Annotated in this window: 52 protein-coding genes (2 of these 52 cut by a window edge); 14 read left to right on the top strand and 38 right to left on the bottom strand. The window is 53.7% G+C overall.

Annotated elements, in window-relative coordinates:
- From DYE26_RS29040 to DYE26_RS28955, 18 genes are all read right to left on the bottom strand, one after another.
- Positions 1–571, bottom strand: partial view of a pentapeptide repeat-containing protein gene (locus DYE26_RS29040; protein WP_036619875.1) — the 5' portion only. Its footprint begins 569 nt before the window's first position; 571 of the gene's 1,140 nt are visible here — the first part of the coding sequence; the start codon lies at positions 569–571; its stop codon lies off the left edge, out of view.
- Between the two features lie 28 nt (positions 572–599).
- The gene (locus DYE26_RS29035; RefSeq protein ID WP_051985271.1) at positions 600–2,165 is read right to left on the bottom strand and encodes a contractile injection system protein, VgrG/Pvc8 family; all 1,566 of its coding nucleotides are present in this window, start codon (positions 2,163–2,165) and stop codon (positions 600–602) included.
- A 51-nt stretch (positions 2,166–2,216) separates the two neighbouring features.
- Complete coding sequence (locus tag DYE26_RS29030; RefSeq protein ID WP_036619873.1) at positions 2,217–2,990, bottom strand: hypothetical protein; 774 nt, start codon at positions 2,988–2,990, stop codon at positions 2,217–2,219.
- A gap of 23 nt (positions 2,991–3,013) precedes the next feature.
- Entirely contained in the window at positions 3,014–3,589 is a 576-nt protein-coding gene (locus DYE26_RS29025; RefSeq protein WP_051985270.1) for an RDD family protein, read from the bottom strand.
- Positions 3,590–3,625: 36 nt separating this feature from the next.
- Positions 3,626–4,165 (bottom strand): RDD family protein, encoded by a 540-nt coding sequence (locus tag DYE26_RS29020; protein WP_051985269.1) that lies wholly within the window; start codon positions 4,163–4,165, stop codon positions 3,626–3,628.
- Positions 4,166–4,206: 41 nt separating this feature from the next.
- A complete protein-coding gene (locus DYE26_RS29015; protein ID WP_051985268.1) occupies positions 4,207–4,731 on the bottom strand; it encodes an RDD family protein in 525 nt (174 codons plus the stop codon).
- A gap of 96 nt (positions 4,732–4,827) precedes the next feature.
- Positions 4,828–5,331, bottom strand: a complete 504-nt coding sequence (locus DYE26_RS29010; RefSeq protein WP_051985267.1) for an RDD family protein — start codon at positions 5,329–5,331, stop codon at positions 4,828–4,830.
- A 2-nt stretch (positions 5,332–5,333) separates the two neighbouring features.
- A complete protein-coding gene (locus tag DYE26_RS29005; protein WP_036619869.1) occupies positions 5,334–5,885 on the bottom strand; it encodes a hypothetical protein in 552 nt (183 codons plus the stop codon).
- 14 nt (positions 5,886–5,899) lie between these two features.
- Complete coding sequence (locus DYE26_RS29000) at positions 5,900–8,590, bottom strand: acetate and sugar kinases/Hsc70/actin family protein (protein WP_036619868.1); 2,691 nt, start codon at positions 8,588–8,590, stop codon at positions 5,900–5,902.
- Between the two features lie 349 nt (positions 8,591–8,939).
- Entirely contained in the window at positions 8,940–9,641 is a 702-nt protein-coding gene (locus tag DYE26_RS28995) for a hypothetical protein (protein WP_036619865.1), read from the bottom strand.
- A complete protein-coding gene (locus tag DYE26_RS28990) occupies positions 9,632–10,918 on the bottom strand; it encodes a hypothetical protein (RefSeq protein WP_036619863.1) in 1,287 nt (428 codons plus the stop codon). The genes DYE26_RS28995 and DYE26_RS28990 overlap by 10 nt, the downstream gene beginning before the upstream one ends.
- Positions 10,915–13,071 (bottom strand): PP2C family protein-serine/threonine phosphatase, encoded by a 2,157-nt coding sequence (locus DYE26_RS28985; RefSeq protein WP_063836299.1) that lies wholly within the window; start codon positions 13,069–13,071, stop codon positions 10,915–10,917. The genes DYE26_RS28990 and DYE26_RS28985 overlap by 4 nt, the downstream gene beginning before the upstream one ends.
- A gap of 42 nt (positions 13,072–13,113) precedes the next feature.
- Complete coding sequence (locus DYE26_RS28980) at positions 13,114–14,007, bottom strand: PP2C family protein-serine/threonine phosphatase (protein WP_371860964.1); 894 nt, start codon at positions 14,005–14,007, stop codon at positions 13,114–13,116.
- 17 nt (positions 14,008–14,024) lie between these two features.
- Complete coding sequence (locus DYE26_RS28975) at positions 14,025–14,549, bottom strand: FHA domain-containing protein (RefSeq protein ID WP_036619858.1); 525 nt, start codon at positions 14,547–14,549, stop codon at positions 14,025–14,027.
- A gap of 45 nt (positions 14,550–14,594) precedes the next feature.
- Positions 14,595–15,134, bottom strand: a complete 540-nt coding sequence (locus DYE26_RS28970) for an FHA domain-containing protein (protein WP_036619855.1) — start codon at positions 15,132–15,134, stop codon at positions 14,595–14,597.
- 38 nt (positions 15,135–15,172) lie between these two features.
- Complete coding sequence (locus tag DYE26_RS28965) at positions 15,173–15,625, bottom strand: DnaJ domain-containing protein (RefSeq protein ID WP_036619852.1); 453 nt, start codon at positions 15,623–15,625, stop codon at positions 15,173–15,175.
- A gap of 339 nt (positions 15,626–15,964) precedes the next feature.
- Positions 15,965–16,399 (bottom strand): hypothetical protein, encoded by a 435-nt coding sequence (locus DYE26_RS28960; protein ID WP_036619850.1) that lies wholly within the window; start codon positions 16,397–16,399, stop codon positions 15,965–15,967.
- A 361-nt stretch (positions 16,400–16,760) separates the two neighbouring features.
- A complete protein-coding gene (locus DYE26_RS28955; RefSeq protein ID WP_036619848.1) occupies positions 16,761–18,932 on the bottom strand; it encodes a transcriptional regulator in 2,172 nt (723 codons plus the stop codon).
- A gap of 443 nt (positions 18,933–19,375) precedes the next feature.
- Between DYE26_RS28955 and DYE26_RS28950 the strand changes: the two genes are divergently transcribed.
- Positions 19,376–21,397, top strand: coding sequence for a vWA domain-containing protein (locus DYE26_RS28950; RefSeq protein ID WP_227872912.1), 2,022 nt, complete (start codon positions 19,376–19,378; stop codon positions 21,395–21,397).
- On the opposite strand, the gene DYE26_RS28945 is transcribed toward DYE26_RS28950, so the two are convergent.
- Complete coding sequence (locus tag DYE26_RS28945; protein ID WP_082207678.1) at positions 21,363–22,307, bottom strand: serine/threonine-protein kinase; 945 nt, start codon at positions 22,305–22,307, stop codon at positions 21,363–21,365. The genes DYE26_RS28950 and DYE26_RS28945 overlap by 35 nt on opposite strands.
- A 321-nt stretch (positions 22,308–22,628) precedes the next feature.
- On the opposite strand from DYE26_RS28945, the gene DYE26_RS28940 reads away from it, so the two are divergent.
- Complete coding sequence (locus DYE26_RS28940; protein ID WP_036619841.1) at positions 22,629–22,976, top strand: toprim domain-containing protein; 348 nt, start codon at positions 22,629–22,631, stop codon at positions 22,974–22,976.
- 65 nt (positions 22,977–23,041) lie between these two features.
- Here the strand turns inward: DYE26_RS28940 and DYE26_RS28935 are convergent, their stop codons facing one another.
- From DYE26_RS28935 to trpS, 4 genes are all read right to left on the bottom strand, one after another.
- Positions 23,042–23,644 (bottom strand): SCO family protein, encoded by a 603-nt coding sequence (locus DYE26_RS28935; RefSeq protein WP_036619837.1) that lies wholly within the window; start codon positions 23,642–23,644, stop codon positions 23,042–23,044.
- Positions 23,645–23,658: 14 nt separating this feature from the next.
- The gene (gene cyoE, locus DYE26_RS28930) at positions 23,659–24,597 is read right to left on the bottom strand and encodes a heme o synthase (RefSeq protein WP_036619835.1); all 939 of its coding nucleotides are present in this window, start codon (positions 24,595–24,597) and stop codon (positions 23,659–23,661) included.
- A gap of 753 nt (positions 24,598–25,350) precedes the next feature.
- Positions 25,351–26,265: a transposase gene (locus DYE26_RS28925; RefSeq protein ID WP_051985266.1), complete on the bottom strand. Its 915-nt coding sequence runs from the start codon at positions 26,263–26,265 to the stop codon at positions 25,351–25,353.
- Positions 26,266–26,799: 534 nt separating this feature from the next.
- Complete coding sequence (gene trpS / locus DYE26_RS28920; RefSeq protein WP_036627566.1) at positions 26,800–27,783, bottom strand: tryptophan--tRNA ligase; 984 nt, start codon at positions 27,781–27,783, stop codon at positions 26,800–26,802.
- Positions 27,784–28,292: 509 nt separating this feature from the next.
- Between trpS and DYE26_RS28915 the strand changes: the two genes are divergently transcribed.
- Positions 28,293–29,288: an aldose 1-epimerase gene (locus DYE26_RS28915; protein ID WP_036619833.1), complete on the top strand. Its 996-nt coding sequence runs from the start codon at positions 28,293–28,295 to the stop codon at positions 29,286–29,288.
- A 197-nt stretch (positions 29,289–29,485) separates the two neighbouring features.
- Positions 29,486–29,710: an alpha/beta-type small acid-soluble spore protein gene (locus DYE26_RS28910; RefSeq protein ID WP_036619831.1), complete on the top strand. Its 225-nt coding sequence runs from the start codon at positions 29,486–29,488 to the stop codon at positions 29,708–29,710.
- A 92-nt stretch (positions 29,711–29,802) separates the two neighbouring features.
- Here DYE26_RS28910 and DYE26_RS28905 read toward each other — a convergent pair whose 3' ends face one another.
- Together DYE26_RS28905 and DYE26_RS28900 are read right to left on the bottom strand one after the other, a co-directional pair.
- Entirely contained in the window at positions 29,803–30,219 is a 417-nt protein-coding gene (locus DYE26_RS28905; RefSeq protein ID WP_036619829.1) for a hypothetical protein, read from the bottom strand.
- Positions 30,220–31,461: 1,242 nt separating this feature from the next.
- On the bottom strand, positions 31,462–33,264 hold the full coding sequence (locus DYE26_RS28900) for a M3 family oligoendopeptidase (protein ID WP_036619827.1): 1,803 nt from the start codon (positions 33,262–33,264) through the stop codon (positions 31,462–31,464).
- 102 nt (positions 33,265–33,366) lie between these two features.
- Here DYE26_RS28900 and DYE26_RS28895 point away from each other — a divergent pair, with 102 nt between their 5' ends.
- Positions 33,367–33,591, top strand: coding sequence for a YycC family protein (locus DYE26_RS28895; protein ID WP_036619824.1), 225 nt, complete (start codon positions 33,367–33,369; stop codon positions 33,589–33,591).
- Positions 33,588–33,821: a hypothetical protein gene (locus DYE26_RS28890; RefSeq protein WP_036619823.1), complete on the top strand. Its 234-nt coding sequence runs from the start codon at positions 33,588–33,590 to the stop codon at positions 33,819–33,821. Before DYE26_RS28895 ends, DYE26_RS28890 begins: the two co-directional genes overlap by 4 nt.
- 117 nt (positions 33,822–33,938) lie before the next feature.
- Here DYE26_RS28890 and DYE26_RS28885 read toward each other — a convergent pair whose 3' ends face one another.
- Complete coding sequence (locus tag DYE26_RS28885) at positions 33,939–34,637, bottom strand: DUF2225 domain-containing protein (RefSeq protein WP_036619821.1); 699 nt, start codon at positions 34,635–34,637, stop codon at positions 33,939–33,941.
- Between the two features lie 54 nt (positions 34,638–34,691).
- On the bottom strand, positions 34,692–35,069 hold the full coding sequence (locus tag DYE26_RS28880; RefSeq protein WP_036619818.1) for a globin domain-containing protein: 378 nt from the start codon (positions 35,067–35,069) through the stop codon (positions 34,692–34,694).
- 406 nt (positions 35,070–35,475) lie between these two features.
- Between DYE26_RS28880 and ylbJ the strand changes: the two genes are divergently transcribed.
- The 3 genes from ylbJ to DYE26_RS28865 all read left to right on the top strand — a co-directional run bounded on the left by ylbJ (position 35,476) and on the right by DYE26_RS28865 (position 39,127).
- On the top strand, positions 35,476–36,708 hold the full coding sequence (gene ylbJ / locus DYE26_RS28875; RefSeq protein ID WP_036619815.1) for a sporulation integral membrane protein YlbJ: 1,233 nt from the start codon (positions 35,476–35,478) through the stop codon (positions 36,706–36,708).
- Between the two features lie 96 nt (positions 36,709–36,804).
- Positions 36,805–37,608, top strand: a complete 804-nt coding sequence (locus DYE26_RS28870; protein ID WP_036627564.1) for an NAD kinase — start codon at positions 36,805–36,807, stop codon at positions 37,606–37,608.
- A 46-nt stretch (positions 37,609–37,654) separates the two neighbouring features.
- Positions 37,655–39,127, top strand: a complete 1,473-nt coding sequence (locus DYE26_RS28865) for a S41 family peptidase (RefSeq protein WP_036619814.1) — start codon at positions 37,655–37,657, stop codon at positions 39,125–39,127.
- Between the two features lie 104 nt (positions 39,128–39,231).
- On the opposite strand, the gene DYE26_RS28860 is transcribed toward DYE26_RS28865, so the two are convergent.
- The 3 genes from DYE26_RS28860 to DYE26_RS28850 form a co-directional block, all read right to left on the bottom strand.
- On the bottom strand, positions 39,232–41,232 hold the full coding sequence (locus tag DYE26_RS28860) for a PTS fructose transporter subunit IIABC (protein WP_036619812.1): 2,001 nt from the start codon (positions 41,230–41,232) through the stop codon (positions 39,232–39,234).
- Positions 41,233–41,372: 140 nt separating this feature from the next.
- A complete protein-coding gene (gene pfkB, locus DYE26_RS28855; RefSeq protein ID WP_036619811.1) occupies positions 41,373–42,287 on the bottom strand; it encodes a 1-phosphofructokinase in 915 nt (304 codons plus the stop codon).
- 2 nt (positions 42,288–42,289) lie between these two features.
- The gene (locus DYE26_RS28850) at positions 42,290–43,036 is read right to left on the bottom strand and encodes a DeoR/GlpR family DNA-binding transcription regulator (protein WP_036627562.1); all 747 of its coding nucleotides are present in this window, start codon (positions 43,034–43,036) and stop codon (positions 42,290–42,292) included.
- Between the two features lie 296 nt (positions 43,037–43,332).
- On the opposite strand from DYE26_RS28850, the gene DYE26_RS33675 reads away from it, so the two are divergent.
- On the top strand, positions 43,333–43,506 hold the full coding sequence (locus DYE26_RS33675) for a hypothetical protein (protein ID WP_164815312.1): 174 nt from the start codon (positions 43,333–43,335) through the stop codon (positions 43,504–43,506).
- Positions 43,507–44,011: 505 nt separating this feature from the next.
- Here the strand turns inward: DYE26_RS33675 and DYE26_RS28845 are convergent.
- Both DYE26_RS28845 and lipA read right to left on the bottom strand, forming a co-directional pair.
- Positions 44,012–44,326, bottom strand: coding sequence for a YutD family protein (locus DYE26_RS28845; protein ID WP_036619810.1), 315 nt, complete (start codon positions 44,324–44,326; stop codon positions 44,012–44,014).
- 25 nt (positions 44,327–44,351) lie between these two features.
- Positions 44,352–45,251, bottom strand: coding sequence for a lipoyl synthase (gene lipA, locus DYE26_RS28840; RefSeq protein ID WP_036619809.1), 900 nt, complete (start codon positions 45,249–45,251; stop codon positions 44,352–44,354).
- Positions 45,252–45,400: 149 nt separating this feature from the next.
- Between lipA and DYE26_RS28835 the strand changes: the two genes are divergently transcribed.
- Entirely contained in the window at positions 45,401–46,453 is a 1,053-nt protein-coding gene (locus DYE26_RS28835) for a M23 family metallopeptidase (RefSeq protein ID WP_036619807.1), read from the top strand.
- A 33-nt stretch (positions 46,454–46,486) separates the two neighbouring features.
- Here DYE26_RS28835 and yunB read toward each other — a convergent pair whose 3' ends face one another.
- Positions 46,487–47,359, bottom strand: coding sequence for a sporulation protein YunB (gene yunB, locus DYE26_RS28830; protein ID WP_036619806.1), 873 nt, complete (start codon positions 47,357–47,359; stop codon positions 46,487–46,489).
- 205 nt (positions 47,360–47,564) lie between these two features.
- Here yunB and DYE26_RS28825 point away from each other — a divergent pair, with 205 nt between their 5' ends.
- Positions 47,565–47,924: a hypothetical protein gene (locus DYE26_RS28825; RefSeq protein WP_036619805.1), complete on the top strand. Its 360-nt coding sequence runs from the start codon at positions 47,565–47,567 to the stop codon at positions 47,922–47,924.
- 57 nt (positions 47,925–47,981) lie between these two features.
- Here DYE26_RS28825 and DYE26_RS28820 read toward each other — a convergent pair whose 3' ends face one another.
- Positions 47,982–50,168, bottom strand: coding sequence for an ATP-dependent helicase (locus DYE26_RS28820; RefSeq protein ID WP_115311350.1), 2,187 nt, complete (start codon positions 50,166–50,168; stop codon positions 47,982–47,984).
- 938 nt (positions 50,169–51,106) lie between these two features.
- On the opposite strand from DYE26_RS28820, the gene DYE26_RS28815 reads away from it, so the two are divergent.
- On the top strand, positions 51,107–52,465 hold the full coding sequence (locus DYE26_RS28815) for a helix-turn-helix domain-containing protein (protein ID WP_240534098.1): 1,359 nt from the start codon (positions 51,107–51,109) through the stop codon (positions 52,463–52,465).
- Between the two features lie 271 nt (positions 52,466–52,736).
- Here the strand turns inward: DYE26_RS28815 and DYE26_RS28810 are convergent, their stop codons facing one another.
- Together DYE26_RS28810 and DYE26_RS28805 are read right to left on the bottom strand one after the other, a co-directional pair.
- Positions 52,737–53,534 (bottom strand): TrmH family RNA methyltransferase, encoded by a 798-nt coding sequence (locus DYE26_RS28810; RefSeq protein WP_036619802.1) that lies wholly within the window; start codon positions 53,532–53,534, stop codon positions 52,737–52,739.
- Between the two features lie 34 nt (positions 53,535–53,568).
- Entirely contained in the window at positions 53,569–54,243 is a 675-nt protein-coding gene (locus tag DYE26_RS28805; protein ID WP_036619800.1) for a potassium channel family protein, read from the bottom strand.
- 128 nt (positions 54,244–54,371) lie between these two features.
- Here DYE26_RS28805 and sspI point away from each other — a divergent pair, with 128 nt between their 5' ends.
- Positions 54,372–54,608, top strand: a complete 237-nt coding sequence (gene sspI / locus DYE26_RS28800) for a small acid-soluble spore protein SspI (protein ID WP_036619797.1) — start codon at positions 54,372–54,374, stop codon at positions 54,606–54,608.
- Positions 54,609–54,695: 87 nt separating this feature from the next.
- Here the strand turns inward: sspI and DYE26_RS28795 are convergent, their stop codons facing one another.
- The gene (locus DYE26_RS28795) at positions 54,696–56,279 is read right to left on the bottom strand and encodes a peptide chain release factor 3 (protein ID WP_036619796.1); all 1,584 of its coding nucleotides are present in this window, start codon (positions 56,277–56,279) and stop codon (positions 54,696–54,698) included.
- A 154-nt stretch (positions 56,280–56,433) separates the two neighbouring features.
- Positions 56,434–57,671, bottom strand: the 3' portion of a protein-coding gene (zwf, locus tag DYE26_RS28790) for a glucose-6-phosphate dehydrogenase (RefSeq protein ID WP_036619795.1). It continues 319 nt past the right edge of the window; the window shows 1,238 of its 1,557 coding nt (coding positions 320–1,557); the start codon falls outside the window, past its right edge; it ends in the stop codon at positions 56,434–56,436.

Raw genomic sequence — 57,671 nt, 5'->3', positions numbered from 1 at the left:
ACTCGCTGATTTCCGGATCCTTGTATTCGCCTACGCGAATATCAAATAGCGGTTCTTTCGCCACTTGTTGAAGCGACTCCAAGGATTCAATCTGGTCCATCGCATACCGTACAGCATGTACCATAAACATATGAAACGGGTAAATTTGCTCTTTGAGCCACGCTTCAAGGGAATGGCTTTGGATTTGATTCATATAAGCCTTTCGCTTTTGCTCCAGAAGCTCAGTCCAGCTATTCATAAAATTAAAGATCCACTTGGCATTCAGCCGAAACGGGGTGATTTGGACTTGATCCATGGTCTTCCTATCCTGAGCCTCCAGCATATATACAGGCTCGCCTTCCATTAAAGCAGAACGTAAGAGGGAGAATTGGAACAACATCATCCTGCCCAATTCACCTTCCGTTTGTTTTTTCTCAATCTCTAGGCAGAACTCGTCAAATAACTGTACGATATCCCGGGCGATCATTTCTTTATATTCATCAAAATATTGCCGTAAAAAATGAAGCTGCTCGTTTCGTAGAGGTATGGCATCCTGTTTCATGAAATGCTCCCAAACTTCGATTCCGTTCATATCCATCCCCCCTTGTTACATTTGGTTATTATTCCATCAGGACTTCAACCCCGGATATCACAACCTGTCCTTGATCGATCTTTATCCCTCCCTTATCTTCCTTGGTCGACATTTCAATCTGGTCTCCGATCATCATGATCGATTCTCCGGTCATCTCAATCCGCTTACCGGTTTGAAGCATAATTTTGTCAACACTATTCAAAATAATCGACCCGGCGTTCGTTAACGTAATCGAAGCGCCATTCTCCGCACCGACAATTGTGATCTTGTCTTTCTCAAACATAATTTTCTGCCCCGTGGGGGTAAGCAGGAACTTGGTATCTGGATCCGCCATCAAGTCATCCTTTAAATTTTTTAAATCGTTGTCATAATGAATGATCGGCTGGAGTGTCTCCTGTTTGACGACGGTTGTGGTGACATTGCCTGAGCCGCTCCCGATTTTGCCGCCACTGCTTGCCGATCCACCATTCCCGCCACCCATGGCTTCGGCCGGCAGCTTTTTGCGCACGCTGCTAAGCGCGATGCCTTCGGCTTCGTTCGAGCCGGGGAAATAAATCCGCACATCATCGCCCTTCTCCGGCATAGCATACCAGCCCGTTTGGTCTTCGGAAGCATACATCGTCGAGTATGGGAATAACCAGGCGGTATCCATGCTCCAACCCTGGTCACAGTCCAGCTTCACTTTGACCTCGTCCCGAACTACAGCCATGACGTTTCCTTGGATTGACGCACCGATGATTTTGGAATTGTACATTTTACGTTTGTATCCGGCTTTTTTCCGGCAAAGGACATATTTATGAGTCAAGACACCGCGGGTCATTTCCGTATGGACCTCAAAAACATGCAGCTTCTGCTTGTTGAACGTGACCATATCTCCAAGCTCCAGCACCAGATCAAGCACGACTTCATAACAGATAAAGTCGGACTCGTGAAGTCCGGATTCCCCTGAGGCGCCGGCATTTTTATAGGCCAGTAAATCCTTATATACTTTGTAGTGGGTGGCCTGAATTGGCCCGGCATCACGGTGTTCCGGTATTCCCAGGTACACGGCAATATGATCGTAAGTTGAAACCGGAACAAGCGGGGCGTGATAATGTGACGCCAAACGTTTCAGAAACTGCCAATCGGTTTCCTGATACTGCAGCGTAAATGCGCCCAGCTTGCGCTTTTCCGTATATGTGTTATTAAAATCGGCTTTGGCATAGGTCCCTCCGACTTCCTTCATCACATCCTCAATGAGCAAGGACTTATTCTGAAAAGCGCGGTTTTCCAGCTTGATATCCATCGTATAGGTATGAGACACCGCTTCGGCCTCCAGCCAATAAACCTCCCGATCCACCCTTACAAACAGCTTTAAGAGCATGCCATGAAACAGCGTTTTGTTCTTTCCGTTTTCATCGGTGTATTGGAGCTCCACATCCGTCTGCTCGCCCGCCATTTTCACATACTGATCCTCTTTCTCTTCCGGGATAATCCCGGTAAAAGTCAGCCTCGCGTGGTCATCGATAGTTTTAGTCAGCTTTACCTCGTGGAGCCTGATTTCAAATGGAGCGATTTTCAGTGTATTGTAGGCGACAATAGATGATGACGACATTCAACTCATCTCCTTTGCTCAATCGGGTTTATTTTCACAACCTGCTTTCCCCTAATCCACAATCACCCTTCCCCCGCCGCCCGGGCTTATGCCCATCCGGTGGCCGCCGCCGCGGGCGCTGTCCAGGATGCGGGCCAGGTATTTGTGGATGTCCGCGTTGCCGTAATCCTTGTACGCGATGCCGAGGCGGCCCGCGATGTAGTGCAGGATCACGCCGCGGTGGAGGGTGCCTTCGTTTAAGCACATCATGGCAAACGCAAGGTCCTGCGGTTCGGCGCTTCCCCGGCGCAGCAGTTCGTCGCCGAACAAGCGCATCACGACCGGAGAGACGGTACTTTGCCCGTAAGCGGCGATGGGAACATGCAGCAGGTTGACGGTGTTATATTCCGTGGCGAGGTCCCGGAAGTTCTGGTAATCCTGGCGCAGCCGGGCGCCTTCCTTGAGTTTGAACCGGCACAACTCCAGCTCCGCCGGCCCCGCTTCCACCCGCTCGTCCAGCACAATTTCGCTCCGGTACACACTCCAGTCGCTGTCTTCCTTCCCCTCCAGGAAGCGAACCTTGACGGCGGTCTCCCGCCCGGTGGTCTGATACGCCAGCACGGCCGGTTCGCTCAGCGAGTATAATCGCCCCCTATGCTTTACGATACCAGGGTGAATCGTCAGCGTGTCCGGGCCAACCTTGACCTCCGCCCCCGTCACGACGCCGTCCGCATAATCCTGGTAGTAGATATCCGCGAATTCGCGCGGGAAGTCCCGCAGATTCTCCAGCATCGCCGTCTTCAAAATACGTCCCTTCTCAAACTTCGGCGCGATGTGGGTAAACAAAGGCATCCTCCTCCTTTCGGTTTCTATCGGTTACGAGCTTGTCTTACTTCTTCAAAAGCTTCCAACAATGCGGCGGCATTCGCGTGAGTGTGCGCCGCTGGATTTCCCTGCCCGGTTAGCCCCTGACCGTATTCAAGCGCCTTCTTGTTGACGACATAGGTCCTGGCGATCTTGTCGTGCAGTGCTTGCTTCTTTTCCGTAAATCCGGCCATCATGTAACCGACCGTCACCGTCAAAATCGACAAGAACTGCGCCCAAAATCTCCCGCTGGCCCGCCAGAACGAAACTCTCCCGTTTTGCCCGTCTACCACGGCAATGCCCAAAGCCATCTTCCCAAGCGTCCCCTGCAGTTTGGAAGACTCCATAATCGCGTAGTACAGCCATTTAATAACGGAAAACCACAGAAAAGAGAGTCCCAAGCTAAGGAGCACATTAACCGGATTTATATCGGATGGAGAAATCTCGCTATCGGAAGCCGGCCACCAGCCAAAAATGCTTCGGATGGCCATGCCCAACAGTCTAACCCCCAAAACGAGAAAATACGAAATGATAAAATCCAAAAGATAAGCAGCAAGCCTCTTCCAAAATCCCGCGTACATCCGTTTATTCCCCTCATCCATCACAAGTTTGATCCCTTACGCGCCGCCGAATGCTCCGGGACTTTCGCCCCCTGGAAACTGAGGGTTTTGAGCATTATAGTTCTCCGCCATCTCCAGCATCCTCTTATCGACCACATAGGTCTTGGCAATCTTGTCGTGCAGCGCCTGTTTCTTTTTCGTAAAGCCGGCCATGACATAACCGATATAAATCGTCAAAAGCGAAACCATTCTGCTCCAAAACCTGCCGCTCGCCCGCCAAAACGAAACCCGTTCATACCGCTCGTTCACCACAATGATGCCCAGCGCCATTTTGCCTACAGTACCTTGCAGTTTGGAAGATTCCATAATCGCATAGTAGAGCCATACCGCTAACGGGGCGATCAGTATTCCGATGATATGACCGGACGCATTATAAATTTGATAGACTCCCGGCCAGTTCTCCAACACATAGTAACCGAGTACCCCGAAAATCATAGATAACAGCAAAGAAATAAGCATCATTACCCAGGCAATAAAATACACAATGATCGAATCCAGCAGATTCGCAAAAAATCTTTTCCAAAAACCCGCGTACATCCGTCCCTCTCTTTCGAATCAATAATCCCCGTACCGCGACCTCAATCGGGCCAATTAAAACCTGTCGAACGGTCCGCCCGAATTGCTTGATGCAGCCGAGAAAATTCCGTATCCGCATCGCCTTGCATTTCCCGTGCCCTGAGCAAGGCCTTATCGACGACATACGTGCCCGCAATTCGGTCATGCAGCGCCTGTTTCTTTTCCATGAAGATCGCCATCAAATAACCAATTCCCCAAGTGAGAGCTGAAAGAAGCTTCCCCCAAAACCGAGCATTCGCCTGGCCGTAGGATAACCTTCGATGATTCCGATCAACTACCACGACGCCGACGAGTCTTTTTCCCAAAGTCGCCTGATATTTGGAGGATTCCAGCATCGTATAGTAGAGCCATTGGCAGACGAATGTAATCAACATCGGTATCCCCAAGGTCGGCGTATCCGCAGATTCGGAGAAAAACTCGCGCGGGGAAATCCAAATAAAACTGATGAGCAACGCGCCTATGCTGACAATCAGCCGATCGACGGCCCAGGCGCCGTACCTTCTCCATAACACGTCATACATGTACATAAACTTCCCCCACTTCGTACATTCCAGGTTAATTACGCACCTTATACACTGCCGATGGTCCCGGGAATATTAGTCCCAAAAGATTGGCTCCGTGCGTTATAACCGCTCTTCGTCAACTGAAGCGCTTTTATTGACCACATAGGTTTGCGCGATTTTGTCGTGAAGCGCCTGCTTCTTCTCCGTAAATCCGGCCATGATGAACCCGATGTACAATGAAAGAACCGACAAAAATCTGCCCCAAAATCTTCCGCTGGCTCTCAGGAAAGACATCCTCTCATAACGCCTATTCACCACGACGATTCCGAGCGCCATTTTTCCAAAAGTCCCTTGCCATTTAGATGATTCCATAATTGCGTAGTAGAGCCATGCGCCAAAAGCAGTAAGCAGCAGACGGGTGATCCATCCGATCCATTCATAGAATTCAAAAAAATAAAACCACTGTTTTATACCCAATGAGATAAAACTCATGAGGAAACGGAGGAAAAGCTTATCAATCAGCGAAAAAATAAGTGTTATAACCAAGACAATAATGTTCACGACAAACAAATCCAAAATATAAGCGCAGAATCTTTTCCAAAAACCGGCGTATATCTGTCCCATTCTTAGGCTTCCTCGCCCCATTTCCTCAAATCTTCCCGCCGCACGTCCAACGCCTTTATCGCATCCGTACAAGCGGCCTCGCCGATCTTCCCGCTAATGAGCGCGACGAACTCCGCCGCCCCGCGGATTCCCGCCGGAATGCGAACCGTCCCGGCCGCGCCCTGCAGCACAAACTGCCCGCTGTTGAAACGGCTATAGCTCACGCTCCTGAGTTCCTCGTAACGAAGCGTCCGAGTGCCGCCCAGCGAGCGCACCTTAATGGAATTTTCACCGGCTTCGGCCCGGAAGACCAGATGGTTTAGGACATGGAACAGCAGCAAGACCGCAGCGAAACCGATCAGCCAAGCAATCGGCATGAACTCCTTCATCTCCGGGCTTTCATCCAGCAGTAAAAACGCAAGACCCGCCGATGTCACCAACAAACCAAGCAGACAGCTTACGAACACAAACCTTGATTTTTTCAAAATCATGCCGCCGGAGGTATCTCTCACCGCCGGACGAAACGTTTCCCCCAGTAAATTACGAACCACTAAACGAACAAAAAATCCCCTCATGTCTGACCCTCTCCTTATTTCATTCCATCAAAAAAATCCAGCTCCGAGCTGTCCGTCTCGAACGGGAACAGCGCTTTGCGGCCCAGGAACAGGCCTTCATCCCGGCGGGCGACCGGCAGCACGTGGAACCCCCAGTGATTGTCGTCGGCGAACACGAAAAACTTCGTCTCCCCGTTCACGATCGAGTCGGTGTCGTCCTGCGGAATCCGCTCTCCGTATTGCGCGCGAATGTCCTCGTACAGCACCGGCTTGTAATCCTGCGACCGGTTGTTGTAGCTGTACTGCTGCCGCAGCGTCCCGTCGCTGCCGCGCAGGAACAAGTCCAGCTGGACGACGTCCGACGGACGCGAGATCGCCCCCGGCGCGCTGTCGCTGCGGCGCAGGCTGCTGATCAACTCCACCTCGCGGCGGTTATGAGTGAACGCGCTCACCGTATACGGGATCACCGCCGAGCGGGTCGTGATGCTCGCTTCGATCTCCCCGGCTTTGCGCGCGTTCAAATAACGGATGGCCCCGCGCAGGCAGGCCAGCTTCAGCTCGGGCACCCGCCCCTCCGCAGGCTTCTGGCGGAACTCGATGCTGCGCCCCGGCACAAACTCCTTGAGCGCCTCGCGGAACACGTCGATCCGGCACGACTGCCCGGTCAGCTTAATGATCGAATACTCCCCAAGCGCGCCCGCCCGGTAAAAATCCTCAAGAAACCGCCGCACAACCTCGTAAATGTCCGCCTTAATGAGCTGCGTAATCTCCTGGATGTTGAACACCACGTCGGGAATTTCATATTCGTCCTTCAAATCGCCGCTCCGGAACACGGACAAGAACCAGCGTTCCACCCGGGTCATCTCCAGCACGCCATCTCCCTGCGGCAGCGCCGTCCGGCCGCCGTAACGCAGCCCATGTCCATCCGAAGCGGACACACCATGCTCCGCCTGGAAGCGGTTCATCAGCACGCCCGTTTTGCGGAAAAACTGCTCCTTCATTTCCTCGGCAATATCCCACAGAAAATAAAAATTGCTCCGCACCCGCATGTACTCCTCGCGGGAGCGGTTCTCGTACATCGCAAATGCCGTCGGAATCACGGCCTCCGCCTCCTTGTACCTGCGCTCCAGCTCGGCGTAAACCGCGTCGACGCCCCGCTCGTCCACCTCCCGGAACAAATCGTTGCCCGGAAAAGCGATCAGCGTGTCGATATCCGTCATGCCTTTTTTGCCCGTGTAGTAGTCCGCGAAGACGATTTTCAAAAATTGCATAATCCGGTATGTAATGTTGTTGCCGCCAAAATGGGTGTCCCCGTTCTCATAGGTCGCCTCGATGGCGATCCGGTATGACATATGCCCGTCTTCGACCCGGAAGGCGCACGAGGACAAATCCGTCGTCCCGCCGCCGCAATCGATCACAAGCGCCTTGTATTCGGCCCCTTCGTCAAAGATGTTGCGCTCGATTCCGTCGGCGATCGTGTTGTACAGCACGGCCATCCCTTCGTCCAGCGCATTTTTCCGTTCAATCCGGTAATCCGGCAAAAGCTCCGCGAACATATCGAGGTACGGCGTCTTCATCTTCACCGGCGCGGTGAAATGCAAATGCTTGAATTTGCATTTGAACTGATGCTCGGCCATACGGATCACGTATTTCAGATAGGCGCTCAATAGATCGCTCCGGGTCACGAACGCGGTATTGCCTTCGCCGTCCATCACTTCAACCGTTTTCCCGTAATCGTTCACCCAGCGTTTCAGCCCCTGGAACACGGAGGCCCGGCTGCCGAAGCTGCTGCGCCGGCCGCTTTGCAGCGCTTCATGGCCAAAAACATATTTGACCCGGTCGGGATCGGAGCAATCCGCCACGCCGACCGCTGTCGGCAAGGCCTCCGTCCGCTCGGGGCTGTCCGGATCGGGGAATTTAACAAAGTTGATTTCACCAAGCCGGATTTGCCCGTTCAGCGGGTCGGGCCCCGACGGGAATTGGGTATATCCGGGGTAAAGGTAGGCTCCCGCCGTCGTATTGCAGGTTCCAAAGTCGATCGCCAGCACGGCGTCCGTTACCTGCAGCTCGCAAATTTCCAGATCGGCCAGCGGGATTTTGTAATAGTGGATATGGGTTGGGGGAAGTTCCCGCTCCTGGTAATAGGTCTTATACACATAATCCGAATCCTGCCGGCGCAGAAACAGCAGGCTGTACTGCCGGTTAGCCGTACGCCGCCACTCGCCGTCGTGATGCGCGGCCAAATAATAGCCGCCCGGCCTTTCCTCGTCCCGGCGCAGATGAAAAATTCCGCACAGCTCCATCCGGTCGTTGACGAGCAGCACGTTGGACTCCGCATATCCCGCCGGCGCTTTCACTTCGTAGCCGTCCGCCCGCTCCACGGCGATCCCGGGATACAAAACGATGCGGGCCGGAACGCGAATGCCGCCGTCTCCCTGCAGCGGAGCCTGCATATACTTGCGCATCGCCGTCTGTACCCGCTCGATTCCGCCCTCGCAGCGCGGTCCGATCAACAAATGCTCCTCCGCGCCCAAATATTTCAAAATGATGCGGATCGTCTCTTCCCGGTCCAGCCGCTGGCTTAACCCTTCCACAAGCCGTTCCCGGTAACAGATGTTCCGGAGCTGGAACGTGGTCATTTCGGTCAGCTCCTCCCGCGTGTAACGGGCTTGTCCGCGTCCGCGCTCCCGGCCGGCGGAATCGGTATACAATTTAAATCCCCTCATGCGCTTTTCCCTCCTGTAACGTGGCGACGACGCCGTTGATCCGCAACATTTTCGCGTCTTCCGCAGCGGCTTTTCCTCCATTCCCCAGACCATCCTCTTTGGCCTACAAAAATAGCGGAATTTAATGTTCTTATTTTCCGCAGCCAGGCTTGTTCATCCCCAATAGGGGAATTTTTTGTCCTTATTTTCCTATGAATAGTCTAGATCGCAGGCATTTCCTTGCGGTTCGAATAAATAGCGGCATAAATTTCCTCTATTTCTCTCAAAATGGGGGATAGCGGCGGAATAGCGGTATTTTTTTCCTCTTTTCCTCTATTTTCTCGCTAGAGTCTCGCGGGCAGCCTGAAAATCAATACAGCGCAATCCGGTCCAGAACCATCGTCTCCTCCGCGTCGATAATGCCGACATGGCAGTCCCAGTACACCTCGGTACGATAGCGCACCGGAAGGAACAGCTCCATCAGCGTCTCCAGCTTTAGGCGGCCTTGCTCGGTCCGCTTCTGGCCGATGTAGAACAGCATTTCGTCCTTCTCCTCGCTGTTCACGTAGATCGTGGAGCGGCGGAACACGCGGCCGACCGCGCTTTTCAGCAGATGCAGCGGCTCGCCGGTATCGTACATCCTCAGGATCGCGCCGGCGATAAACTCTTGTTCGTCGCGGTCAAACAGGCTCATGCGTTCTTTTACCCGCTCCCCGAACGCCCCGGACTTCAGATCGCGCAGCACGAACCGGATGTAATACTCCCGCTTGTTCATACCCTGCATCAAATCGAGCTCGGCCAAAAAATGGATCAAAATATCAAACAGCACGCTCCGGAACTCGGGGTCCTCCGTCAGATTGATATCCAGCAGTTCGCCGAATAAAGCCGGGAACCGGTAATGGGGATTCACCTCGACCTCCAGACCGTGCTGCCCCGCGCCCGCGTTCAGTTCGTGCAGGCTCAATTCCATATACGGCGAATACACTTTGGCCGGCAGGAACTTAATTTGCCGTTTTTCGATCCCGGCTTCTCCGGCCCGCACGAGCAGATCCCAAATGTAATTCAAGCCCATTCTCCTTCACAGCGGTATTCCGGGAACAAAAGCTGGACTTCCGAGACGAGAAAGCTCATCACATCCTCGGCCATAAACGCAAGCCGGCTTGTGAAGCCGCGGTCGCCAAACTTCAGGCACATCCGCCATTTCCCGTTGTCCACCCGCACTTCATCCGTAATAAACCGGTTCAGCTCATACGTGATCGCCCGGCTCACGCCCGGCGGACGAATTTCCACATCCGTCAGTTCCAGCGATTCCGCCGCGGCAAAAGAATGCACCAGCCGCAAAATCTCGCCCCGGGAGCGAACGATCTGCCCCTGCCGGCGGCGGTAGCTGCCGATGAAATCCTCCTTCTGCCGGTTGGAAAGCAGCGCGTATCCCGGTCTGCTGACCACCGATTCAAAAGGCTCGACCAGCATAAGCACCCGCCACATATCCGACTTCTCCAGCGGCGAGACGACGGTCAGTTCCTCCGGCGTACGCTTGACGTAGCGGATGCTGTCATCGTCGACGTCCACAAGATAACCGTGCTGCACGCCCGTTTTCCGCAAAGGCAGCACATGCTCAAAGTTAACCCGGTCCGCCGCCGGCACGGGGAACCCGCCCGTCTTCAGCTCAAGGCGTTGGATGTTCCACAAGGGTATCATATCCGCCCGTTTGTACGGCTCATATTCCTCCAAATGAACGGTAAGCTCCAGCGCCTCTTCTTCCTCGCCGAGTTCTCCGTCCACCTCGGTCAGCACCGCGTCCACAAACTTGTGGGCATACGGATGATTGACCGTTTTCCAGGGCAGCCCGTTGCTGAGGAACACGTGATACAGCTTCTCGATCTCCCGGATGTACGCCATATTCCGCTCCAGCTTGAACTCCACGGCATAGCGGCCTTGGGACGTGGCCAGTTCCCCTTTGAACCGGCGGCCGCTGAGCAGCAGCTGCTGAATTTCCGCGTACTTGCATTCCAGAAAAAGCGTGCAGATCCGCACCTCTTCCCCGCCGCGCAAGCCGGATACCACCGTGCGCAGATCGATTTTGCCCGCTTCCGTGTCCTCCGGAATCATCGGGAACAAATATTCATGCAGCGGGTCCCATTCCTCTCTGGAGCACGCGGAGACAAAGACGTCGTATTTTCCGTCGTATTCTCCGACTTCCTCGAACACCCGGCGCTCCAGCTTCCGGTTCAGCTCTTCCTGGTATTCCACGAGATTCAGGAACACGCCGCTCATCAAATTGCGCAGCAGCCGGCGCTGCTGCAAATCCTCCATTTTGCTTAAACGGTCCATGATAATATCCTTCATGAAGCGTTCCCTCCTTTGGAAGAAGACGGGCCTGCCGGGGAAGTCCCACTTGCCGCCCCGCCATTTGCTGAACCCGCTTCCGCATCGGCATCGGTATTGGACTTGGCATCCGCACTTTCATTTGCCTTACTATCCGCACCGTTACCGGCCTTGGCTCCCGTATCCGGCTTGTTACCGCCATCTCCGGCGTTTTCACTGGTCTTCCCGGCTCCGGCATTTCCGCCAGCCGAGCCGTTTCCATCGTTTCCACCGTTCGTGCCGTTGCCGCCATTCCCTCCGGTTGTGTCATTCCCGCCTTTGCCGCTGGTTCCGCCTTCCCCGCTGTTGCCGCCAGCCTTGCTGCCGCCGTTTCCGCCAGCTTTGCCGTTACCGCTTGTTGTGCCGGCTGTGCCGGTCCCCCCGGCCGTGGTTTCGCCGCCGCCCGAGGAAATCCCGGACGGCTCCTTAGCGGACGAACCCGCCGCCGCGCCTGACGCCTGCTGGCTTCCCCCGGCTTGACCGCCGCCTGCTGAATCCGCCGCAGCTTGCTGCTGCTGATTCAGATTGCCCGCGGCGCTGCCGCCTGCCCCGGCAGTCGCCCCGGCACTCTCACCGGCTGAGCCTGCCGCCGGAACGGCGGGATTCAGCTTCTCGTCGGCTTGAGAGATTTTGCGCTCCATCGCCAGCACCCGCTCCAGCTTGTCGATTTCCTGATAAATTTCCTGCGCCAGCTTGTAAGACTCGATCGCCGCGGCGTAATCCATGGCAGCGAGGCTGCGGTCGCCTTTTTTCTCCAAATTGTCCGCCTTCAGCGTTCTCGTTTCCTTGTAAATGTTGTCGATCTTGGCCTGCGTCTGCTCGATCTTCTCCTCCACTTTCTTTTGCCCGCTCTCGTATTCCGCTTCAATCGCCGCTTTTTTCGCTTTTTGGAAAACCGCGAGCGCTCCGTTGTAATCCTGTTCCTGAAACAGCTTATCGCCTTCTTTGATCACCCCGGACAAGGCTTCAATCGCCCCGGCGCGTTCAATCCTCGCTTTGATATCCTCCGCCTTAAACGGCTTGTATTTGTCCGCTTGCTTCAGCGCGTCGTTGTAGCTGTCCACCGCCATATCGTAGCTGCCGTCCTGCACATAGCCGTCGCCGTCGCTCAGGAACTGCGCCACCTGCTGCTTGCCCCGCAACAGCTGAAAATGCAGCTTGTCCTTCAGCTTGCTGGCGGCGTTCTTCGCCTCGCTGTAGGACTTCAGCGCTTTGGCGTAGTCGCCGGCGGAAGCGTACCGGTCCCCGTCCTCCTCGCTCTCGACCATCAAGACGGCCGTCTGGGCCAGCTTTTCCGCCTGCTTCGCCTTGACGTACCAGACGCCGCCGCCGGCGATCGCCAGCGTCAGCAGCAGCATGGCGCCGCGCAAAATCCACTTTTTGATGTTTTTAGGTTTTTCCGTAAACGTCTTGTTCACATACACGGCAGCCGCCGTATAATTATTGACCGACTTTTGCTGCTTGCTGAGCACGACCTCCTCCAGCGTATCGGTCAAGCTCTCCGGATCGCTCGCTTCCGCGAGCGCGTCCAGCATTTCCGGCAGGTCCACCTGCTCCCAGACGCCCTGGGTCGCCAGCAGCAGCACATCGCCGTCCGACAGCGGCATTTTGTCCGAAACATACGGCTCGAAGCGGTCGGGCCTGCCCATGTAATTGAGCAGATTTCCGCGCTCTTCGTGATTGTGGTTGCGGTCCTCGGCCAGCCTTCCCTGATCCAGCATCAGCTGCGTCAGGCTCTGATCCTTGGAGCGCAAATTCACCCGGCCGCCGCGGAATTGATACAGCCGCGCGTTCCCGCAGGTCGCCCACACCATCCGCGTATAATCCGTGACGACGACCAGCACGCTTGCCTTCAGCCGGACCCGGCGGCTTTCGAATTTCAGCCATTCGTGCGCCGCCTCCAGATCCTGGCGGATTTTGCGGCGGGACATCGAAGGCTTTTCCATAAAGCTCTCCAGAATCACCTCTACCGCCATCTGCGCGCTGCGCACTTCCTTGTCCAGGTCGAGACCGTCGGCAACAACGTAGCAGGCCATGTCGTCGAGCTCCACGAAAGCGAAATAATCCCGGTTGTCGAAATGCGAACCCGCTTCGGAGACGAATGCTGTCTTGAAATCGCTGTTCTCCTTCCTCATGCGTTCCCCCGTTCCCCCCGTGCACACACGCGAGGGTGATGATTAATGCTCCAGAATGAGGACCGTCGCATTATCCTGATGCTTGTAGCTTTTCCGCTCCACGCAAGCGATCATTTCCTCCGCCGTTTCCTGCGGCGGCATCCTTTGCATCAGGATTTCTTCCATCTCCACTTCCGTCAGCGCGTCATAGACGCCGTCGCTGCACAGGATAACGATGTCCCCCGGCTCCAGCGGGATCGGCTCGCCGATCTCCATGCTCATAAAGCCACCGTAGCCCAAGTAATTGGTCAGTTGATTTTTCATCGGATTGCCGCTGACCTCTTCCCGGCCGATCTCCCCCGCCAAATATCTGGCTTCGAGCACGCTCTCAAACGTATCCTTGGAATTCACCGGCAGAAACTCTCCGTCCCGGAACAGCAAAATCAGACTGTCCCCGACCGCGCCCCAATGCAGCCTGTGATCCGAAATCACGGCGGCGACGAGCGTCGTGCCTCCAATCGCTCCGCCAAGCTGCTCCATAATGGCCCGGTTGCTGACAATCGACGCCTTGTGAAAAAATTCCGGGATATCCCCGGCATCATCCAGCTTCAGAAACTCCCGCGAAAACATCGTGACCGCCAGCGTGCTGGCCATCCGCCCGTTGGACACGCCGCTGATCCCGTCGGCAAGCACGGCCAGCGTGCCCACCTTGGTCACGGCGCTGGCGAAGTAGTCGTCCTGCTCCGTACGCCGGCCGATCGTCTGCGCATTGCCGAGCGAAATTTCCCGGTCCGGCTGCTGCTCCGAGCTCGCGAGCTCCGGCGAAGGCGCCGCCTTCCGGGACGGGCCCGCGGTTACGGCCGCGCGCAGCCTTTGGCGTACAACGATCAAAATAGCGACCACGACGAACACCGCCGCATAGACGGCAAGCACATCGCTCGTGAACCATTTTTCCATCCCCATCATCCCGGCTCCTAACCGTTGTCCCACTCGAAATGCGGACCGCATAACGGGACGAACACAAATTTGCTGCGCCCGAGCTGGATCAAATCATAGGCGTTTAACTCCACGGGGGAATATACCGCCTCATTGTTGTGATAGGCGAGTCCCGAGGCGTCGCCCGGCAGCAGGTAAAAATTGCGCTTCTTCGGATCATAGACGATGACCGCGTGATTGCGTCTGGACACGGCGTTGTCGCCGATGATCCGGATATGCATCTCTTCGGCGCGGCCGATAAAGTTTTTCTCCGCCATGATCCGGTAGTCTTGGCCCATTTGCGGACCTTCGACGCACACCAGCCAGCCGGTTACCGGCTGGATCCCGGTCGTTTCCCCCAGGTAAGGCATCGTTTTCTCGTCCATGTCCGCGGCGGCCGCAGGGCTCTGCGCGCTTTTGGGCGCGCGGGCGGGCTGCTCCACGGTCGTATTGCAGTAGGGGCATGTGTTGCCGTGCTTTCTCGAACTAAACATATGCCCGTTCATACATCTCGTCAGGCTCATTTTTCGATTCATTCCTCCGTATGTAAATGTAAGTGGGAGTACCGCTTATTTAATCAACAGCCTGGTGTTCGCGATAAAAATCATGTCTCCCGCACCGACCCGTACCGGCTCTTCGGCAATAAGCCGATTCGCGTCGCTGCGCCCCGCCTTGCGAATTCCCGTACCGCTGTACGATTCCGCGTCCTCGATAAACCATTCGTTTCCAACACGGTTCAGCACGGCGTGCTCCGGACTGACCAGCGAGGCGTACTCGCAATCCGTCAAATCGATGTCCACTTCGCCCTGATCCGTTTTTTTGCCGATCAATACGGACGTTTCCCCTTTGATCAGCCATTCCTTGACCCGTTCTCCGTCGTCATCGAGCAGCACGATTTTGCTCACTTCCTGCGGCTTCCTGCCCGGACGCAGCTTCGGGTCGCCCCCCGTCCAGATAATTGCCGAGATGATCACGGCGGAAACCGCAACCGTGCCCATTTGCGCCACATAATAAACCGGCCGCAGCAGCACATAGATCACCAACCCGACCAGTATGGCATAAATCATTAGTTCAACGTATCCGATCCAAGCGGATTTCTCCGTCTTCACAGGCAGCTACCCCCGTCAGATGAATTTAGGCTCATTTGCTATTTCTTGCGATAGCCGAAAAAACTATTGAACAAGGCGGAAGTATCCAGCGGATTTTTCCCTTCGGCGTTCTTCCCTTGTTCCGAGTCCTTTTGTCCTTTGCGCGGCATGGCAAAAAACTGCTCAAACTGCTCCCTCATCCGCGCGGGATCGAAAGCTTCCGCTGCCGCCGCCCCGCCGCCGGTCCGCCGCTGCGCTTCGGGCCCCGGCTTTCCGCTTTTCCCCGGCGCGCCGAAGTTCCCGCGCTGCAAGCGCTCATCGTAAGCGGCCCGGCGCTCTGCATCGCTTAACGTTTCATAAGCTTCGACGATGTCTTTAAACCGTTGTTCCGCCTGAGGGTCTCCCCGGTTCGCATCCGGATGATGGCGCTTGGCCAGCTTGCGGTAAGCGGCCTTGATCTCGGAGGCTTCCGCATTCCGGGAAACGCCCAGCCGTTCGTAATAGTCCGCCAAATGCTTCCCTACTTTCGTCCAAAATTTCGTGAAATCGTTCTAACGGATGCCATCGGCACTATTTCGGCAAAATCAAGCTAAATCAAAATGTAACGGTTGCCGGAGCGCTTAATTGGTTCAGTTTCGGCTGTTTCGAGCATTTATCATCATAATAAGCACGCTCGCAACCGTCAGAAATGGAATCTCCGCCTTTTCGGCCAAATAAGCTCGCATACAACCGTTAGCGCTGCGTAGTCGATCGTTCTCAAGCTATCGCCGCAAGGTACAGTAAATCTCAAGAGGCCTGGGGCCTCTTGAGATTTACGAAATGCGGGCGCCCCGCGCCCGGGCGAAGCAAGCTTAGATGTCGTTGACCGGATAGCCGCCATTGAGCTTGGCCAGTTCGGTCTTGTCTTTTTTCTGCTTCACATAAAGCTCGAATTGCCCTACGCCTTCGGTGTCGCCAAACGCTTCCTTGTAGTCAACCACAAATGCGTTCGGGAACACGATCTCCCGCACCACCTGGTTGGCGGCGATAACTTCCAGCGTCAGCTTGCGGTAGCAGTCCGCTTTTTCCGCGGGAACCAGCGACCACAGGGCCAGCTTCAGCGTATCGTCGGCTTTGTCGCCGTCGGTCGCCGTGATGATTTTGCCGATGATTCTCAGCGTGGAGCCTACGTCCGTGGATCTGGCGTTGGAGTCGTCCGGCGTATCGGTGTCGTAGTACACCTTCTGGATGTTGTCCAGCCCGAGCTCGATTGTTTCGGCTCCTTCAACTTTCAGTCTGAATCCCATAAAATACATCCTCCTTAGAGTAAAAATATGATGGCCCCAGGGCGTTACGCTATTGTTTGAGCTAATGATATTGCAGAAAAAGGCAGCCGGGTGAAATGTTCTTACGATCACAAAGGCGAACTCAAGCTGATGCTTCCGAAGCAGATTTCTTGCAGAAAGCTTTCAGCTTCTTCAGAATCGTTTCCCCCTCTTGCTTACCCTTGCCCTATTTCTTAACTCAACCTATATAGCGCCCCGGAATTTATGTAACGAGGTCAGTCGCCGGATAGCGGCCGGTCCTCCTACATACGACAGTTGCGTATTCTCCGGGCCGGCCAAAAACGGATTTCCTGCGTTTTGACCGCCCGGTCATTTACTTGCATCATGCTTTGACGGGGCTTGTGCCCTTGGTGATCATCACTTCGAGATTTTTCACGTTGCCGTTGTAGATCAAGTCGATATGGCAGAGGTTGTTTTTCTCGTCGATGACGTAATTCATATCGTCCCCGTCATAGATGATCGAGTTGATGAAGCCCCGTTTGGCCAGCCATTGGCTCTTCTGGCTGCTCGGGTTGTTGCTGAAAAATTTGATGATATTTTCATGCTTGAAGTCGGCGGTCTGGAAGCGCAAAATCCGCTCGATATACGTGCTGACCAGCGTCTTGTAAATCGAGTCGAATCCGTCCTCTGACGCCGCCAGGCTTCTCGCTTTGTAAACGGTGATGCGGCGAATGTCCTTGCCCTGAAGCTGCGCGTTTTCGGAGGAGAACACAAAGCCGAAATTTTTCCGGTTGATCGAATCCTTGATCGTATTCGTGAAGCCGGTGATTTCCTTGGCCATAGTTGTCACGGCGCGCAAGCTGTTGTCGCCCGCTTCAATGTCGAAGCGCACGCCCGGAAACTCCTTGCTCGTGTTCTTGAACGATTCCCTCAGGTATTCCGGACACTGATAAGCGGCCACAATCCCGGCGGCGACGTAAGACGCCCCCACATAAACGCCCTCGATCCACAGCTTCAGGATGTCTTCCTTCTCCCGGGAGAGCCGGGCCGCTCCGCCTTCGGTTTGAACCATGCGGCTGTCGATGATCACGCCCGATTTCTCCTTGGGGATAACCGTAAAGTTCGGCAGGCACGGGATGGCGAATTCGCTGTAATCCTTGCGGATGAGCGGCGCGCATTTGTCGATGTATTTGTCGACTCCCGAAGTGGCGATGTTGTTGAACGTCGTCTCCTCGCCCGATTCGAAGCTGAAGAATACCTGCACCTTGAACTCCTTCACGACCGTAAGCAGCATCGCCAGCGATTCCATGTTGTTGCCGTCCTGCTTGACGATTTTCTCGTTGCCCTTGAAGCGCTCGCGGCTAACCTTCACCTTGCCCGCGCTTTCCAGCTCCACCGAAGGGACGATGCCGAACCAGATCGTGTCGGTGAAATCGTTTTTCGCGTTGACGGTGTTCAGATACGTCTCCAGCCGCGGGATGTTGGCGCTCTTGACGGTCATATCCAGCTTGTTGTTCGTGACGAGCATCGACGGCTGCATCCCTTTGTTTTTCACCGAGTATTGGTCAAAAAACATTTTCACGCCCAAAATTTTCTCGACAAGCGGCTTGACCGTTTTCACAAAATCGTCCTTGGCCGTCTTGTAAAATTCCAGATACGTGTTGTAATTTTGCACTTCCTGTTCCACGTTGACTTCCGTGCTCACGGCCGGCAATGGGCTAAAGGTACGTACAACTAAGTCGCGAACATAACCGGACGGAGCCTCCGTAATCGAGTTGTAATCGTCTTCGAAGACGAGCGCCAAACCGTTGGAACCCTTCTCGTCGAGCAGCACCAGCTCCGTGCTTTCACTCTTCGGCGCCTCGATGATTTTCAATTCGCCGCTTTCTCCGATCGTCAGCATCCCGATCTGCACCGCTTCGGCGTCCTTTTCCTCACTGGAGCCCCCCAGCAGAAGCCGCGTTTTAATGTCCTCGATCGCCAGCGGCAGCATCGCCATAACATTGTTATAATTTGCACTTGCCTCTTCAAACATAGCGTTCAGCTTGTCGCCCAAATCCAGCTTTTTCGGATCCTCTTCATCCAGCTTTTCATATTGTCCGTACAAGTAATGGATTTCTTTGCGCACCTGCCGGATATCGTCCATCACCTTTTTCGGCGATATCATATCGAGCAAATTCTCGAATTTGAAATCGACATTGGTCATGCCTTGGCTCCGCTTCGTGTCGATCAGCGTAAACAGCATTTTCAGAAAGTCGTTGTTCTGGTCGATCCGGATTTCCGAAATCGCATCCTCTGCAATACCCTCGGGCTTTTTCAGCGTATAAACGACTTTCTGGTTCGCCGCGTTGAAAAACGAATACACGCACGGCGAAAACTTTGTCAAAAATTCGTCAAAGCTGCGCACGAGCAGGTGCTCGTTGATCTCCTTGATCTTGTCGTCGCTTAAGCTGTCGATCCCTTTAACATCGCCCACAATCGTCAGCAAGTCCAGTTTCTCCGGATTGATCTCATCAAACAGCATCGTTCGGTTGGTTTGATTGATGATATCCATAGATCTTTTTATCCTCCTCCCGCTTCTTCAAAGACGCATTGCCTATGCCAAAAACCCCATATTTCATGCGGCTGCAGGCCCCTAAAAATAGTGCTCTGTATTTAGGTTCTTTCAAAACCGGCACCTTCCGGTCAGGCCTTTAGGGGTAATCATAAACAGCGTCCGCCTAAATTGTCAATCTGTAGCATTTGCTCCCGAAATAAGGATTTTGGACCTATAGAAAAACCTATGAAAGGGATGATTATCCAATTAAAGGCCTATTTTTTGGAACTCTATACAAATTCAAAGTGGCTGGTCCGATATAAAAGAGATAGTTGAAAGATAGTTTAATATATCTATTTTGTAAATTTTTAGATAATTGAGGTGGGTATTGGATAATGGTTCAAAAGAAGAATCGACAATCATTTGCATTTTTCATTATTTCTAGGACTATATTCCTGTTTTTGCTTTTGGCTGTAACGATCTGCCCGTTTTCCGTTCCCGTTCAGGCCGCCGGACAGCAGCAAAAACCGCAAAATCAGGAAGCCTTTGACGCCATTTTCGTGCTCGACACGAGCTATTCGATGAACCATGCCGATCCGGACAAAATGGCGGGCGAGGTCGTCCGCATGTTTATGGATATCAGCGACGCCAGCCGGACACGCATCGGATTCGCCGCCTACAATCATCAAATCGTGAAGTCCATGCCGCTTACCCCCATCTCCGTCGCCTCCAAACGGGACGAGATCAAGCGGCAGATCGAGGGGCTCCGCCGCACGGGCTACACCGACCTGGGTCTGGGCCTGCTCACGGGCAGCAAGCTGCTGATGGCTTCCGCAAACGATGAGCAAACGGAAGGCCGCAAACCGTTTCTCATCCTGCTGTCCGACGGAGAAACGGATTTCGGCCCATACCGGCAATCCAGAACCAAGGAAGATTCGGCGAAAGACAGCGATGCCGCGATCAAAATGGCCCAAAAAAACGGGTACCCCATTTACACGATCGGGTTGAATCATGACGGTACGGTAAATCCCGATGAACTGAAGCGGATCGCTCAGAGTACTGGAGGCGCTTTCTATACGACAAGCAGCGCGGATGATTTGCCGGAAATTTTCAATCAGATTTTCGCCAGAGAAATGCGCTCCGTGCTGATGCCCGTGGCCGGGGTGACCGCTTCCGGCAAATTGCAGGAGGTTCAGGTGGAGATCCCAAGCTCCTCCATGAGCGAAGCCAACATCATTTTGTTATCCGCGCGCCCGCTGAAGGACGCGCAGTTGTTCTACGAGTCCAAAAATATTCGCTTGTTCAAGTCGAACAGCTATACCCTGCTGAAAATCACCGCGCCGAAAAAGGGAACCGCGACGCTTAAATTCAAGGGAAGCTCGGGAGATTTGGTAAAAATCAGCCTGCTCGGCAGCTACGCCATGGAGGCGAAGGCCAGGCTGACGGACGGGAAAGCGATTAAAGGTAAACCCGCCGGAATCGAAGCGCTATTGATCGACGCCAGTTCGAACGAGCCGTTGCAGGAGAAGGAGCTTTATCAGGGACTAAGCGCCGAACTGGTCGTCCTGGATAAAACCGCAAACACCGAAACCGCGGTGGAAATGAAAAACGAAGGAACAAGTTTTTATACCGAGCACACGTTCAGCGCATCCGGGGAATACGAGTGGTATGTGAAAATGGAGGGGGATACCTTTTTCCGGAACACGCCGGCAACTGTTCAGAAAATCGTTAACCTGGCCCCGGTTGTTCAAGGAAAAGAGCAGCTTCAGCTAACGAAAGAGGACGGGCTGACGGAGCTTGATTTAAACACGTTGTTCCTGGATGAAAATGGGGACAAGCTGAGCTTTGCGCTGCAAGATGCGGCCGGCAAGGCGGCCCGGGCCGAACTGGCCGGCGATCAATTATACATTTCGCCGCTGCGGACCGGCGGATCGGAGCTGACGATTACCGCCACCGATCCGGAAGGCGCCCAGGTCACGGCGCATCTGGCGCTGAAAATCAAATCCAAATATACGGTTCTGAAATGGTCCATCGCCGGCGGGCTTGTACTGGCGCTGATCGGCGTTGCCCTGTATTTCTGGCTGCGGCCCAAGCCGGCTTTTGCCGGCAAACTGGAGGGCTATTTCCTGGCCACGGCCAGCGGCAGCGAAGTTCCGGTCAAATCGTGGCCGCTCACCTCGTTCCCCGGCCGAACCGTCAACCTTGGCGAGTTGTTCCAAAGCCTTGACGTCAACGAGCCGCTGCCGGAAGCGCGGAACATTTTCTTTACGGCAGGCAAGGGAGGCACCCTGATCGTACAAAACAAATCGCGCTGCTCGCTGGTTCGAAACCGTACGCCGCTGGCAAACAACAAGCGGGAAACCCTCGAATACAACGACAAGCTGTACATTACCTTCGAGGACGGGATTACCGAACTGGAGCTGCGCTACAAAGCGATCAAACCGAGCACTAATATTTATACCCGCGCCGATACAGCCAGCTGAGCCTGCATTCGAGACGGATGGCCGCTTTGAACCGGTCCAGCGAAATGCGGCGCTTGTCCGCGGGCACGGCCAACCCGCGTTCGATCGCCCGGGACAAAAACGGCCAGGCGCGCTTCATCTCCGCGTCGACCAGCTCCTGCCGCTCCTCAAACAAGCGTTTGCGGACATCGGTGGGAGCGTGGCCCCGGCAGCAGAAATACAGCACGGCGGCCAGGCTGTAAATATCGCTCTCCGGCCCCTGCCGGGACTGCTCGGAATACAACTCGAGCGGGGAGTATCCCGCTGTCGTTAAAATCGGCCGTCTCTCCTCCGTTCCCCCCGTTGCCGCCGCCGAGCCGAAATCAAGCAGCTTGATGGCCCCGCCGCTTGCGATCATCAGATTGCCCGGCTTCAAATCCCGGTGAATGATGCCGAAGCGGTGCAAATAATCGAGCGTGTCGATGAACGGAAGGATCGTTTCGTAGAAAAAACGCGGTGCAATGGCCGCCTTGTTAGCGGCTATGTATTTGTCGAGCGTGACGCCTTCGCAATATTCCATCACGATATACGCCGTCCCGTTCTGTTCAAAACGGTCCAGGCAGCGTACAATGCCCGGGTGGTCGAGCTTTTCCAGCAGCTCCCCTTCTTGCTGATAAGCGTTCCAGAGCACTTCGAATTTATCGGCCGCCGTGCCGGCCTTGCGGCGCAGCGTCGCTCCGTCCTTGCTCCTGTACACGAACCGGCCCGGGCAAAATTCCTTCACGACGCATCGGCTTCCGTCCGCTTCATTTCGCGCGGTATACACGACCGCCAGCTCGCTGACGGAAAGGACCTTGCGGATGCGGTATTGGCTGCGGGAAGAAGCTTCGCCTTCCCCTCCGATTCTGGCATTTCGCTTTAACTCAAGCCCAAGCATTTGATCACGATTCACCTTTCTATCCTGAACGATATTCCGCAGTATTAACCTGAGCGGGTTATTGACTTATTTTAACACATTAACATAACGTCTGGCGGCTGTCTTCACAGAGGACGGTCCCCCTAACGGATCTTCCCCTAGCAACGGACTCAAACGACTTTATTCGTTCATTTCCCGATCATTTCCTGCTTTAACGGTTGCCGCGAACCACGATCCGCGAGTCATGATCCATCCCTCAGCAAATCAGCCCAGCCCACTTTGCATCGCACCCGCCGCCCGGTATAAACTAAAAGCATACCAAACCGATCCTATCATACTTCCCGGGGTGATTTTAGATTGAGCGTCAGCATCATTGTCGAAGGCAAAAACGACCGCAGTAAGCTGCGCCGCCTGCTGGGCGATGAAGTGCGCATCCTTTGCACCTTCGGTACTCTGAACACGGCAAAACTGGAATCCCTGCGCAAGCAGGCGGGGGACGACGAGCTTTATCTGTTTCTGGACAACGATCCGTCCGGGAAAAGAATCCGCGCGGTCCTCAGGGACGCTTTTCCCGATGCCGAACAAATCTATACCAGACGGGGGTACGCCGGAGTAGAAGGAACGCCTGACGAATATTTAATCGCCCAATTGGAAAAAGCCGGACTGGAGGAATTTATTTTATATCCTCCGCCGGCTTCATACTAGGCTGTAATGTAAACCAATAAGTTTGCGGACAGGCCCTGTCCTTGTTCCAAATCTTTACGACCGGCTTACTCCTTGGCCAAGTCGATTACGCCTTGAGCGATTTCCTCGGGCGTCGCCTCGGGGCGGTAAATTTCGCGCAGGCGTCCCTCGCGGTCGACCATCCCGATCAGATCCATATGCACAAAGTTTCCGTCGTTATCCTTGTTGATCAGGATTTGAAACGAGTTCATCGCCAAATCGATCGTTTTTTGCTCATCCCCGCGCAGGAAATACCAGCCCGAATAATCGGCTTTGAATTTATCGCCGAACGCTTTGACGTTCTCCAGCGAATCCCGCTGCGGGTCGAAGGTGATCGAGACGATGGAGGCGTCTTTGCCGAACAAGCCTTTTTCCTTCAAAATATCCTGCACCTGGCTTAGCCGAAACGTCGTGATCGGACAAACGTCCGGACAGTTGGCAAAGAAGAAATAAAACAATCTAACCTTTCCGTTCGTGTCCTCCAGGGTGACTGTCTTGCCGTCCACATTTTGCATGCTGAATTCGCCCACCGGCCGGATGACCGGAAGCTTCGGCTTGGCGGCATACGTGTCCCACAGCAGATATCCCGCCAAAACAACGCATATCGCCAGCAAAATCCAGGTCCACTTGTACTTTTTCAAAACAGCCATCCCTTAGACCTCCATCACAACCGTACGGTATCGAGAATCATAACGATCATGTTCACCGTCAAATAGTTTACGGAGAACAGAAATACTTTTTTCGCCCAAGCATCGTTGTCCTTGGTGCGGAAGCCCGTCAGCGCCATCAGCAGCCAGGCGACCGACAAAATTTCCGCGATCACCAAAAACCAGATCCCCGTGTAATCATAAACGTACATCATGATCGGAATGGGTACGAGCAACACCAGATACGGGATCATCTGCAGCTTCGTCCGCGGAATGCCCTTCACAACGGGCAGCAGCGGAAAACCGGCCGCGCGGTATTCCTCCGTCCGCCGGATGCCAAGCGCCCAGAAATGCGGAGGTTGCCACAAAAACAACATAGCGAACAGCAAACACGCGCCCAGATCGACGGTACCGGACGCCGCGACGTAGCCGATGGCCGGCGGCATCGCTCCGGAAATCGCCCCGATGGAGGTGCTCCAGGTCGAAGTTCTTTTCAGCCAAAGGGTGTAAACAACGACATAAACGAACATGCCTACTGCGCCGAACAAGCCGGCCAGCGGACCGGAAAACGCAAACAAAACGGCAAGGCCCAAAATGCCCAAAACAACCGCATACCAAAGCACCGTTTTCGGGGCTACCTTCCCGGTCGGGAGGGCGCGGTTTTTCGTGCGAGCCATCTTCATATCCATTTCCCGGTCAAAATAGTTATTAAACACACACGAAGAGGCCATGACCAGCATCGTTCCCAGCAGCATCAAAACCAGCTTGCCGTATTGCAGTTGCCAATGCGAAGCCAACCAAAAACCGGCGAAAGCCGCGATCAGGTTCGAACGCAGGATTCCCGGCTTGGTCAAAGCGATGAAATCTCTCCAAGTCGCCGTCTCTCCCGGAGGAGTAGGTCTCACGGACAACGCAGCGGATTCCGAAGAAGCCTGATATCTTAATGGTTTGTCCACGCGCGATTCATCCTCCTACAAATTAGTATTGAGTTTGGACTAAGCTATATCTATAAATCCGTAAATTATTCGGCAATATTTCGTTCTCGCTATAAACTTTATCATAACAAACCAAGAAAGTGTTTGACAATCATCGGAATATCGCGTGGTTATTTTGACAATTTAGTGACACAAAGGCCACTAGGATTGTCCAACGGCCTTTATAAACTCATCTTTCGCAGAGCAAAAATCAGCGTGAATCCTTGAGCTGAAGGTGTTCAAAGATCTAAGATAGGCGGACAGAAGAGGTGTCTGGCTCAACTTTATAATCCTTGCTTGCCAGTCAAGTCGAAAGCCGATCGTGGCCAAGAAACGCGGAAGGGTGTTGAAAGCTTGAGGATAGGGAAGTGGGGTGACGGCAGATCAACACTCGCTGTCCGGGGCTTTACACGATTATCCCGTTTGATCAGGTAGCAAAAAGAAAGACAAGTTCGGGAGAAAAAAATGTTTGGTGGAGAAGCAGGTAGGCTCGAGATAATTTAGACGGGCTTAGGAGAAGAAATCAGGTTTAGGGGAGATGAAACAGACCGCATAAGAGATCAAGACAGGAAATCAAGACAGGGAATCAAGGACAAGACGCGAAGGAAACGAAAAGACTGTGATTTTGCTGTAGCCTGAACTCTTACGTCTGCAGCAACGCCCGCACTGTTCATGCTAATCCCTACCCATTAAGTTGATCCGCATCAAGTAACCCCCACCGTTCAAACATCACGATCAGGCCGCAGCCGCAAGGGGCAGACTCGGTTGGCGTGCGATCAGCCGGCGGTATGGGATCGCCGGAATCGCCACACACATGCGCAGCAACTTCTGCCGCATCGTTTCTTCCGCTCCGGGCAGTCCTCCTTGCAGGCGCAGCCGACGGCGTACGGTGTACTCGTTCAGGTACGCCTGCAGATGCTTCAGTCCCAGGGCTCCATACGTACTCTTCAGCGATTCCCATGCCTCTCTCACCACTTTCCGCAAGGGCGCATACAGCCGAAAGGCCTGAGGGAACAACTGTACCGCCGATGTACGGACATCCACATGCCCATTGATGAACGCGGTTAGATCGTGACGGTTTGCCCTTTTTTCGCCTCCCCGCTTATGCGGTACCAGGCGGATTTTGACCTGTTCCGGCTCGCCCGACTCCGTGACCGTGCAGCCGGCCACGACCGCCGAGGCGTACGGATGCGAAAGCTGACACCGGGACGGATTACGCCCATACTGATCGCTGTTCACCTTCACGTCTCCGGAGAGCAGCTCCCGGGCATCGAACTCCCCCACGGCATGGCGTATTTTGTGCAGCATCGACCAGGCTGTTTTGTAGGTGACCCGGATCTCCTTGCTCAGCCGCAGCGCCGAGATGCCGCCATCAAGCAGGAATAAATCCAGGGCCTGAAACCACTTCACCAGAGGGAGATGCGTTCCTTCAAAAATCGTGCCGACCAAAGGCGATGTTTGATGCTTGCACTTTCCGCACTCGAACAAAGGGATATGCCGGGAGGTCAGATAGCTGCACCGGGTGTGAGCGCAGCGCGGGCAGACAAAGCCGTTTGGCCACTTCATCGCGATTAGCGCTTCCATGCAGTCCTGCTCGCTGTTAAAACGGCTGCTGAATGATTGAAGTTCCGTTCCCGCATTGACTTCCATATCCGTTCGCCCCCGAATCAAGAATATACGTACATATGTTCCATTTATTTCATTATAGCAAACATACGTTCTCTTATCAAGCCGAAAATCTCACCTGAACCACCTCATTTTTTCCTCAGCTTTTTTGTTTTTTCTTCTCTCTTTTTTGGAACCTTTGCTCTAGCCCTCCCCCTGCTCCCTGCTCCTGAACGAAGGGAATAATCGTGCTAAGGCAGCAGCAGGCAGGGACACCAAGACACGAACGCTTTAGACAGTCCCTTTAGACGGCCCCTCGCCTGGCGGCAATTTGTGACACCGCTCGAAACGGCTACGGTGCAGAAGGTAGATGTACTTACCCCACCGGATCGTGACGCCCTCTGCATCGTTGACGCTTCCTCAACGAAGCAGCCCCAAAAGCCGGGAAGACACTGTTCGCCTCTGATTCAGCGCCAACTCCGGCAATGGATTCCCTGCTTTACCCTGCTATATCAAGGCTTGTCTGCCGATGTTTTGCTGCGATAGCTGCGATAGTCGAGTTTTTAAATTATAGTTTTCTTACTTAACGACAAACCCCATCAGCCGCTGTACGTCCTGCAGCGTTTTTTCCGCCATTTCGGACGCGCGTTCCGCGCCCTGGCGCAAAATCTGGCGCAGCTCGCCCGACTCGCGGATCTCGCGGTACCGCTGCTGCAGCGGCTCGATCACGCTGACGACGGCCTCGGCCAAATCCTTTTTGAACGGACCGTACATTTGGCCTTCGTAGCGCTTCTCCACTTCTTCGATCGTCAAACCGGCGCACTGGCTGTAAATCGTAATCAGGTTGCTGACTTCCGGTTTGTTCTCCGGATCGAATTTGACCTCGCGGCCCGAGTCGGTCGTTGCCCGGCTGATCTTTTTGCGGATAACGTCCGGTTCGTCCAGCAAAGCGATGTAGCTGCCCGGGTTCGGATTGCTTTTGCTCATTTTTATCGAGGCATCGTCCAAAGACATAATCCGCGCGCCGACCTCCGGAATATACGGCTCCGGAATTGTAAAATAGTCGCCGTAGCGGTGGTTGAAACGTCCCGCCAAATCCCGGGTCAGCTCCAGATGCTGCTTCTGATCCTCGCCTACCGGCACCAAATCGGCATTATAAACCAGGATGTCCGCGGCCATCAAGGCCGGGTACACGAACAATCCCGCGCCAACCGATTCTTTGCCCGCCGATTTGTCTTTAAACTGGGTCATCCGCTCCAGTTCGCCCATCGAAGTGAGCGTGGTCAACAGCCATCCGAGCTGGGCATGCTGCATTACATGGGATTGCAGATAAACGTTCGCTTTATTCGGATCGATTCCCGCCGCGATATACAGCGCCGCAACGGCCTCGGACTGCTCCGTCAATGCGGCCGGTTCCTGGGGAACCGTGATGGCGTGAAGATCGACCACCATAAAGTTGCAGGCGTAATCATCCTGCAGGGTTACGAAATTTTTGATCGCTCCGATGTAATTTCCCAATGTCAGTTTTCCGCTTGGCTGGATGCCAGAAAGCACTTTTTTCATCATTCATTGACCTCCTCGATTTAAATGCAAAAAAGGCCTCACTCCCGCAAGGGACGTGAGACCGTGGTGCCACCCTTATTCGCCGAATTCTCCAGGTCCTTGCAACAGAGCCACCCTTTGTACAAGCCAACCTTGGGCCAAATTCAGCCTTATTGATTCCGTAACGTGGAACGACCCGTCCGGCATACTTCGCATCGCAGCTAGGCTTCCCGCCTGCCCGCGGTTCTGTCCGGCGCTCCGAGGCCCATTCGGCCAAAGCTCCTCCTCCGGTTCGCATCAACCACCGGCTTTCTGCAGGACGAACGTTTCGCTTACTTGCCCTCATCATCGCATTGTCGCTATGGCGAATCCTTGAGGCCGCCCGGACCTCCAGAAACCCGCTTCTATTGATTATCATCATAAAAGTGTTTGCCGTCCATGTCAAATTCATTTTTCGTCTACCGCAAAAAAATGTTATGATTAGTTTTAGCTTAAGGAACAGATAATTATGTGGGAAAAGGAGCAACGATATGAAAAAGGTGACCAAAGGGCAATGGAACGGTTACGATACGTACATCTTACATAGCCACGAACTTGAAGTCACGCTGCTACCCCGCCTTGGCAATAACGTGATTCGCATTTGGGACCGTGTTCAGCAGCGCGATGTGCTGCGGTGCCCAGACGAAAGCGAACTGGATTTCTATTTGCAAAAGCCGTACCATTTCGGCTTCCCTTTGCTGATTCCGCCGGGACGGATCCGCAGGGGGCGCTTCACTTACGCGGGCCAGGAGTATCAGTTTGACCGCAATACGGCAAACGACAACCATATCCACGGGCTGCACCGCACGCAACCCTGGCGCGTCAGCGATATCGAGGAAGACGACGAAGGCTGCGCCATCACCACGGAGTTCGTCACCTCGGACGATCCGAACTGGATTCGGCAATTTCCTGAACCGCTGAAACTTGAAATGACCTTGCAGCTGCAGGGCGCTTCTTTGAAGCAAACCTTTAAAATCACGCACCTGGGGCAAAAAGCCGCCCCGTTCGGTTTGGGCCTTCACACCTGGTTCCTCATCGACGGCGAACCTGGCCGCTGGAACCTGAAGCTGCCGGTTAGCGGGCTGTTCAAAGCCGATGAAGAGCTGATCCCCACTGGTGAGATCGCTCCTTTAGGTCCATGGGAAGCTTTAAACGAAGGGATGAACCTGCAGGGCGTAGATTGCGATACGATGCTGAACATCGGCGGCAAGCCCGCGGTGGCCGAGTTGATCCGGGATGACGGATATGGGCTGCGTTATTCCGCCGATCCGGAATTTTTCAAATTTTGGGTCATCTATTCCAAGGGCGAGGCCGACCGGTTTTTCTGCATCGAGCCTTATACCTGGCTCCCCGACGCCCCGAATTCCCCCCTGCCCGCCGAGCAGACGGGGTTGATTGATCTAAAGCCGCAGCAGTCCATAGAGCTGAACCTGAACCTGGACATCGTTTACCCTGAGGGCGAATCCGCTCCCGAATCCGACTCCTGATCCTTTTTTGCCATGCCTCAATACGAAACCAAGCGGCCGTCCATCATCCATCTGCGATGATGGACGGCCTTTTTGCGCGCCGCTGGCCGCCGATTTCTGAAATGAAATAATTACCACTACTAAAGATCGAAGTCTACCCGCATATTTTTCTCCCTAGGAACCATACTAACACCACAAAGGCAAAGGAGGTGACAACGATGGCAGGTAGAAGCGGAAGCCGAAACAACCTTATCGTTCGTGAAGCCAACGCCGCGCTGCAACAACTGAAATTTGAAGCAGCTCAAGAACTGGGCGTCCAAATTCCGCAAGACGGATACTACGGGAACTACACATCCCGTGAAACCGGCTCCCTCGGGGGTTACATTACGAAACGTCTGGTTCAATTGGCGGAGCAGCAATTGTCGGGTCGTTCGAACCTGTAACTTGCATTCTCCTATCATTTAACACTATAGGGAACAGGCGATCTGCATATGCAGGTCGCCTGTTCCCCTTTAATGTCCCCGTTTACCGCGGTTTAAGAGGTCTTATCTTGTTTGTATGTATGGATAGCATCTTTACGCGAGTAGCGTTGGATCAACAAATTGGCCATGTTGTAATTCGATTCCAATATGGCATCGACGACAATCATTCCTTGGCGAAGCGCAAATTCATAGCTGATTTCCCCGTGAGTCCAATACCGTTTGAACTTTAACGATTCGAGGGCCATCCTCCGAAAACATTGCATCTGCTCCATGGTCAGCCCTGCGCCCTCATCGGCGAGATGCCCGTTCCGTCCGGCAATCGGATTGTGGCGGATTCCGAATTTTCCGATGGTATTGTTGCGGATTTGGATGAATACGGTGCCTGATGTTAATCCGGAAAGCTCCTCTTCCAGCTCCTTAAATGCCATTTCCACTTGTCTGGCGAGTGAAATTTCATCGATTTTCAGCATATCCACCCTCCCTTCCCATGTAAGTCCCCATTATATAGGGCTTATGTCTCATTATAGGCCATAATTATATAACGTTCAACAATATACAACAAATTTGGTTAATAATTACTTTGCAAAATATGACTGTAATTTCTTTTAATTACACAGCTCATCTTTCGCAGTAAAAAATCGGCAGGTAAGTCTTGATGTAGCGCATCTACCTTTTGCACCGTAGCCGTTTCGAGCAGTGTCACAAATCGATGCCAGGTAATAGGGCTGTCTAAAGGGTCTTTGTGTCTTGGTGTCCCTGCCTGCTGCCTGCCTTTGCACGATTATTCCCTTTCGTTCAGTGAGCAGGGGGGCTAGGGCAAGGGCAAGGGCTCCAAAAAAAGAAAGAAGAAAAAGAGATGGGAAAAAATGAGGCGGTTCAGGTGAAATGTCCGGCTTGATAAGGGAACGTACGTTTGGTACAATAAAATAAATGGAACCTGTGTTCGTGTATTTTTAATTCGAGGGTGAGCCTGATATGGAAGTCAATGTGGAAACAGAACTTCAACCATTTAGCAGCCGTTACCAAAGCGAGCAGGACTGCCCGGAGCGGAAGAAACGATGCGGCAGAAGTTGCTGCGCATGTGTGTGGCGATTCCCGCGATCCCTTACCGCCGGCTGATCGTATGCCAACCAAACCAGCCCCTTACGGCTGCGGCTTGATCGAGACGCCGGAACGGTGCGGGGGAGTTTGACGCAGATCAACTTGATTGGTGTAGACTAACATGAACGGTGCGGGCGTTATTGAAGACGGAAGGGTTCAGGCTACAGCAAAATCACGGTCTTTTCGTTTCCCTCGCGTCTTGTCCTTGATCTCCTGTCTTGATCTCTTGTCTAGATCTCTTATGCGGTCTGTTTCACCTTCTCTAAACCCTGATTTCTTCTCCTAAGCCCGTTTAAATTATCTCGAATCTAGCTGTTTCTCCACCAATTATTTTCTTCTCCCGAGCTTGTTTGTTTCCCTGCTACCTGATCAAGCGGGATAATCGTGCAAAGTCCCCAGACAGCGAGTGTTGATCTGCCACCCCCCCAAGAAAAGAATACTTTAATTCGTTGGGCAGTTGATTTAGGTCGGACTGATGGCCTATAACAATGTTCTCCTTGATTTGGAACGACTACCGTCACTGGGGTCCGTTAGCTTCGTGATGATTGCGCGTGGCCGTAATAAAAACGGGCCCTCACCGCCACAATATGACGGGGGCCCAATCACACAATTTATTTTGTCAATTCCAGGAACGCATCGACGTCAGCCACGGATAACGCCATCGCCTCGCGCCAGAAATCCGGCTTGGTCAAGTCAACCTGCAGATGTTTGGCGGCCAGTTCCTCCACCGTCATCCGGCCCGTATCCCGCAGCAGCGCGTCGTATTTCTCCGCGAACGCTTGGCCTTCCCGCTGCGCTATCGCGTAAATGCCGGTACTGAACATGTACCCGAAGGTATACGGGAAATTATAGAACGGTACATCCGTGATGTAAAAATGCAGCTTGGAAGCCCAGAAATGCGGGTGATAGTTGCCCAGCGCCCCGCGGTACGCTTCCCGCTGCGCTTCCTCCATCAGCGCGGACAATTCGCCGGCGTCCAGCAAACCTTGCCGGCGCTTCGCATAAAAGCGCGTTTCGAACAGGAAGCGGGCATGGATGTTCATGTAGAAGGCGATGGATCTCTGGATTTGGTCGGCGAGCAGCACGATTTTCGCTTCCTTGCTTGCCGCGTTTTTCACCAGGGCGTCCGACACGATCATTTCCGCAAAGGTCGAAGCGGTTTCCGCGACGTTCATCGCGTAATCCTGGTTGAACACCGGCAGCTCCTCCATCAAATACTGATGATAGGCGTGACCGAGCTCATGAGCCAGCGTCGACACGTTCGAAAGCGTTCCCCCGAACGTCATGAAAATCCGCGTTTGCTTGCTGACCGGAAGCGCGGTGCAGAAACCGCCCGGCCGTTTGCCGGAGCGGTCCTCCGCTTCGATCCAGCGCTTGCGGAACGCTTCGGCCGCAAATTCGGCCAATTTCGGACTAAAGCCGCCGAACTGCTTGACGATATCTTGCGCGGCCTGGTCGTACGTAATTTCTTCCGTCACTTTGCCGAGCGGCGCGTCCACATCGGCCCAGTTCAGCTTGTCGAGCCCCAGCAGCTTCGCTTTCCGCTCCAAATAAGCGACGAATTTCGGCTTGTTCTCCTCGATCACTCGCCACATCGCATCCAGCGTTGCCCCCGACATGCGATTGATCGCCAGCGGCTCCTTCAGGATATCGTCCCAGCCTCTCTTGTCGTACAGCTTCAAACGGAAGCCCGCCAGCCGGTTCAGCGTGTCCGCGCAATAATCGGCGGAATTGCTCCAGGCTTCCTCCCAGCTGGCAAATACCCGCTCGCGGACGCTGCGGTCCGGATCGTCCAGCTTGTTGGCCGCTTGGCCTACGGACAGCATCTTCACTTCGCCGCCCGGCTCCTGGAACGGCACGTTTACTTTGGCGACGATCGTGTCGTAATGCTGTCCCCAGCCGTGGTAACCGTCGATAGCCAGGTCCGAAGCCAGGCTCTCCAGCTCGGGCGGCAGCTTCTCGCGGGCTTCATCGCGCTTTTCGCTGAGCACGAAGGAAAGCGGGGCGATCTCGCCGCGCTTCATCCAGTCCGCCCACACCTCGTCGCTCGTCAAACGCAGCACGTTCCAGAACAAGGTCGTCACATTGTTGTACGCAGCCCGAATCGACGTTACTTTGGCGTCCAGTTGAACCGCCTTCTTGTCATGCTGATCCTGGGCCGTCAAACAGGATACAAAGCTGCCCGCTTCCGTCAGTTTGGCGGAGGCCGCCTGCAGCCCTTCAATGATTCCGTCAAAAGCTTCCGTGTCCTTAAGCGAGGCCGGCGCGCCCATCTCCTCGATCGCTGCGTGGTAACCGGCAATATCGCGTTCCAACGTCTCAAGAAATTCGCGGAACGCCGCGGAAGAAGAGCCTCCCGGGAAAATCGAGTCAAGTTCCCAGGCCGGATCTAGGGGTCCATTGAATAATGTCATGGATATTGTCTCATCCTTTCTTCAATCGTTTATTATTGATGCCTAAGCAGGCTGAAAAGTATGCTATTATATAGCTACCAGCTCGACAGGAGGGATATTCATATGAAGCCGCTACAAATTTCACCGGACACCGCCGTTAAATTAGCAGCGAAATTAAAGGTGCCGCTCGAGCACCTGATGCATATGCCGCAGCACATTTTACTCCAAAAGATCGCCGAGCTCGCCAAGGAAGAAGCCGGAAGCAAACCGGCCGAAGCCGGCGCGGAACCTTCCGCGTCCGAACCGGCGGGCGACTCGAAGCCCGGGGATCCGAAGCAAAGCTTATGATTCCGTTTAACCGGTCTTGGCCTTACGATGTGGTCATGGGAGACGTGTATGTACAGGATTGTCCTTTTTGCGGCGCCGGCAATGTGCTGCTCCCGTTAAAACCGCGCGACCTCAAATCCATCAGCGAAGGCAAAAAAAAGCTGCTGGTGTTCCCCTGCTGCGGAAACAAGGTCCATGTGCTGGACTGCGACAACGACTACTTGCTCACCGACACGGTGTTAAGGCGCTAACCCACCAGACGCTTTCACAGGCAACGCTTATCGCTGCAATTAGGGCCGTTCATTCAAAGAACGGCCCTCTATAATTTGATCCGGCAGGCATCCAATATTCTTTCCGGTAATCCGGCGTTAACTCTGCATTTCCTCCGGAAGCTCGTGCCCGGCGCCAAGCATTTCCTCGCGCAGCACCGCCCACTGCTCCCGCGATGCCCGGATCATGGCGGCGTCCATGATCTTCTTGTCGTTAATGACGCGGCTGAACCATTTGACGGCATCGTGGTAATTGCCGACCCGGCGGTTCAACTCGCCGATCAAATACATCAGCCTGGCGTCGCTTCCTCCCACGCCCTCGGTTTCATAAACGCGAACGTAAGATTCCAGCGAATACTGGAGAAAACGCTTCTCCTGCTGTTCATTGTTCCGGTAGCGGTACAGCCAGGCAATATGATGCAAGAGACTGGCGATAATCCGCTCCTTCTCCCCGATCGTTTGCGCGCACAGCAGCCCAAGCTTGTATGTCTCGAGAGCCGCGGCCCAGTCGCGGTGCCCGCCGTAATCCCGTTTGATGAACTTGCTGCCGATCGCTTCCTGAAACAGCGCCCGCTGCTTGTCGTTCAGTCTGTCTGTGGAGTTCTCCGTGGAAGCAAATCCGCAGGAAGGGCATACCCTGACGACATAATAATCGGGATTCTCCTTCTGAAAATATCCGCAGAAATCGCTATCCGTCCGCACGGCCCGCTTAAAGCTCGGCCTTACGCGCGACGTCGAAAACTCGTGTTCACAGTAAGCGCAGGTAATTTTGATCTGATAAAGGGGTTCTAGTTCCAATTCTCCAACTTCCTTTCCAAAAGTCCGCCTTCGTCGTATGTCCGGCGTCTTGTCCTAAGGTGTGTTTACGAAATGGAAAGCGGGACCGGAAAGGCGCTCAAGCACGAACCCACGGAGCGGCTCCTCGATTCCGATCTCCTCCAGGGCGGCCCGCATGCAGGCCAGCCAGGCTTCGGCGCGCTCCCTCGTCACCGGGAACGGCATATGCCGCGCCCGCATCATCGGGTGGCCGAACGCATCGGAATACAAGGGCGGCCCGCCGAAAAACTGCGTCAAAAACATGTACTGCTTCTCCATAACCGGCGTAATGTCCTCAGGAAACAGCGGTCCAAGCAGCGGATCTTTCTGCACCTTGGGATAAAAGGCTTCCACAAGCCGCCTCAGCGTTGGGCCGCCGCCAAGATTGTCATAGAGGCTTAAGGTTGGATTCATATACTCACCGCCTGCTTTTCAACTCTTTTTATTATAGCAAAAAAAAATAAAAGCTCCTATCGGAGCTTCTGCGTGTGGGTATGAAACATCAAAACGATCAGTAGCTGCTCCAGTCCTCTTCACCGGAATGGACGAGAGAGGCCCGGATAACGTACACAAAAGCGCATACGAGAACACCTGCAACAATGCTCATTATCATCACTCCATCCACAAAATTTTACTTCTGCGAGGTCCATGATCGTAAGGAAAGCTGGTACTAAAGTTTCAATTTTATCATCTAAATTTATTCTAGCACAAAAATACCGAAAGATCAGTATTTGCCGCGGCCGTTTAGTTTATTTTTTTGTGCTGTTTGTCCCACAAAATACATAAACTTCACTATGATCCGATGTGGAGGCGCGTTACTATGGTCATAAAACGAATGGTTGCCTTTTTTCTGCTCATGTCCTTAGCGGCCTTGGCCGTGCTGATGCTGCGCTATCCGGAACAGTCCTGGCAAGCCGGCGTCCGCGGGCTGGCGATTTGGTGGGATGTGCTGTTTCCGTCGCTGTTCCCGTTTTTTGTAATCTCCGAAATCATGCTTGGATTCGGGATCGTGCACTTTTTGGGCAAGCTGCTCGATCCGTTGATGAAGCCGCTTTTCCGCATTCCCGGCAGCGGCGGCTTTGTACTGGCTATGGGATTCGCATCCGGGTATCCCGTCAGCGCCAAGCTTGCCGCCAAACTGCGCGAGCAGCGCCTCGTTACCCGCGAAGAGGGCGAGCGCCTGGTGGCCTTTACCACCTCCTCCGACCCGATCTTTCTGATCGGCGCCGTCTCGGTCGGTTTCTTCGGCAACCCGAAGCTGGCCGGGGCGCTCGCGCTTGCCCACTACGGCGGGGCGCTGCTGATCGGAGGAATCATGCGGTTTTACCGGGCGGGCGCCCCCGGAACCGAAGTTCGCGCCGATGCGGCTTCCTCCCGGCGGCTGAGTTTAAAGCAGGCGCTGCAGGCCATGCACCAGGCACGGATCAGCGACGGGCGGAGCCTCGGCGAACTGCTGCGCCAGGCCGTCGTTTCGTCCCTGCAGCTTATGACCGTCGTCGGCGGACTTGTCGTGTTCTTCTCCGTCATCCTGGAGATTCTGACCGCCTCCGGCGTCATGAACGCCCTGTATGCCGCCCTGCGCTGGCTGCTGCCCGCGGTTGGGCTCCCCGCGGAGCTGGCCGAGGCGATCGTCGGCGGCTTGTTTGAAGTTACGCTCGGCGCCAAGTCTTCCGCCGCTCCCGAAGGCATCCCGCTGATGTACAAAGCGGCGGCGGCGGTGTTTATTTTATCCTGGGGCGGGCTTTCGGTGCATGCCCAGGTGGCCAGCATCTTAAACAGCAGCGATCTGCGTTATTTGCCGTTTCTGTTCGCCCGCTTTCTTCACGGCCTGGTTGCCGCGGCTTTGCTGCTCCTGATTTGGGAACCCGTCATGGGCGCCGCGCCGGCCTTCGGCCTGTTTTCGCCCGCGGAAGCCGCGCAACTTCCCGGCTGGCGGTCGGTTCCGGCGGCGTTCCGGCTGGCGCTTGCGCTGGTCTTGACGCTGATTATTTTGTCTGTCCTGTCGAGAATCATTCATCGCTGGCTTGCAAAACCAAAGAAATATTTAAGTTGAATTTTTGAATAGGATGGGGGAAGAAACGAAACATTGTGTTCTGCCGGGGAATTGATTATGATCTTTACAAAAGGATCTTCAAAGGAGCTTGTCATCTTGAGATATTATGTGCTAGACCGTGGCGATCAGTTATCTGTCGATTTAAGCGAATCTTTTCATAAACTGGCTGCCCAGCAGGGCCTGCAGTTCGACGCCAAATCCCCGGACATCGTCGTTTCCATCGGAGGGGACGGCACGATGCTGCATGCCTTCCATACGTTTATCGATCAGATTCCATCCATCGCTTTTGTCGGAGTTCATACCGGTCATCTCGGTTTCTACGCCGACTGGAAGGCCGACGAGATTCCCGAACTCGTCAGCATGATGGGCGGACACGCGGGCTCCGGATTCCCCAAGCCCCGGATGGTTCGTTACCCGCTTATCGAACTGGAGATTCAAAAGAAGTCGGGAACCTCCTCCTACATATGTCTGAACGAATTTACGCTGAAAGGCGTGGACGGCACCGTTGTCGCTCAAGTGGACATCAACGATCAAATGTTCGAAATGTTCCGGGGGGACGGCATCTGCGTATCTACTCCGTGCGGAAGCACCGCCTACAACAAAAGCCTGGGCGGAGCCATGATCCACCCGTCGATCGAAGCGCTGCAAATTACCGAAATCGCCTCGATCAACAACCGGGTGTTCCGGACGATGGGCTCGCCGCTTGTGCTGCCGAAGCATCATCATTGCGACATCTATTCCAAAAAAGAGCAAAACCTGCTGCTTACGGTCGACCACATCAATCTGCCCATGGACGACCTGATCTCCGTGCGCTGCCGGGTGGCCGACCAGAAGGTCAGCTTCATGCGCTATCGTCCGTTCCCTTTTTGGGACCGCGTACGCAACGCTTTCCTAGGCTGATTCTTGGGACAAGGCTCCAGAAAATTTAGCAAAGGACGAACCCAATATGAAGAAGAACCATTTCCGCAAGTACGTTATCATTCCGCTTTTAGCTTTGTCGCTGTTAGGATTGCCGCAGGCGGCCGGCGCCGCGGAAAGCACCGCTGCGGCGAACGAAGCGAATGAAGCGGCCGAAAATTCCGATCTGGTCGTGCTTGAAGAAGTGTTGGATCTTTTGGATGCGTACAACATCGAAGGGGTGGAAAGGGAGCAGTTTTTGGAGAATGCCATCCGGGGAGCGGTTTATTCCCTTGACGACCCGTACAGCGATTATTTCACCAAGGAAGAGCTGCAGAGCTTCGAGGAAAGCCTGAACCAGGAATATGTCGGCATTGGGGCCACGTTTCGGTTTACCGGCAGCAAGCTGTATATCACCGATGTGATCAAAGACTCTCCGGCGGCGAATGCCGGCCTGAAGCGCAGCGACATCATCACGCTGGTTGACGGGAAGGCGGTAACCGGCAGCGAAGACATCGCCCGGATACAAGGCCAGGAGAACACGATCGTCAATATAACGGTGAACCGCAACGGGCAAAAGCTGACCTTTCCGATCAAGCGGGGGCATTTCTCGTTGCCGTCCGTGACCGGGATGCTTATTCCTTCCAGCAGGGTCGGCTATATCGCGATTTCTTCCTTTTCCGAAAACGTGGATAAAGAATTCGCCGATGAATTAAGCAAACTGCGGGGACAAGGCATAGGAGCGCTGGTGCTCGACTTGCGGGACAATCTCGGCGGCTATGTGGAAGCGGCTGCGAATATCGCCAAGCATTTTATGAAGGAAGGCGTGCTGATGTATACGGCGGATCAAAGCGAGACGCTGCAGCCGTATACGGTCAAGGGCGGCGAAAATATCGGGATGCCCGTCGTCGTGCTCACCAACGAGCTGACGGCCAGCGCTTCGGAGATATTAACGGGCGCTTTGCGCGACAACGGAATCGCCAAGGTCGTCGGTACGCAAACGTACGGCAAAGCGCGAATCCAGAATATTTTCTCCTTGTCGAACGGCGGCTCGCTGAAATTAACCGTTCAGCGTTACTTAACGCCGAAGGGGGAAGACTTCAACCACGTCGGCCTCAAGCCGGACATCGAAGTGAAAGGCAGTGCGGCAGCCCAACTGATCGCCGGTTTGCATCAGGCCGGGGTGCGGAAAATCGAGCTGAGCGGAAGCCCGTCTTCCCTGACGATTAACGGCGCATCCTTCTCCGGGTATGTCGACGTGCTGGAAAGCGGCAAAAAAGTATACGCCCCGGTTCGCGTCCTGGCTGCGCTAGTGCAAGGCGAGCCGGCCTGGAACGCCGCTGCGCAGAAGCTGACGATTACGGACGACAGCGGCAAGACGATCGGTTTCTCCACGGCTTCCAAAAGCGTCAAAGTCGTCGATGGCGAGTCTTATGTGGAGCTGCACGACTTCCGGCAAAAATACCCGGCCCTGAAATGGAGCTACAAGCAAGGCATCCTGCAATTATCCGTCAAATCCTAAATTTTAATGCAAAACGCCTGCGGACGTTGCCGTTCCGCAGGCGTTTTTGCGTTTGCTGAATATGCCCTAAGGCAGTTCTTTTCGGTATAACGGGATTACCCGTTTTAATTCGCCGCCAAAGTCTTTTTCCATACCCCGAGCACCAGTGCGGAAACGACCGAGCCGATCAGCACCGCCAGCAGGAACAGCAGGGCATGGTTGGCGAGAACGGCGACGAAAATGCCGCCGTGCGGCGCGGGAACGTTGATTTTCCACAGCTGTGTCAGCCCGCCCGCGATCGCGGAGCCCAGAATGCAAGAGGTCAGAACGCGCATCGGGTCCGACGCGGCAAACGGAATGGCGCCTTCCGTAATAAAGGAGAGACCAAGCACGTAGTTCGTCACCCCGGATTTACGCTCTTGCTCCGTAAATTTGCCTTTGAAAAACGTCGTGGCCAAAGCGATCGCCAGCGGCGGAACCATCCCGCCGGCCATAACGGCGGCCATCATCGCTCCGTTGGTGTTTCCGCTCGACGTAAACACCCCGATGGCGAAAGCGTAAGCGGCTTTGTTGAAAGGCCCGCCCATATCGATGGCCATCATACCGCCGAGAATAAGTCCGAGAATCACCATGTTTCCGGTACCCAGGTGATTCAGCACATCGATAAGCCCCGTGTTAATCCAACTGAAGATCGGATCGACAATGTAGAACATGATGGAGCCGGAGATCAAAAGGCCGAATATCGGATACAGCAGGATAGGCTTGAGTCCATCCAGCGTTTTCGGCAGCCCGGCGAAAACCTTACGCAGCAAGATAACGACATACCCGGCCAGGAAACCTGCCGCAAGCCCGCCAAGGAAGCCGGCGTTGGCGTTGACGGCCATCAGACCCCCGACCATCCCGGGCATCAGGGCCGGGCGGTCGCCGATGCTGAAAGCGATGAAGCCGGCTAAAATCGGAATCAGGAAGTGGAAAGCCCCGTTTCCGCCGCCGATCGTTTGCAGCAGTTGGAACAGCGGGCTGTTCTCCCCGGCCACCTGCTCGATCAGGAACGAGACAGCAAGCAAAATCCCGCCGCCGACGACAAAGGGCAGCATATGGGAAATCCCGCTCATCAAATCCTTGTAAATTTTGCTGCGCCCGCTCCGCTCCTCGTTTCCGTTCTCAGCGGATTTGGCGCCGCCGCCGCGGTAGATCGGCGCATCGCCGCTCACCGCTTTCCGGATCAGCTCCTCGGGCTTGCGGATACCGTCGGAGACCGGTCTTTGCAGGACCGGCTTCCCTTCAAACCGGGCCATCTCCACATTTTTGTCCGCCGCTACGATAACGCCTTGGGCGCGGCGGATTTCATCGGCGGTAAGCACGTTCTGCGCGCCCTCCGAGCCGTTGGTTTCGACGCGGATGGCTACCCCCATCTCGCGGGCTTTTTTCTTCAGCGCGTCTTCGGCCATAAATGTATGCGCGATCCCCGTAGGGCAAGCGGTAACGGCGACGACGAACGGCTCCGCGTCCGCCGGACCGCCGCCGCTGAAAGCTGTCGGCACTTCCTTCTTCGCTGCATCCCCACCGGTCACGTTGGTATTCGCTCTGTTTGCGCTCGGGCCGCTTTTGTTCCCGCCCGTTCCACCGTTAGCTCCAGCTGAGTTTTCCGCTTCTTTAGCCGCCTCTTCCTCGGCTTGTTTGGCATCAAACAGCGCCGCCACTTCGTCCGGCGTTTTCGCTTCCTTCAATTTGGCGATGAAGCCGCTGTCAATCAGCAGACGCGAAAGCGCGGCGAGCGTGCGAAGATGCGTGTTCCCCGCGCCTTCCGGAGCGGCGATCATAAAGAACAAATAAGCGGGCTCGCCGTCCAGGGCGTCGTAATCGACCCCTTGGCCGCTTTTGGCGAACACGACGGTCGGCTCGTTCACCGCAGCGGTTTTGGCATGGGGCATGGCGATTCCCCCGCCGATCCCGGTGCTCGCCTGCTCCTCGCGCTTCAGAATCGCTGCCTTGAATTTTGCCGGGTCATTGATTCTGCCGCTGGCCGCGAGGCTGGCGATCAGCTCGTCGATCGCCGCCTCTTTGCTGGACGCCTGCAAATCCATAATCATCGTTTCTTTAATCATCAGATCCGTAATTCTCATGGTACTCACTCCCTATAAGAATCTATATAAGTTAGACTCCCGCCTTTGCTTAAGTTCAACTTATATACCAAGTTCAAAATCGATATAAGCATGTATCGAAACATGGCTGATGGCTTAAAACGTCCCCGTTTACCCTCGGCTCATGACCAACGGGAAATTTCCACCTGCGGCCGCAGCTCATTGATCCGCTCCCGCGTCGCCAAGTCATCGGAAAACGCCGTTGCGCTTCCCGAAGCGACGCCCGTGCGGAACGCTTCAAGAGCGTCCCCCCCCAGCGCGAGCGTGCCGACGAACCCGGCGACCATCGAGTCTCCGGCTCCGACCGAGTTCCGGACTTGGCCGGACGGAACGTTCGCGTAGTAAACTTCCTCTCCGGTGATGAAGAAAGCTCCGTCGCCCGCCATCGATATCAGGACGTGGCGCGGGCCCTCCTGAAGCAGCTTTCGGCCGTAAGCGACAATCTGTTCTTTGGATTCCAACGCCACGCCAAACAAATCGGCCAATTCATGATGATTCGGTTTGATCAGCAGCGGCCGGCTGGCAAGCGCTTGTTTTAACGGCTCCCCGGTCGTGTCGATAATGAAATCCGCGCCGGTCGCTCTGCAAACGCCGATGATCCGCTGATAGAAATCGGCGGCGAGTGACGAAGGGATGCTGCCGGACAGGACCACAACATCGTTTTGCTTTAACGCCGACAGCTTGCGCATCAAAGCTTCTTCTTCCTCCGGACGAATCTTCGGACCTTGGCCGTTGATTTCCGTTTCCTGTCCATGCTTCAGCTTGATGTTAATCCGCGTATCGTCGGCGACATGCACAAAATCGGTACGAACCGCTTCCCCGCGCAGCAAATCTTCAATATGGCGGCCGGTAAACCCGCCAAGGAAGCCGATCGCCGTATTCTCCGCGCCAAGCCGGTTCAGCACGCGCGACACGTTGATTCCTTTTCCTCCGGGAAGCTTTAAATCCCGGGTCATCCGGTTCAAACCGCCCAGCTTCAAATCCTCCACTTCCACGACATAATCGATGGAAGGGTTAAGCGTTACAGTATAGATCATGGTTATCCCTCGATTACTTTAGTTTTCTCGGTGATGGGTCCGCGCCAAGCGTCGGGCAGCGACTCGGTGATTAGAATCGCTTCCTCCAAATCGAATAATTTGGCAAAAGCGATGTCTCCGATTTTGCTGGAGTCGGCCAGCACGTAGGTACGTCCGGATAGCTGATGAGCCCGTCTTTTTATAATGGCCTCTTCCGGATCGGGCGTTGTATAACCCATCCCCGCGTCAACTCCGTTCGTCCCCAGAAAGCACTTGTCAAACCGGAAATTGTCCAGGTTTTGCAGCGCCATGCTGCCGATCACGGCTTTAGTATGCACCTTCATCATCCCGCCCAATAGATAGCTTCTGATGTTTTTGCTGACGAGCGCTTCGACATGTGACAAACCGTTCGTAACAACCGTGACATCTTTGGCTTCAATAAAAGGGATCATCGCCAGCGTCGTCGTTCCGGCGTCCAGATAGATGCATTCCCCGTCCACAAGCTGTTCGGCGGCCAAACGGGCAATAACGTTCTTTTGTTGAATGTTTTTGAACGTTTTTTCTTCAATGCCCGGCTCCCAGCTTTTCTGATTGGCCAGTGTGGCACCCCCGTGAATGCGCTTGAGCAGATTCCGGTTTTCAAGATCGACAAGATCGCGGCGAACCGTAGATTCCGAAGCATCCAGCAGCTCGACCAACTCTTGAAGCTTAACGACGCCCTGTTCCTGTAAGCGCTTCATAATCAAATCGTATCTTTCTTCTGTAAGCATTTTCATCACCTATCCGTTTCTTATAGTATCATAAAATCAGCAAAAATCAATCAAAATATATCACAAACATTCAATTTCATTCAGACTTTAGCAGCTTGGGTTGTCTTGTGGGCCGATTCTCTGTTCTCCCGTTGCATAAGATGACACCACCGCTAGATTTTACCTTATCTTATCAAAAAGTACATAGCAAATAGCCTTATCAATCGAAGGCATTGCTTTCACATGCTGATCGCTGGAGATGAGCACGCCGCTACAACCGATTTTGCGGTTTGAATCATGAAGGTGGGTCCAAACTGATGCCTGCGTGGAGTCGTAGGGGGTACGAGGAACGTTTGAAGGAAGGTAGAGAGGAAGGGAAGGAAAAGGCCGCGCTTAATATGCTGCGTGAGGGAATGGAGATATCGTTGATTGCTAAAGTTACGGGGCTGTCCCAAGTACAGGTGGCGAAGCTGAAGAAGCAAACAAACTAGGAGATAAGGCGTCTAGATACATTTCCTGGGCAAACCAATATTCTAACGGTTGCCACAAGCGCTATTTGTTCCAATACGGTTGATTTCAAATTGTAACGGTTGCCATGGAGCTTATTTCACTGAAAACCGGCAATTTTTGCTTGGAGGCAGGCAAATAACGGCGCTCACAGCCGTTAGCATTTAGAAAAGGGCTTTTTTCGATAAATAGCGGCTGCTGCAACCGTTAGATTTCCGGCGGGCGACCTGTATCGATTCAAAAGCCAACGCATTTAACGAAATCTTGAACAAAAGATAACACCTTTTTACCGCTATGTATTGAACGTTCATTCCCCGTACACGTGTTTAACAGCCTGTTGTTCAGCAGCTAGATCATCCAGCAGCCCGTGTTCAGCAGCCCAGACCATTTCTAGCAGCCTGTTGTTCAGCAGCCCACGGCCGTTCTAGCAGCCTGTGTTCAGCAAGCCAGCTGTCCATGGTCTGACAGCCAGCCGCTAAGCCCAGACGCCTATTTGCCGCCCGCGTGCCCCGTTTCCGCATGATTATGATTATCCTTGACTTTCTGGAGCACGAAGTAGGCGCAGCCAAAATTGCAATATTCGTTGATATAATCCGTAATCCCGGAAAAAGCGGTATCCCGGTTCGCTTTCGGATGATTGTCCCGCAGGAAACCTTTCAGGCGGAGCTTCTCGTACCCCCAATCCCCGATAATGTAATCGTAACGGTCCAAAACCTCGCTGTATCTTTGCTTGAAGGCTTCAGGGTCCCAGGCGTTTTTGTAGTTCTGAATCAGTTCGTAGGTTCTTCCGCCGATTTGAATCAAGGGTGTTTCCTCCTTAAATCAGCTATTAGGATGATGTTGAAACGCCTTCTTCCTTGCGGCTCTTGGCCGATTTCACCTGCTCATGCGCATGATAGGAGCTGCGGACCAGCGGTCCGGATTCGACGTGGCTGAATCCCCGCTTCATGCCCTCCTCCTTCAAAGCCGCAAATTGTTCGGGCGTATAATATTTCTCCACCCGCAAATGCTGAGGGGTAGGCTGCAAATATTGGCCGATCGTCAAAATATCGCAATCAACGGCGCGCAGATCGTCCATCGCCTGCAGGATTTCCTCCCATTCCTCGCCGACGCCGAGCATGATGCTCGATTTCGTAGGGATATCCGGTTTCATCGTTTTGGCACGCTGCAACAGTTCGAGAGAACGGCGATATTTCGCCTTTGCCCGCACCCGGTCGGACAACCGCTCCACCGTTTCAATGTTGTGATTTAGGATGTCCGGCTTTGCTTCCATAACAGTGCGAAGCGCCTCTTCATCTCCCTGAAAATCGGGAATCAGCACTTCGACGCTGCAAAAAGGCAGGCGCGCGCGAATCGCCGCAATGGTCCCGGCAAAAATGCTGGCTCCCCCATCGCGCAAATCGTCGCGGGCCACGCTGGTAACGACGCAGTGGCGCAGATTCATCTTCTCGGCCGCTTCGGCCACCCGCTCCGGCTCCTGCAGATCGAGCTCGGTGGGCATGCCGGTGTTTACCGCGCAGAAACGGCAAGCCCGGGTGCAAATATCCCCGAGAATCATAAAAGTTGCGGTGCGGTTCGCCCAGCATTCGTATATGTTCGGACACCGCGCCTCCTCACACACGGTATGTAACGTTTTGGAACGCATCATATTTTTGATGTCCTGATAATTGTCGCCGGTTGTCAGCTTGATCCGGATCCAATCCGGTTTGGGCTGGAGTTGTTTAGCCAAGGCAACAGACCTTCTTTCTCTTGAAATAAGCCGTAGCGGTCTTTATTATACCATGAATCGTCCAGAAAAACCTATGAAATGGAATAAAAACACAGCATTTGCCTCAAGCTAAGGAACGTTCAACAAACCTGTAAAGGAGGAATCATCACGTGAAGTCTCATCCGATCTCCTTCAGCAAATATGCTCGATGCTTGATTTGCGTGGCAATCCTTTCGTCTTTGTGGACGATTCCCGGATTTGGAGCCGCTTATGCCGAAGCGCCGGGTACGGCCGCCGCCGGCTCCGCCAAAAACGTGTACGAGCTGCGTCGCAGCCTTTACAAAGAAATGGGAATTTTGACCCAAATCCCATGGTATTGGCTGGCGGCGGTGGACCAATATGAACGCACCATCACGCCGCGGAAAAAACAGCAGGAAGACCGTCTGACCGGAATTCGCTTTAAGGAAGCCTTTTGGGCCGGTCCGCTTAACCCCGATCCGGAGGACCGGAATCCGGCGACGATCGGATTGTTCGGAGGCATCGGCAGGGACGCGACGTCCGACGGAGCCGCCGACCCGAAAAACGACCGGGACGCTTTGTTTACCATGGCCTCCTATTTGCTTGGCTTCGGCTACAACGAAGACGATTTCCGCATCGCCTTATGGCGTTATTATCAGAGCGATTCGGCCGTGGAGCGGATCCGCCAGTTCGCCAAGCTGTACAAAACGTTTGGCAGGGTGGACCTGTCGGACAGCGCCTTTCCGCTGCCGCTTCACAGCAACTATACATACCGGGATACCTGGGGAGACCGGCGGGGATGGGGCGGCAACAGGATCCACGAAGGCACCGACCTGTTCGCCCCGATGGGCCTGACCGTCCGCAGCGTCTGCTACGGCATCGTGGAAACGAAGGGCTGGAACCCATATGGCGGTTGGCGTATCGGAATCCGCGACATTTACAACCGCTATCATTACTACGCACACCTGCAAGGCTATGCCAAAGGCGTTGAAGTCGGCCACATCGTCGAGCCGGGGCAAACGATCGGTTGGGTCGGCAGCAGCGGATACGGGCCGCCCGGCACGTCGGGCAAATTCCCCCCTCATCTCCATTACGGCATCTACCGCGATACGGGCAGTGCGGATTGGGCGTTTGATCCGTATCCTTTGCTCAAAAAATGGGAAACCGCCGAAGCGGCGAAAAAAAATAAAAGGGCCGGCTCCTGAACATGGATCGGCCCTTTTCATTTCATATCCGAGTCAGGGAGAAGGGGTGTGTTCGCCTGCGTTCTGTCCCGCGTTTTCCGCCGGTTCCCATTCGGCGTCCGGCTCGCCCGGATCGGCTTCCGGCGCCGCGCCATTCCCCGGTTCGGAGTTCATTCCGTCCGGGAGCTGCCGCTCCCGTTTCTCCTCCGTTCCCGGCAGCGACGGCAAAGCGATATTCGGCGCGCTCGCCTGGCTTTCTCCGACCGGATTGCCTTTGCTGTCATAATAATACATCGGGACATCGCCGACGACGAGCAAATAGGAAACCGGGATTTCCGTTTCCACGACCTGCGATTGCATATCGAAGGGAACGACAACGGCCAGCTCCGTCTTTACCCGCAAAAACACCTCCACCAGAATCATGTTGATCCCCGCATCCTGCCGGCGCGTATTCAGGTCCACCTTGACGTCGCCCTTCGGTTCGATTTTAATGGGAATGCTGGGCCCAAACGAAGCGAGAATCGGACTCCCGAGCGCCTGGCCGAGAGGGATATGCTCCGACAGCCTCGACACGTCTTCCAGCGTATGCCTTACCGTTTGAATCGTCTCGGACGTGATTTTCATATGCGCCGAATAATTTAGCATAAATCCAGTGATTTTACCGGAATCGTCGGTTTTCCAATCAATCAAGTCTTCGACCTGCTGCCCGCTCGCCACCTGGGCGGCGATGGCGTCATTAATCGAATCGGTGGCAATTTGCTTGACCCGGATTTGAGCCAAGTGAATGATCGGCTCCCGCATATGCTTTTCGACATATTGAAAAAATTCAAACACAGCAAAAAAGGCGATCGCCAAGATGACGATCCACAGCGTCCGCCTGCTTCGCGGTCTTCTTCTCCGGCTTTTCCACCCGCGCCGTATTCGCATTGTCCAGCCCCCTTGCACCGGTAAAGCTTCTATACAAGTTATGCGGGACAGGGCAAAAAAAGAAGGACATGGAAAGAACCAGGATAATAGTTAACACTTGTTTTTCCTTCTTATTTGTTTTATAGTTCTTTAGTATCACTTTTTAGTTCTTTTTTCATATGACGCATTCATTTTGCAGCATAAACATTCAAGGGGACATTTCATCATGAACAGCTCAAAACAACTGTACCAGGTCACCGGAGATCTACGGCGGGATCAACTGAATTTTAAAGTAACGCCCTGGAAACTGCTGATCGAAACGAACCGCTACTATGAAATCAAACCGGCCAACGGCGCTGTAAAAAGGCTGTATAAAGAAAAGTTGAACATGGCGGTCCATGAAACGAAATCTTACTGCGACGGCAACCTGACGGTATCCGGGTTTTGCATGGAAGAACATATCCCGGAGATGCAGCGGCTGATCATCGATCAGCTTGAATCGAAAATCCGTAAATATTTGAAGGACCTCGAGTTGAATCAAAAAGCGCTCGATCTCAACCCCGCCTCCGAAAAGGCCCGTATCTGAAGCAAACAGCAAGCCCCGGAAACCATGGCTCATGGGTTTCGGGGCTTTTTCATAATATCATACCGGCTCCAGCAGCCCCATTTCCAGACAAGTGGCTATGGACAATTCTTTTTCCCGCGAAGCGAAACGAATGTGAATCCGGTCCAGATCCTCATCGATCTTGATGATCGTCCCTGACCCGAATACCCTGTGGCGAACGGACATCTCCGGAGTCAAATCCGCCTTATTGCGAAACGCGTTGGGATTGAAAGCTTTTCCCCGGCTATCTTTTTTCCGGTTCCCCGCCCCTTCCTCGTCCGGCGGATTTATGATGTCCCTGACGGCCGTTACAAACCGCGACTTCACGGCTTCCTCACCGTCTCTCTTACGATACGCGGCCAGCTCAAGATGTTTTTTCGCCCGGGTCATGCCGACATAGAACAAGCGGACGGCTTCTTCCATCATGTCATCCGCGCCAAGATCATCGGAAGATGGAATGATGCCTTCCACGAGGTCAATCATATACACCCGCTCAAACTCAAGTCCCTTGGCGCTATGAAACGTTGAAAAGGTCACAGCGTTCTGGTCTTTTCTAAACTTGGCATGCTTTAGTACGGACTCCAGATGCTTCAGCCGGTCGGCGAACGCCTCCATCGTGTCCAGCCCGTCAGCAATGTCTTCCAGCGTATTCAGGATGCCGATCAAATATTCCTTGCGGAATCCAAGCCGCTGGCAGAGCTTTTCCAGCGCTTTTTCATAACCCAAACGCCCCCGAATGACGCGAATGGCCGGCCGCGGCGGCATCCCGCTCATCTGCTGAAAAGTTTCCTTGCTTTCCAGCAACGGCTTTACTTGATAATCCTGCAATGGGACATGCCGCAGCAAATTGTCGAAAACCGACTCATTATTGTCGATCCGCTTTAACGCGGCCATCTGCTGCTTGCTGATATACCCGTTCAATTTCAGGTGAATCTTCTCCAGAATGTCCGCCCGTTTATCGGTAAACGTCATCCGCATAAAATTTAAAACATCCTCGACGACCCAATGTGAGAAAAAACGCTGATCCGCATCCTTCATATAGAAAGGAATGCCCGCCCGGTCAAACTGATTCATCAAGGCGATGGACGACGAGTTGTTGCGGTAAAGCACGGCAACTTCAGAGAGATTTTCGCATCTTTGGATTTCCCGCACGAGATATTTCGATTGATCCCGGTAATCCGAAAAACTTCTGATCTTGATCGGCTTGACCGGCGGGTTTCTCGTGAACATATTTTTGTCGTAGCGGTTTTTGTTCCGCTTGATAAACTGATTTGCAACGGCAACAATATCCTGCGAGGAACGGTAATTTTGCTCCATGAACAAAGTGGCGGCATCCGGATATACCTGCTTGAAGTTCAGCAGATAGGCCGGTTCCGCGCCGCGCCAGCTGTAAATGGACTGGTCGTCGTCGGCGACCACGCATAAATTGCCGTGTTCCCGGACTAATTTTTCGATAATGGCATGTTGTACCTGGGAAGTGTCCTGGCTTTCGTCCGTTAACACATACCGAAAACGTTCCTGATACCGCCGCAGCAGCTCCGTATCCTCCCGCAAAGCCTCGTTTCCCAGCACAAGCATATCGTCAAAATCCACCAGCAGCCCGTCATACCCCGTCCTTTTCAAACTCTCGTATTCACGCAAAATCCGTTCCGCCTCGGGGACATCCACCCGGACCGAAGACCATTTGTCCGCAGGAATCATTTTGTTTTTGATGTAGCTGATGTAGGTAGTCAGTTCCTCCATCTGATCATCGGTCATCTTCTCGCCAACGATGGATTCGAACAAATTCCGCAAAATGACTTTTTTGTGCAGCGGCGGACGATGCGGATCATACTTTCCTTCCTCCTCCGCATCCAAATTGCCCTCAATGATGCGAAAAGCCCTATTTGTCTTCCGAAAATATTCCCGCATCACCTCATAAGCAAAGCTGTGGATCGTCGAAAAATCAACCGCCGGAAGCTGGGGAAAAAAGCGCTTAAACCGCTCCTTCATATCGTTCGCCGACGCCCGGCTGAAAGTAACCGCCTTGATGCGGCGGGGATCCACGTTTTTCTCCTCGATAAGATAACCTATCCGCATAATCATCGTCGTAGTTTTGCCCGACCCGGGCGAAGCGAGCAAAAGCAACGGCCCTTCCGTATGGAGCACCGCTTGCTTCTGCACCTCATTAAGTTCAACGCCCAATTCTTGTTTTTTTCGTATAAAAAAAGCTTCCGGATTGCTCATTACCTCTACTTCCCTTTCATTTCACCGTGCGTATAGTATACTTATATACTTCTATTATATCGCAACCTGTCTTGGCAAATAACAGTTGAGCTGGAGAAGGCCGGTGGGATGGTTGGTTGGCAGAGCAACACCCGCTGTCTGGACGCCTTTGCATGATTATCCCGTTTGATCAGGAAACAGAGAAGAAGATAAGTTCAGGTAGAAAGAGATATATTGGGAGAAGAGGATATTGTTCGGGATGATAGGATATATTCAGGAAAAGACGATATGTTTGTGAGAAGCAGACATGTTCAAGATCATTAGACACAGGTTCGGGAAAAGGAGGTTTAGGAGAAGTGAAGCAGACCTGACGAGAGGAATGGGGCAAGACACCGAAAAAAATGAAAAGACCGTGATCTTGCTGCACCCTGAATCCGTTTGCAGCAACGTCTGTAGCGTTCAATCATTCCTATTAGGCCGCAGCCGCAAGGGGCGCAGCTCCCGGGCATCGAACTCCCCCCACAGCATGACTTTATCAAGCCGAAAATCTCACTGAACCGCCTCATTTTTTCCATATCTCTTTTTTATTTATTCCGTACACTAAGCCCCCCTGCCCCCCCTGAACGAAGGGGATAATCGTGCAAAGGCAGGCAGTAAGCAGGGACACCACCAAGACACGACCCTTTAGACAGCCTCTCAGCTACTTACCTCAGCCACCTCAGTCCGGCATCCTGGAGTCAATAGAGTCAAAATTATAATTTCTAGCATTTACGTAAGTAATTGGAGGTCTTTTTAGGGATGGGAGCCTTACTTATTCAAAGAAGATAGACACGTCACAATTCAATCAAGGAGTGTTTGTTACACATTTTTCCTCTTTTTCTATTGACCGTCGTTTAGTTAATATATACTATTTTAATATATGGTTTTATATTCCATAAATGAGTAAAGGAGGTGTTCAATTGAAGACGTTGGAAAAAGAGCAGGAAACCATCCGTGGTCAACTGGAAGAATTTCTGAGGAATAATAATTTTACGTTAAATCAATTTTCCGAACTTACGCAGATCAATTCCGGAACGTTAAGCGGCATTATCAACGGTCATCGCCCCATTGCCATGCAGCAGCTTGATCGGATCACGGCAGGAATGGGACTTCCCGAAGGGTATTTTTACGAGTTATACATCGATGAATGCTTTTTTCAGGCCAGCCCGGATTGGCGCAGGCTTGGTCCTTTTCTAAAACGTTGTGCCGGTTTAAACAAACTCGATTGTATCGAGCAAGTGGTTAGGTTGATGTTGGATAATCTTTCTTACATTCCACAGTTGTTTAATCTGGCTGAGCAGTTTTTTCGAGAAGGGAAGCGGGAAGCGGCCGCCTTGCTTTACGAATCGATTGCGGAAAGTGAACAGAAACAGCATTCCGAGCGGTTGGCACTTTGCCAATACCGATTATTTACTTTAAAGTTGTCTAAAGACCAAAATAAGAATTTATTACTGGCCTCACATTTTGAATATTTTGTTGATCGGCTGGAAGAGCAGTATCAACTGGATGCGCTTAATGAATTAATCAATGTGTTTGCTTCATTTCGCCGTTGGGATAAGACAGCGGGACTGGCGGAAAAATTAAAAATCAGGGCAACGGTTCACTATGATCTGAACGGTAGTAAGAAATCGCCAGAAACCAAAAAGCCGATTATTGGTTATATTCTGTATGCTTATTTAATATTAGGTGTAACCCATTTTGAATATGGCAGATATGAGGATGCATTGCACTATGTTTCTTTGTATACGGATTGTAGCTGGGTTAAGAAGCCGAATGAAGAAGAAAAGGCTGTAATCCACCAGTTTCAGGAATGGGCTGAAGGCAACCGTTACACTTATCAATTATTGTCCGGCAAGGTCGAGGTTCTACCGGAATATTTGAAATATATTTCAACCAGAGAAAATGAAGTGTTTATAGCCTTATGTGAAATCGTGATTGCAGCTAACAAATTCGATATCAACATTGATGCTGTACTTGAACAGTATGAATCCTTTTTAAAGCATCAAGAACAACAATGTCGTCTCGGGAAAATGAGCTTGCATTATACTGATGATCGATTTGTAGGCTTGTTATCGGGTTTGGGATACTATTATTTGAAGAAAAACGACTATGATCGAGGGCTAAGTTACGTCTTAGATTGTTTAGCATACGCTATTGAAATTCACAGCGGACAGGATATGCTTAAATGTGTAGGACTGTTTGAACAATATCAAAATCACGCAAATGAAGATGCAAAAATTCGGTATAAACAATTAAAAAGAAACTGGTTTTATTGGTAGCGTTCTGTGATTTTATATTCGCAGTCCCCCGGTTGTTACAATTCTTACTCCTATCGGAAACCTGACCAAGCTTGATATTACTACTATTCATCATGGTGTAGGACACTGAATTCTAACGGGGAAGAGCTTCCTGAAAGTAAGCGCCACCGTATCAGCATAACTGAATTGCAATAAAAAGAGACGCTTGTGCTGGGGAACTTGCCCAGGTAAGCGTCTTTTTTATTTGCTTTATGCTTATCCCTGAACACTTATTTAGGGTTGTGGACGAGAATTATTGCTGCGAAAAATACCGCTGCCGCATCGCCTCGTGCAGCAGCACGGATGCGGCCATCGCCACGTTCAGCGATTCCGCGCGGCCGCGCATCGGGATGAGCAGGCCGTCGTCCATCAGTTCGCGGACTTCAGCGCTAAGGCCCCCGCCTTCGCTGCCGAACAGCAGCCAGACCGGGCCGGTGAAGTCGTAGGCGTAGCAGTTCGCCGCCGCCTGCAGGCTCGTCCCGGCCAGCCGGATGCCGCGCCGCTTCGCCTGCGGCAGCACCTCCTCCAGCTTGCCGCTCACCACCGGAAAGTGAAAGATCGAGCCCATCGTGGCGCGCAGCACCTTGGGCCCGTAAATGTCGGCGCAGCCTGCGCCGACGATCACCCCGTCCGCACCGACCGCGTCGGCGCTGCGGATGATCGTGCCGACGTTGCCGGGATCCTGCACGCCGTCCAGCACCACCACCAAACTCCGCTCCTTGTCCAGGAGCGGAGCAAGCGCCCCGCGGTCCTTGCGGACGACCGCGAACACCGGCTGCGGCGTCTTCGTATCGCTGCATTTGCCGATCACGGCGGAGGACACGCCGATCCACTGCACATCAAGGCGCGCGGACGCCGCCGCCTGCAGGTCCGCCGGAATGCCGCCTTCGATATCGTAGCAGACGCATTCCATTTCGGCCCCTGCCAGAAGCGCCTCCTGGACCAAATGAACGCCTTCGATCAAATATTTATGTTGCTTGTCCCGGTTTTTCTTCTCAAGCAGCCCCGCCCATTCCTTGACGCGGGGATTCTGCGGAGACAGTATCTCCATAATATCAGGCCCATCCTTAGATTAAAGGTTCATGCTAAGCTTCCGCGTAAGCCAGCTCCAGCTTGGTCAGGTCATTCTTCTCGCCGACAATGACCAGGACGTCATCGGTCGTTAGACGCTCCGCGGCCGAAGGCGAAATGTTCATCCGGGCACCCCGCTTGATCGCCATCACGTTGCAGCCGAAACGGGCGCGAATATCGAGCTCGATCAGGTTTTTGCCGACCATCTCCGCAGAGACGCGCATCTCCACAATACTGTATTCGTCCGACAGCTCGATATAATCCAGCACATTTGGTGACGTTAAATGATGGGCTACTCTTAAGCCCATATCCCGCTCCGGATAAATCACCTTATCCGCGCCGATCTTCTGCAGCACCTTGCCGTGCAGCTCGTTTTGGGCTTTCACCACGATCAGCGGGCTGCCCAAGTCCTTCAAAATCAGCGTCGTCAAAATACTCGCTTGTATGTCTTCGCCGATCGCGACCACGACGACGTCAAAATTGCGAATGCCCAGCGCTCGCAGCGCTTCTTCATCGGTCGAATCCGCGGAAACGGCGTGCGTGACCAAATTGGCTACCATTTGCGTCCGGTGCTCGTCCGCATCGATGGCCAACACGTCTAATCCCATGTTGCTGAGCGCAGTGGCTACGCTTAAACCGAACCGGCCCATCCCGATCACGGCAAATTGTTTTTTGTTCGCATGCGCCATATTTTCACCACCCGGGCTTTTTTTCATTCGATTCAGTATACCATAATCCGCGGCAAACTTGAATTTTCCCCCGGTTTACAGGACACATTAAGCATTGGACAGGTACCATCAATAAAGGAGGAATCGCTATGCCGGCCATTACGCTCACTTTGCGCGAAGCGATCATGCACAAAATCAACGGCAAGGACGAGGCGGCGCTGCGGGACATGATCGAGGGCTCGATCGACGTTCAGGAGGCGGCCCTGCCGGGTTTGGGTGTCGTGTTTGAATTGATCTGGAAAAACCTCGACGACGCCAAGCAAAACGAGCTCGTTTCCGTTCTAAAGCAACAGGTCGACGCCTTGAATCTGAAGCCTTTGAGATAACAAGGCCCGCGGGGTTAAGTAAACAAGCCTTCTTCTGGCCCATGCCGGCCGAAAGAAGGCTTGTTTGCAGTAAATGTCCGGGACGGATTAAGGCGCTGTCTCAAGAAACTGCGCATCCGGATTTTTCTCCATCGCCGTCCGCATTGCATATTCGTTTTCGAACAAGGCGACGTAATTGCCCTTTTTGTCCTTGACCAGCGTCGAGTTGATGCGGAATTTGGACGGATCGATTTTGTCCGCCACAATCCAGCGCGCGAACTGGAACGGCATCCGCTGCAGCATCACGTCGACGCCGTATTCCCCTTTCATCCGGTATTCGAACACCTCGAACTGCAGCTGGCCGACCACGCCAAGCAGCGTATCCTCAAAGCCAACCGTCGTAAATACCTGAATCGTGCCTTCTTCGGTCAACTGATCGATGCCTTTCTGATATTGCTTGTGCTTGAGCGCATTTTTGACCGTGACCTTCGCGAAAATTTCCGGCGAAAACGTCGGCAGCTCGTCAAACACAATTTCGCTGCCTTGGCTGAGCGAATCGCCGATCCGGAAAATGCCCGGGTCAAACAACCCGATAATGTCCCCCGGGTACGCTTCCGTAACAATGTCCCGGTCTTGCGCCAAAAACTGCTGCGGCTGGGACAGCTTGATCTCCTTGCCCGCCCGCACATGCTTCACGGACATCCCGCGTTCGAATTTGCCCGACACGATGCGCAGGAAGGCGATCCGGTCGCGGTGCGCCGGGTTCATGTTCGCCTGGATTTTGAAAACATATCCGCTGAACTTCTCGTTCGTCGGTTCGACCAGCCCCGCCGTGCTGCGGCGCGGCTCCGGCTTCGGCGCCAGCTGCAGGAAGTTTTCCAGAAATGTCTGCACCCCGAAGTTGTTGACCGCGCTGCCGAAAAATACCGGGGTCAATTCGCCCCGTCTCACCTTCTCCAGATCAAACGGATCACCCGCCACGTCCAGCAGCTCCAGGTCCTGGCACAGCTGTTCATGGAGGTATTCGCCAGCCATTTCACGAATGACCGGGTCGCGGTAGTCCTCGACTTTTTTCACCTGAATGGTGGAATGATCGTCCCCCTGGAACAGCTCCACCTGGTTTTTCATCCGGTCGTATACCCCGGACAGCTCCCGGCCCATCCCGATCGGCCAGTTCATCGGTACGGAGCGGATACCCAGCACCTGCTCGATCTCTTCCATCAATTCAAACGGATTCCGCCCTTCGCGGTCGAGCTTGTTGATAAACGTAAAAATCGGAATTCCCCGCTTGGCGCATACCTGGAACAGCTTGATCGTCTGCGCCTCGACGCCTTTGGCGACGTCGATCAGCATCACGGCGCTGTCCGCCGCGGTCAGCGTGCGGTACGTGTCTTCACTGAAGTCCTGGTGGCCCGGCGTATCCAAAATGTTGACCCGGTGCCCGTTATAATCAAACTGCATGACGGAGGAAGTTACGGAAATCCCCCGCTGCTTTTCGATTTCCATCCAGTCGCTGGTGGCGTGTTTGCTCGCTTTGCGCGCTTTGACCGAACCGGCAAGGCGAATCGCGCCGCCGAACAGCAGCAGTTTTTCCGTTAAGGTTGTTTTCCCGGCGTCCGGGTGGGAGATGATCGCAAACGTGCGCCGTTTGTCGACCTCCTGCTGCAGCACTTGTTCCAATGCTTTGCTCATGCTCACATTCCTCTCGTCCACAAATTCACGTTTTTTATTGTAACATATTTTGTTCCTTGTTTACGCAAAAACACCTTTACCCCATCAAGGGACATAAAGGTGTTTTAGGTTAATATATCATATTCCGCAAACATGCGCCGCCGTTACAAAAGGGTTACTTCTGATCGGGAGCGATCCAAACGACGTTGTCTTCCTCTTGACCGTTGACCGGCCACCAGTGGAAGCCGTCTTTAGCCAACAGCTCTTCCGCTTCCTTCGGTCCCCAGGAACCGGCGGGATAAGGGCTGACGTCGGCAGGGTTTTGCGCCCAGGCTGCGGCGATATGGTCGATGAACGCCCAAGCGGCGGCGACTTCGTCCCAACGGGTGAAGTATGTGGAATCGCCTTGCGCTGCATCGTGCAGCAAGCGCTCATAAGCCTCCGGCGAGTTGATGCCGACCAGGCAGCTTTGGCAAAATTCCATCGCCAGCGGTTCGATTTGCGATTCCGAACCCGGCTTTTTGGCGTTGATTTTGATGTAGATGCCTTCCATCGGATTGACGCGGATAACCAGCAGATTCGGCTCCAGCGAATGCTTTTGGCCGAGATATACGTTCGTCGGCATCTGCTTGAATTCGACGACCACCTCCGTCGTTTTGACGGGCAGCCGCTTGCCGGTCCGGATATAGAACGGAACGCCGGCCCAGCGGAAGTTGTCGACAAATACTTTTGCCGCAAAATACGTTTCCGTGTTGGAGTTCGGATCGACTTTGTCTTCCTCGCGGTATCCCGGCAATTTCTTCCCGCTCGCTTCTCCGGCGGTATATTGGCCGCGCACGACATGGGCCTTGACTTCCTCCGCCGTTTCGTAAGGACGCAGGGAACGCAGCACCTTCACTTTCTCGTCGCGGATATCCTCCGCGTAAAGCCGGCTCGGCGGCTCCATGGCGATCATCGTGAGCATTTGCAGCATATGGTTTTGTCCCATATCGCGCAGCGCGCCCGCATGGTCGTAATAACCGCCGCGCTCTTCAACGCCGACCGTTTCGCTCAGCGTAATTTGGACGTTGGCGATATGCTTGTTGTTCCACAGCGGCTCGAAAAAGGCGTTGGCGAAGCGGATCACTTCTATATTTTGCACCATCTCTTTGCCCAGGTAGTGGTCGATCCGGTAAATTTCCTCTTCCTTAAACACCTGGTTCAGCTCTTCGTTCAGCTTATGAGCCGACTCCAAGTCGTAGCCGAAAGGCTTCTCGATGACGAGGCGATACCAGCCCCGGGTGTCCAGCATGCCGCCTTTTTTCAAGTTTAAAGATACGCTGCCGAACAGCTCCGGAGCCAGCGCCAAGTAGAACAGACGGTTGCCGGGAATGCCGAACCGGGATTCCATCGATTCGGTCAGTTCGCGCAGCT

The sequence above is a fragment of the Paenibacillus macerans genome, from assembly GCF_900454495.1.
Lineage (GTDB): Bacteria > Bacillota > Bacilli > Paenibacillales > Paenibacillaceae > Fontibacillus > Fontibacillus macerans.
This window is presented reverse-complemented; position numbering and strand designations above follow the sequence as displayed.

Coding starts and splice junctions, on each gene's coding strand:
- DYE26_RS28915 (WP_036619833.1), top strand. CDS start 28,293: ATGAAAAAGGTGACCAAAGGGCAATGGAACGGTTACGATACGTACATC.
- DYE26_RS28955 (WP_036619848.1), bottom strand. CDS start 18,932: ATGGATATCATCAATCAAACCAACCGAACGATGCTGTTTGATGAGATC.
- DYE26_RS28980 (WP_371860964.1), bottom strand. CDS start 14,007: ATGGAAAAATGGTTCACGAGCGATGTGCTTGCCGTCTATGCGGCGGTG.
- DYE26_RS29000 (WP_036619868.1), bottom strand. CDS start 8,590: ATGAGGGGATTTAAATTGTATACCGATTCCGCCGGCCGGGAGCGCGGA.
- DYE26_RS28795 (WP_036619796.1), bottom strand. CDS start 56,279: ATGAGCAAAGCATTGGAACAAGTGCTGCAGCAGGAGGTCGACAAACGG.
- DYE26_RS28935 (WP_036619837.1), bottom strand. CDS start 23,644: ATGGCTGTTTTGAAAAAGTACAAGTGGACCTGGATTTTGCTGGCGATA.
- DYE26_RS28995 (WP_036619865.1), bottom strand. CDS start 9,641: ATGGGCTTGAATTACATTTGGGATCTGCTCGTGCGGGCCGGAGAAGCC.
- DYE26_RS29020 (WP_051985269.1), bottom strand. CDS start 4,165: ATGTACGCGGGTTTTTGGAAAAGATTTTTTGCGAATCTGCTGGATTCG.
- DYE26_RS28975 (WP_036619858.1), bottom strand. CDS start 14,549: ATGAGCCTGACGAGATGTATGAACGGGCATATGTTTAGTTCGAGAAAG.
- pfkB (WP_036619811.1), bottom strand. CDS start 42,287: ATGATCTATACTGTAACGCTTAACCCTTCCATCGATTATGTCGTGGAA.
- DYE26_RS29010 (WP_051985267.1), bottom strand. CDS start 5,331: ATGGGACAGATATACGCCGGTTTTTGGAAAAGATTCTGCGCTTATATT.
- DYE26_RS28900 (WP_036619827.1), bottom strand. CDS start 33,264: ATGACATTATTCAATGGACCCCTAGATCCGGCCTGGGAACTTGACTCG.
- DYE26_RS28860 (WP_036619812.1), bottom strand. CDS start 41,232: ATGAGAATTACGGATCTGATGATTAAAGAAACGATGATTATGGATTTG.
- DYE26_RS28850 (WP_036627562.1), bottom strand. CDS start 43,036: ATGCTTACAGAAGAAAGATACGATTTGATTATGAAGCGCTTACAGGAA.
- DYE26_RS28810 (WP_036619802.1), bottom strand. CDS start 53,534: ATGGAGATACTGTCTCCGCAGAATCCCCGCGTCAAGGAATGGGCGGGG.
- sspI (WP_036619797.1), top strand. CDS start 54,372: ATGCCGGCCATTACGCTCACTTTGCGCGAAGCGATCATGCACAAAATC.
- DYE26_RS29035 (WP_051985271.1), bottom strand. CDS start 2,165: ATGTCGTCATCATCTATTGTCGCCTACAATACACTGAAAATCGCTCCA.
- DYE26_RS28985 (WP_063836299.1), bottom strand. CDS start 13,071: ATGAGGAAGGAGAACAGCGATTTCAAGACAGCATTCGTCTCCGAAGCG.
- DYE26_RS28825 (WP_036619805.1), top strand. CDS start 47,565: ATGAACAGCTCAAAACAACTGTACCAGGTCACCGGAGATCTACGGCGG.
- DYE26_RS28880 (WP_036619818.1), bottom strand. CDS start 35,069: ATGAATCCAACCTTAAGCCTCTATGACAATCTTGGCGGCGGCCCAACG.
- DYE26_RS28910 (WP_036619831.1), top strand. CDS start 29,486: ATGGCAGGTAGAAGCGGAAGCCGAAACAACCTTATCGTTCGTGAAGCC.
- DYE26_RS28925 (WP_051985266.1), bottom strand. CDS start 26,265: ATGGAAGTCAATGCGGGAACGGAACTTCAATCATTCAGCAGCCGTTTT.
- trpS (WP_036627566.1), bottom strand. CDS start 27,783: ATGAAAAAAGTGCTTTCTGGCATCCAGCCAAGCGGAAAACTGACATTG.
- DYE26_RS28905 (WP_036619829.1), bottom strand. CDS start 30,219: ATGCTGAAAATCGATGAAATTTCACTCGCCAGACAAGTGGAAATGGCA.
- DYE26_RS28990 (WP_036619863.1), bottom strand. CDS start 10,918: ATGAAGGATATTATCATGGACCGTTTAAGCAAAATGGAGGATTTGCAG.
- DYE26_RS29015 (WP_051985268.1), bottom strand. CDS start 4,731: ATGTACATGTATGACGTGTTATGGAGAAGGTACGGCGCCTGGGCCGTC.
- DYE26_RS28960 (WP_036619850.1), bottom strand. CDS start 16,399: ATGGGATTCAGACTGAAAGTTGAAGGAGCCGAAACAATCGAGCTCGGG.
- DYE26_RS28865 (WP_036619814.1), top strand. CDS start 37,655: ATGAAGAAGAACCATTTCCGCAAGTACGTTATCATTCCGCTTTTAGCT.
- DYE26_RS29025 (WP_051985270.1), bottom strand. CDS start 3,589: ATGTACGCGGGATTTTGGAAGAGGCTTGCTGCTTATCTTTTGGATTTT.
- DYE26_RS28805 (WP_036619800.1), bottom strand. CDS start 54,243: ATGGCGCATGCGAACAAAAAACAATTTGCCGTGATCGGGATGGGCCGG.
- DYE26_RS28895 (WP_036619824.1), top strand. CDS start 33,367: ATGAAGCCGCTACAAATTTCACCGGACACCGCCGTTAAATTAGCAGCG.
- DYE26_RS28820 (WP_115311350.1), bottom strand. CDS start 50,168: ATGAGCAATCCGGAAGCTTTTTTTATACGAAAAAAACAAGAATTGGGC.
- DYE26_RS28890 (WP_036619823.1), top strand. CDS start 33,588: ATGATTCCGTTTAACCGGTCTTGGCCTTACGATGTGGTCATGGGAGAC.
- yunB (WP_036619806.1), bottom strand. CDS start 47,359: ATGCGAATACGGCGCGGGTGGAAAAGCCGGAGAAGAAGACCGCGAAGC.
- DYE26_RS29005 (WP_036619869.1), bottom strand. CDS start 5,885: ATGAGGGGATTTTTTGTTCGTTTAGTGGTTCGTAATTTACTGGGGGAA.
- ylbJ (WP_036619815.1), top strand. CDS start 35,476: ATGGTCATAAAACGAATGGTTGCCTTTTTTCTGCTCATGTCCTTAGCG.
- DYE26_RS33675 (WP_164815312.1), top strand. CDS start 43,333: ATGCCTGCGTGGAGTCGTAGGGGGTACGAGGAACGTTTGAAGGAAGGT.